The sequence below is a fragment of the Methylobacter sp. genome (assembly GCF_036845245.1).
In the GTDB taxonomy this organism is placed as follows: Bacteria; Pseudomonadota; Gammaproteobacteria; order Methylococcales; family Methylomonadaceae; genus Methylobacter_A.
The window spans coordinates 1-56,344 of record NZ_DAIUEH010000015.1 but is presented as its reverse complement, the minus strand read 5'-3'; the positions used below and the strand labels follow the sequence as shown (position 1 = coordinate 56,344).

Genomic DNA, 56,344 nt, shown 5'->3' with positions numbered 1-56,344 from the left:
GTGAAAGAATTCAGGCTTTTGAAGGTATCGTAATTGCAAAACGTAATCGCGGATTAAACTCAGCTTTCACAGTAAGAAAAATTTCTCACGGTACTGGAGTTGAGCGTGTATTTCAGACTCACAGCCCTATCATTAGCGAGATCAACGTTAAGCGTCGCGGTGATGTGCGTCGTGCCAAATTGTATTACTTGCGTGACCTGACGGGTAAAGCAGCTCGTATTAAAGAAAAACTTTAATCAAGCTGGTTTACACCAAATAAAAAAAGGCAGCTTAAGCTGCCTTTTTTTATGGCTAATGGGTTTGGTTGCATATTTAGGCTTAAAATTGTAGATTTCTTTCATCGGGTAAATATCTTTACCTAATAATTGAAATCATTCAGGACTTACTTAATGCCGTTTATAATTCAATGGGTAGAAAATCCTTCGGGGGATGAGGAAGTTGTAAGGCTTCAGACGCCGGCAGGACGGCTTGCTTTATATAGCCAACAAGGTGTGCTCAGCAAAACAGACTGGGAGTTGGGTGATTGCCTGAATCAGTCCTATGAGCATGAATTGAACCAGTATTGGCGCAATGCCGATAAACGCATCAACATTAAACTGTTAAAACAAGGCAGCTTATATAGAAGCCAAGTTTGGACTGCACTTTGCGAAATACCTTTTGGTGAAACGATGACTTATTCTGCATTGGCTAAGAAAATAGGTTCATCAGCGCGAGCAGTCGGCAACGCATGCCGGGATAACCCGTTTGCTTTAATCATTCCCTGCCACCGGGTGGTTTCCGCTTCCGGTATGGGAGGCTATTGCGGGCAAACCGACGGAGATTTCATGGCAATAAAATATAAACTGCTGGAATTTGAAGCAAGCCATAAAAAATGAATGCAACCGTTTTGATCGACCAATTTCTCGATGCCGTTTGGGTGGAGCAGGGTTTGAGTGAGAATACGCTTTCGGCTTACGGCAGTGATTTGAGGATTTTCGCCAAATGGCTTGATGGAAGGCCGATGCTGGAAGTTGATGGCGGGGAATTATCAAGCTTTCTTGCCAGTCGTTATAAAGAAGGTATAGGTAATAGATCTTCTGCGCGTATTTTGTCCAGTTTGCGGCGTTTCTATGGTTATTACATCCGAGAAAACAGTATAAAAGTCGATCCGACTGCATTGATAGAATCGCCTCACATCGGTCAGCCGTTGCCTGCCTCACTGTCCGAAAAAGATGTCGAGTTATTACTGGATGCACCTGAAGTTACCAATGTTTTGGGCTTCAGGGACAGGACTATGCTGGAAATGCTTTATGCTACCGGGCTTAGAGTCTCGGAACTGGTCAATTTAAAATTTGAACAGATCAGCTTCCGGCAAGGTGTGGTCAGAATCATCGGTAAAGGCAACAAAGAGCGGTTAGTGCCGGTCGGCGAGGAAGCCATGAGCTGGCTGGAGAGCTATATGGTCCAAGCCAGAAAAACTATTCTCGGTGAGCGGCAATGCGATTATCTGTTCGTCACCAACCGGGCGGACAGTATGACAAGGCAGGCTTTTTGGCATATTATCAAACGTCATGCAAAAAAAGCCGGAATCAGCAAAGAACTGTCGCCGCACACTTTAAGACATGCCTTTGCTACGCATTTGTTGAATCATGGCGCGGATTTACGTGTCGTGCAGTTATTGCTCGGGCATTCGGATTTATCGACCACGCAAATCTATACCCATATTGCCCGCGAAAGACTCAAAGAATTACACTCAAAATATCATCCAAGAGGATAGCTAAGATGGCTCAAAATATTCACCCGACCGCTTACATAGCACCGGATGTGTCACTCGGAGACAATATTACGGTAGGGCCTTTTGCCGTTATTGAGACAGGCGCTCAACTGGGTGCAAACTGCCAAGTGGGCGCTCATGCCGTGGTGCATAGCCATGTAAAAATGGGTGACGGCAATATTTTACATCCGCATGCAGTGCTAGGCGGATTGCCGCAAGATACCGGCTTTAAAGCCGAAACGGTTTCCTGGCTTGTTTGCGGCGACAATAATGTTTTTAGAGAGGGCTTTACCGCTCATCGGGCTTCTAAAGAAAATGGGGAGACCCGCATTGGTTCAGGTTGTTTCTTTATGAATAACAGCCATGTCGCGCATGATTGCACAGTCGGGAATAACACCATATTTGCCAATAATGTCGCGATCGGCGGACATGTCCAAGTCGGCAATAACGTTTTCATCGGCGGCGCAGTGGTTGCGCACCAGTTTTGCAGAATCGGTTCGTTTGCGATAGTGCAGGGTACAACCGGCCTTAATATGGATGTTATCCCTTTTATGCTGATCGGCGGACGTCCCGCCCGGCATTATAAGTTAAATACCGTAGGCTTAAGACGGGCAGGCATTACCGGAGATCGCTATAAAGTGCTGTCAGCGGCATTTCGCTTGTTAAAAAACAAACAAAGCCTTGATGACTTGGAAGAGACGGAAGAGTTAAAGCAATTGAAAGACTGGTTGGCTGTTAAGTCCAAGCGCGGTTTGCACGGCTTTATTAGTGTGTCTGAAAAGTAAGATAAACAGCGTTTTATCACTCACATAAGCATCAAATTAAGAAATATCATCACGGAGAACGCGAAGTTTTATTCTTCATGTTCTCGTGGTGCGTTAATCAAAGCCAGTATCTGGTATCATAAGTAATTGAATGACGGCATTTCGCCGCCATTCGCGTCAATATAAAGAGTCCTTAGTGAGTACTGCCAAATTTTCATCCCTAGCTTTAAAACCCGCCTTGCTTGAAAACATTGAATCCCTGGGTTACACCTATTTGACACCTATTCAAGCAGAGAGTCTGCCGCATATTCTTGAGGGCAGGGACGTAATTGCGCAGGCTAAAACCGGCAGTGGTAAAACCGCTGCTTTCGGCATTGGCCTGTTGTCCAAGCTGGATTTGAACAGTTTCAGGGTTCAGGTGATGGTTGTTTGTCCAACCCGAGAACTTGCCGATCAAGTTTGTAAGGAAATCCGGAGATTGGCCCGGTTTACTCAAAATATTAAAGTATTGACCTTATGCGGCGGCGTACCTTTCGGGCCGCAACTGGGATCGCTGGAACATGGTGTTCATGTGGTGGTTGGCACACCGGGACGGTTGCAAGAGCATCTGCGTAAACGCAGCTTACGATTGAGTAACCTCAAGGTGCTGGTGCTGGATGAGGCCGACCGGATGCTGGATATGGGTTTTGAAGAGGCCATTACTGACGTGATTTCATACGCACCGACGCATCGGCAAACGCTGCTGTTTTCAGCAACTTATGCCGATCCTATTCGGGAAATGAGCCAGAAGTTCCAGTTTAAACCGGTTTCCGTCAGTATCGAGACCAGCCATCACGACAGCGATATTGAACAGCGTTTTTATCAGGTAGAAAAGTCGAAAAGGACAAACGCACTGGGTTATCTTTTATCTTATTATCGTCCTGAATCCACTGTGGTGTTTTGTAATACCAAAAGGGAGTGCCAGGATGTGGCGAGTTCGCTTGAAAACAGCGGTTTTACTGTTCAGGCGCTGCATGGCGATTTGGAGCAAAAGGATCGGGATCAGGTATTAGTGCGTTTTTCCAATAAAAGCTGTTCGGTTCTGGTGGCGACCGATGTGGCGGCACGAGGTTTGGATATTAAGGATATGCAGGCGGTAATTAATTATGAATTGCCCTGGGACCCTGAAATCTACGTACACCGGATTGGGCGTACCGGCCGCGCCGGTAAAAAAGGCCTGGCGTTAAGTTTATGCACCGAGCAGGAATTAAATCGGGTCAAAGCGATTGAGGAATATCAAAATATTCCAGCCAAATGGGACGAAGTGGCGCCGTTTCAGATGAACCATGAGCAGCGGTTTGAGCCGCCGATGGTGACTTTGTGGATAGATGGCGGACGCAAAAATAAAGTACGTCCGGGAGATATACTGGGCGCTTTAACCGGTGACGGTGGAATTGCCGGCAGTGAAGTGGGCAAGATCGATATTTTTGACGCCCATGCTTACGTGGCTATCAAGCGTGACAGTGTTGATAAAGCTTTGGCTTGCTTGAGAAACGGCAAAATAAAAGGCCGCAATTTCAATGTCCGTAAATCCCAGTGGGGCTGAGATTGCCGGGTTATGCTAACTTTAAAAGCTAACCTAAATAGGATTTCTCAAGTGGACTATTCACCACGAAGACACGAAGAGCACGAAGCTTTATTTCTCATGTCTTTATGGTGATATGTTGTTTTTAGGGTTAGCGCAACGCCAAACCCGTTTGCAAATTTAAGCGCTTTTTGTCCTGGGTCTACTGCTTCTGGTCTGATTACCGCCGGCAGGTTTGCGCGCCTGGTTTGAGTTTCTGCTTGGACGTGGGCCGCGTGGCGGCTCTGCCGGCATCGGTGGAGCAACAGCGGAAGCCTCAAAGCCGGCAATTTGTTCTCGTTTTATCTCCTTGCCGATCAGCTTTTCAACCAAGCGCAAGGCATTGTATTCATCATGGGATACTAATGATATGGCTTGGCCTTCTTCCCCTGCGCGTCCGGTACGGCCAATTCTATGAACGTAATCTTCGGGCGCTCTGGGCAGTTCAAAATTGACGACATGGGGCAGCAGGTTGATATCAATGCCGCGTGCCGCCACATCGGTCGCCACTAGCACCCTGATTTCACCGGCTTTAAAGCCGGACAATGCACTGGTTCTGGCGCCTTGGCTTTTATTGCCGTGGATGGCGGCTGCCTTAATGTCAATCTTATTGAGTTTTTCGGTAAGCCGGTTCGCGCCGTGCTTAGTGGTTGTGAACACCAGAACCTGCTGCCAGTCATTTTCTTTTATCAAGTGAGAGAGTAGCTCGGTTTTGTTGGCTTTATTAACCAGATAAGCGATTTGCTCAACCAGTTCTGCGGCGGTATTTCGTGGAGCGACTTCAATTTTTATTGGATTCACCAAAAGCCCGGTGGTGAGCTTGCGGATATCCTCTGAAAAAGTCGCCGAAAAAAGCAGGTTTTGACGCTTTTTCGGCAGCAAGGCGATAATCTTGCGGATATCCCGGATAAATCCCATATCCAGCATGCGGTCTGCCTCGTCAAGTATCAGTGTTTCGACCTGATCGAGTTTTACCGCATTCTGATTGACCAAATCTAAAAGTCGGCCTGGCGTGGCGACCAATATATCTACGCCGCCTCTTAATTTCATCATCTGCGGATTGATTTTTACCCCGCCAAAAACGACTTCGGATTTTAAGCGCGGATGCAGGTGCGCTCCGTACTTGTTAACCGATTCGCCTATTTGCGCCGCAAGTTCCCTGGTTGGGGTTAGGATTAATACCCTGACCGGCCGGTTATTACCGTAAGCCTTTTGCGATAAGCGGTGCAGGATAGGCAGGGTAAATCCTGCTGTTTTTCCCGTTCCTGTTTGTGCGGCAGCCAGAACATCATGGCCGCCTAAAACGGCAGGAATAGCTTGCGACTGGATAGGGGACGGCGTGATATAGCCGGCATCAGCAATGGCGCGCAGCAATGGGTCAGATAAACCGAGGGTGGTAAATGGCATATTAGTTGAGTCTCAATAAAATGTTGCTGTTGGCAAGTGCCTTACAGCTTATGAAAAGGGGATGAAGGTTAAATAAACAAACGCGGCAAAGAACGAGGGCTAATTGATTGCACTGATGCTGGCGTTGATAGGTATGGCGTTAGGTGCGGTCTCTTGTTGCGGGTAGGCATGAGCAAGAGTGTTATAAGTTTCTGATATAAATGGTGCCCCGAGGCGGATTTGAACCACCGGCCTGTCCCTTAGGAGGGGACCGCTCTATCCTGCTGAGCTATCGGGGCAAAAACAAAGAACATCTTACCATAGATAGGTATTTAATTCATTTGTTCTGTTCGGAGTGTATCAGTAAGTTGAAAGAAAGTTTGGCTGCAGGACGAATTGATCAGTTGGATATGTAAGGATGATAGTTCCATGCCCAAATTAGGGGTATCAAATACGAGCGTTGTTAATAATGAACAGTGATAGTGTGCCTGGACGGAATATTATGAATATTAACCGAACATGAAAAAGTAATTATACCGAGATCAGGGTATGGGTCTGTCGGTCGCTTTGAGCTCTGCCATCAGAACCATATGTATTCGCAGACTCTGGTTTGCCTTTTAAAATGTCCAGTGAACGTTTGGTGTGACGAGATAAGAGATCAATGCTTGCGCCGTTTTGTTCATTCAGGCTTTTGCACTTTGCACAGACAGTCATCAGCTGTGCCCAGTTGGCGATTGATTCGGCGGTTTGCAGGCCGGCTGTTTCAGCCCGTTTAAAATATTCCCTGACACTTTCCTGATTGTTAGGGAGATTTTCTGTTGCCAAGACTTGAGTGATTTGTGTGTTGAACTGTTCCAGCTGTGAAACCAGCTGCTTTTTATGGGCGGCGAGGTTGTTAATTAGTTCAGCTTGCTGCGTTTTCTTTAAGGCGTCAGCCTCTCGACTGAGTTCCTGATGAAGCTGTTGCGCCAATTTTAGTGCATTGGAAATTAACTGATCTGTAATAGGGTAAGTTTTTAATATCATAGTTATGTACTATTGTCTTGGGGCATTAACTTGTCCAATTGAATCAATTTCTTTGCAACTTTTTCAGCATTTATCGAATAACTTCCGTCAGCAAGGGCTTTTTTTACGGAGTTAACCCGATCAATATCCACTGACGATGCAGAAGATGAACCAAAGGCCTTTTTTATTTCCTGTGTGGTGATCGTAAGTGCAACACTGTCTGTTTTTTCCGTATTTGTGACGGCAACCCTTTTCTCAACATCGACGACTTCAGCTTTTGTGGGTGTTTTTATCGGTGTCGGACTATTTGTCCTGCCTGTTATTTCAATAGCCATGTCAAATTCCTTAAATATCTTTTCATTTAAAACATTTATCGGCAGTCTGGCGATAAACTTTAACGGTTTATTTAATCGATTTATACGCGATTTTAATAATTAACAGAGACTAATCCGGGTTCGACAACCGTTGCATTAATGATACGTCCGGAATTTTGATTCTTAACGCTGATAAGTTGCCCTTTAATGCCATCCATCATCGCTATTCCGCTCATTCTAATAGAAAAATCGGGCTTTGTTGTGCTGATAACAACTTTATCTCCTCTTTTAATAAGTTTGGGTTCAACAATGTTTCTTAAGCTAAGAATAGTTCCGGCATTTAGCTGACGTGTAACCTGTTTATTCTCGACTTGTTCCGGTTGAGTGGCAAAATCTTCCCTAAGATTAGACACCTCTCTTTTTTCGATAGCAAGATGTTGCCTTGTAATGATTTCGCCGCGTTGTATCGGCCGGGATACGACCACGACCATTTGATAAGTCTTGATGATGACAGAAGTAAAAATAGACCATTTCTTTTCCGTATTACAACGCACACCTATCGTCGTTCTGCCCGCCTTAATTAAATCACTTGTTGTGAATATGTCCAGCGGTTCGGCGCATTGAGGTAAATTCAAGCGGCTGTCCAATGGAGTTAGGGTCATTTCATATTCGCCGGGCAGATTGATATTTTGCTCGACATAAGCTTTAACAGCCTCGGCAATGGATTCATGCGATTGCGAACCTTGTTCCGCATGAGCCGCGGTAAAAAAAATAAAGGCCAGTGCCAAAATGAGTGGGATATCTTTTATCATCGTCAAGGTCTGCTTTATGGCTTATGTAAGGTACCGGAAATAATACCAGTCAATTTATTGACATATGGCTTTATTTGCCCGCTGATCGATTTGTTCGTCACTAATTGGCGGCTATTTTTTGCCGAATTATTCAAAGCATTTTAATCGTAAGCAACTGTTGATTAGAGATGGATAATGTTTAATGTTTATATCTAACTGATTTTAATTGATTATATGTTTTTGGCATATGCCGTGCATTTGTTTTACTACAAGTAATTAGTGAGGAAACTATCATGGCTATTAATTTTGACGCAGCACTCGGTATTGGTCCTAAGGTTTTGGCTTTTCGAGAAAAGCGCAGTGAAATACTGGCTGCCAATTTAGCAAATGCAGATACGCCCAATTTTAAAGCGCGCGATCTGGATTTTAAATCCGTCTTAAAACAAAGTGTGGGGTCAGGTGTGGCCATGGAGCGCACTCATGCAGGACATATTACACCACAACAACAAGCATTCGGAGCAAATGTAATGTATCGGAATCCCAGCCAGGTGTCATTAGACGGCAATACCGTCGAAGCCCATGTTGAGGAAGCTAAATACGCAGAAAATTCAGTGCAGTATCAGGCCAGCTTACAGTTCATTAGCGGTGACTTTTCCGATTTGATGACATCCATTAGAGGGCAATAGTTATGACTTCAAGTATATTTGATATTGCCGGTAGCGGCATGAATGCGCAGTCGTTAAGACTCAATCTGGTTGCAAGTAATATATCGAATGCGAACAGTGTCGGCAGTAGTGCGAAGGACGTTTACAAGTCCAGGCAGCCGGTATTTGCCGCTGAATTAAATAACGTGATAAATAAACAGAATGCTACCAGTAAGGTCAAAGTATTGGGCGTCGTCGAAAGTCAAGCCTCTGCCGTTATGGAATATTCCCCGAATCATCCTCTGGCTAATCAGGAGGGCTATATCTTTAAATCAAATGTTAATACGGTTGAAGAAATGGCCAATATGATGTCGGCATCACGCTCTTATCAAAATAATGTGGAAGTATTGAATACGGCAAAGCAGATGATGCTTCAGACTTTAAAAATGGGACAGTAAGGGGGTAAAAAATGGCAATTCAAGGCACAACAACCGATTACAGCAGTTTAACGGTCACGCCCAAGAAAGATTCGGCGGCGGCAACTAAAAAAACTTCATTAGGACAGGATGAGTTTTTAAAATTGATGACCACTCAGATGACTCATCAGGACCCCTCGCAGCCCATGCAGAATGGCGAGTTTATAACGCAAATGGCGCAGTTTGGGACAGTATCCGGGATTCAGGATTTACAAAAATCATTCGGTGATTTTGCCAGTTCAATCACCTCCAGTCAGGCATTGCAAGCAACCAGTTTAGTAGGACGATACGTATCCGCGCCAGGAACGCAGGGGTTGTTGGCGGCAGGGGGGAATATAACAGGCAATATCAATTTAGAAGGCAGTGCAACCAATGTTAAGGTCACAGTAACCAATGCGGCTACCGGTGAAATTGAACAGAGTGTGGATATGGGGCCTCATGCGGCGGGGAAAGTTCCTTTTGCCTGGGATGGCTCGAATTCAAACGGTGTTATGGCCAGTCCCGGCGTATATAAAATTGAAGCGACAGGAAATATTGACGGCAATAATACCGTACTGGTGACAGATATTAATTCTCAAGTTGAGAGCGTCAGCATGAGCAGTGGCACTACGCCAATGAAAGTTAACCTGACCGGATTGGACAGCATTGATTTCAGTAAAATTAAACAAATTCTAGGGTAGGGGGTGTAACATGGGTTTCGCAACAGCATTAAGCGGCTTAAAAGCCGCATCAGCAAGTTTACAGGTAACCGGCAATAATATTGCCAATTCACAGACCACCGGTTTTAAAGAGTCAAGGGCGGAATTTGCCGACGTGTATGCCAGCAGCATCGGCGGCGTTAGTAAAACCCAGCCGGGCGCAGGGGTAAGAGTTACCGAAGTGGCGCAACAATTTAACCAGGGCAATATCGAATCCACCCAAAACAGCCTCGATCTAGCCGTTAGCGGCAATGGTTTTTTTGTATTGGCCGATAGCGTAAACCTTCCGGACCCCAATAATCCGTCTGCACCGGTCAATCCTTCGGTGCCTAGTGCATATACTCGCAACGGCGCTTTCAAGTTGGATAGTACGGGTAATGTCGTTAATAGTGAGGGAAAGTATTTATTGGCTTTTGCGCCTAACGGTGCTACCGCGGAGGCGGGTTTTAGTGTCGGTGTTTTCAGGCCGTTGACCATTGATACCGCTCAAGGCTTGCCTAACGCTACCGCAAATGTCGATATGAAATTGAATATCAACGGGGCTGCCAGTGTGCCGTCAGCTTCATTGTTTGATCCTTTAAATCCCTTATCGTATAACAATACGACCTCAATCACTACCTATGATACTCAGGGTAATGCCCATATCGTATCGACTTATTATGTGAAAACACCGGTGGCCAATGCATGGAATGCTTATGTATTTCTTGATAATTTCGGCATTACAACGGGCGGGGCTCCTATACCGCCGGCAGCAGCGCCTGCGTCGACAGTGTCATCAACTATCAATACTCCTGGGACACCGATACCGATGACTTTCAATGCATCAGGATTGCTTGCTGAAGTGGGGGTTCGTGCTGCTGGCGTTATTTCGGCAGGGACTGTGACAGCGGCGAACAAAACGGTGGCGGATACTACGGCGGCAAAGGCGTCGGCTACAGCACTACCGACGATTTATACAGATGCAGCAACATCAGCGACTGCTACAACTGCATCAACAGCAGCTGTTACAACAGCCGTAACATCTGCTGCGACTGCATCGTCAGCGTCGACAGCTGCAGCGTCTAATCCGCTTAATGCAGCAGCGGTGGCAACTCTCGCCGGCAATGCCTTTGCCGCGGCCGGTACCGCCGATGGGCTTGTTGCTGCTATTACGGCCGCATCTGCTGCGATTCCCTCGGCTGCGCCTTTTGCCGCAATTTATGCAACTGCTTCTGCAAATGCCCTAACATCTGCTTCAAATTATAAAACAGCTGCTGACGCTTATGCTCTAAGCCTTGATACTGTGACTGACGGGCCTAATGCTGCTGCTGCTGGTGTTACTGCTGCAGCCGATGCTATCCTTGCGCAGACCGCACTTAATAATTACAAAGCTGCCGTTGCGGCAGCCGTTAATACGGCTAAGCAAGCTGCTGTTTCTCAAGCTTTGGTGGGATCATCATCGGCCACTGCTTTGGCTGCCGCCGCATCTGCCGTTAACACGGTTCCTTCTGCTGCCACGCTTGCGGCTACAGCTAAAACTACGGCTGCTACCGCTGCTGCATCAGCAGTTGCTTATGCGACAGCTGCTGCTGCCGTTGTTGATGTTGCTACGGCGAATACGGCTGCTGGTTTAGCAGCAATTGCTGCCGCTGATGCGGCGACTGCCCAGACTGCAGCCAATGCTTATGATACGGCTGTATCCGCTGTTACTTCTGGCGCTCCGCAAGAAACCAAGGTGGATTTTGGATCTATTAATTTAGGCCTTATTAATCCTAACGCAAGCGTTGCTCCGATGGCATTTGATCTGGATTTTTTCGGTAGCACCCAATTCGCTACGCCTTTTAGCGTCAACGGCTTAAAACAAGACGGTTTGCCTGCCGGTAATTTGACCGGTATTGATGTCGACGGCACCGGGGTGGTGTTTGCAAGGTACAGCAATGGCGGGTCGAAGCCTCTAGGACAAGTCGCATTGGCGCGCTTTCAAAGTAATCAATCATTAGCCAAAGTCGGGGATACGACATGGGCTCAGACTTCAAGTTCCGGTCAACCTATATACGGCGCTGCGGGCGATAATAATTTTGGAGCTATTCAATCATCTGCCCTGGAAGGTTCCAATGTGGATTTATCCGACCAGTTGGTTAAGTTGATTATTGCGCAGCAGGCTTATCAGGCCAATTCTCAAACCATCACCACTGAAAAAACCTTGATACAAACTATTTTGAATGCGTAATTTAATTTTTTGAAGTTATTGGAGCGATGTTTGCTTTTATTTTTAAAAGTCTGTTTATAAGGTAAAAGAGGAGCTGTTATGGACCGTAGTTTATATATTTCAATGAGTGGTGCCAAACAATCGTTGCAGGCGCAAAACTCAAACGCCAATAATTTGGCGAATATGCAGACAACCGGTTTCAAATCCGATGTGGAGTGGTTCCGTAGCAGGGCTGTGACCGGGGCGGGCTACCCTACGCGGGTTTATGCGATGATAGAGAAACCGGGCACCGATTATTCCCCGGGCGCGATGCAGACGACAGGCCGTGATCTGGACGTAGCTATCAATGGACAGGGCTGGATTGCCGCTCAGGGCGGCGATTACGACAGTAAAGAAGCTTATACGCGTGCCGGCGATTTACGCATTACTCCGGAAGGTTTATTGAAAACCGGTGCGGGTTTGCAAGTGCTGGGACAAAACGGGCCGATTACTATTCCACCGGCAGAAAAGGTGACCATAGGCACTGACGGTACTGTCAGCATTATTCCCATGGGTTCCGGTAACGCAACTACGTTGGTGCAGATTGACCGGATTAAGCTGGTTAAACCTAATATCGAGGATTTGGAAAAACAAGGTGACGGTTTGTTCCATACTAAAGATGGCCAGCCGCTGGTAGCCAGCGCTGATGTCAGCTTGAATACGGGGACTCTGGAAGGCAGTAACGTTAATGCTTTTGTAGCGATGACGGAAATGTTGGAGCTGGCAAAAAACTTCGAGCTGCAAACCAAGGTGATGAAGAGTGTGGATGATAACTCTGCAATGACTGCCAAGTTGATGCAAATGGGATAAATGCATGAATGTGGATTTGTTTTAAAAAAAGCCGGGCTGAGCCCGGCTTTTTTTGGATCTGAAAAAGGTGCGATAACCTTTTAAAAAAATATGGCACGCATCATGCTTTGTATTTAAGTGAGGCAATAAATTGGCACACAGGAGATTATCATGACAGAACGCTCATTATGGGTCGCTAAAACCGGTCTGGATGCCCAGCAGACAAGAATGGCTGTTATATCCAATAACCTGGCGAACGTAAATACCACCGGTTTTAAGAAAGACCGGGCTATGTTTGACGATCTGATGTATCAGAACATTCGCCAAGTCGGTGGAGATACCACGCAAAATATTCAAGCGCCAACAGGGACGCAGCTGGGAACCGGTGTCAAAACGGTTTCAACGGAAAAAGTTCATTCCCAGGGTAATATTTCACAAACAGATAATTCGCTGGATGTGGCAATTAATGGCCGGGGCTTCCTGCAAATTTTAATGCCTAACGGGGATACCAATTATACCCGTGACGGTTCTTTAAAATTAGACGCAACAGGACAGCTGGTTACATCAGGCGGATTACCGCTGAATCCGGCGATCACTGTGCCTGCAACCGCAGAGAGCGTTACTATCGGCACAGACGGTACCGTATCAGCTGTGGTAGCCGGAGCGACTCAGCAGCTGGGGCAAATTCAGACCGCTAACTTTATCAATCCTACCGGATTGCAAGCGGTTGGCGACAACCTTTACCGGGAATCTGCGGCCAGCGGTGCGCCGATTGTCGGAACGCCGGGACAAGGTGAATACGGGACTTTGAATCAAGGCTCATTGGAGACCTCCAACGTCAATGTCGTTGAGGAGTTAGTCAATATGATTGAAGCGCAACGGGCTTATGAGATGAATTCCAAGGCGATTTCAACGGCCGATCAGATGCTGTCTTTTATAACGCAGCAATTATAAGTTAGGAGTGGTGGCATGATGACTCAAAAATTTGGTTTCAAGGTGATTGGTCGCATTGATTTCCGCGGGAGCCGGTTGGGGTTTTGTATCCTTGCAATCATGCTGTCTCTGTTAGAGGCTTGTACACCCATACCGCAAAGAGACCCTGCCTTTTCCCCGGTTGCACCGGCTGACTTAAGGCCGCCGGTTCAAAGTAGCGGATCAATCTATCAGGCCGGTTACGATATGCGTTTGTTTGAAGATCACACGGCCAAACGGGTCGGGGATGTTCTGACCATTACACTCAAGGAAGATACTCAGGCGAAAAAGGCTGATGATCTTAATACCAAAAAAGATACCTCAATGTCCGCTTCGGCTCCGTCAATGTTTGGCATTGCGGCATCTGCATTCACCGGGCAGAGTCCTACAACCACGCTGCAGTCAACAAAAGAATTTAAAGGGACGGGCGCTGCCGATCAAAGCAATAGTTTAAGCGGCAATATTTCCGTTACCGTGGTCGAGTTGTTGCCGAACGGCAATTTAAGTGTACGCGGCGAGAAAAGAGTCACTTTAAATCAGGGCGACGAATTCATCAGGCTATCCGGTATTGTCAGGCCGGTCGATATCAATTCATCCAATATTATTTCTTCGGATAAAGTGGCTGATGTAACCATTATGTATGTAGGCGAAGGCGCTATGGCCGATGCCAGTAAAATGGGTTGGCTGTCAAGGATTCTCCAAAGCCCATGGTTCCCATTCTAAAATAAGGATAAGGATATGAACGCAACATATAAGCACGTTATTTTGTTACTCGGCAAGGGCTTCACCTCCTGCGTCTTTGCAGTCGTCCTACTAGGCACTGTCTACAGCAGCCCGGTTTATGCCGAACGCATCAAGGACATTGCCTCTATCGAAGGAGTACGTGGCAATCAGCTGGTAGGTTACGGTCTGGTTGTCGGTTTGACCCAATCCGGCGATAAAACCGCATTTACCGGACAAAGTTTACGCAGTATGTTGGCGCGCCTTGGATTGACGTTACCTCCCGGCGTTGATCCTAAAGCGAAAAATATCGCAGCCGTTTCCATTCAAGCTGAGCTGCCTGCGTTTGCCAAGCCAGGTCAAATGATTGACGTCACTATCTCTTCTTTAGGCGACGCAAAAAGTTTACGCGGCGGAACGTTGTTAATGAGTCCGCTGAAAGGGGCCGATGGGCAGGTTTACGCTATCGCACAGGGCAGTCTGGTTGTCAGCGGGCTGAGTGCTTCAGGCCAGGATGGTTCAAGCGTTACCGTCAACAATCCCAATGTGGGCCGTATTCCCAACGGAGCAACTGTTGAGCGCACTGTCACGAGTTCTTTTGCTGACGGCGATGCGTTGATTTTTAATCTGCATACATCGGATTTCACTACGGCCAACCGCATGGCGGATTCCATTAACAACGTATTGGGCGCTAATACGGCAAAAGCGCTGGATGCAACTTCTGTTAGGGTCAATGCACCGGTAGATCCCGATCAAAAGGTGACATTCGCTTCAGTTGTCGAAAACATGATGGTGACTCCCGATGATGCGCCGGCGCGAGTCATTGTCAACTCCCGCACCGGCACTGTCGTTGTTAACGGTAAGGTCAGGGTACAGCCTGCGGCGGTATCTCATGGCAGTTTGACGGTCACTATTACTGAAGCTCCCCAGGTCAGTCAGCCGAATGCACGATCCAACGGTCAAACGGTGGTTACACCAAAATCCAACGTAAAGATTGAAGAAGAAAAAAATCACATGTTTGTGTTTAACCCAGGCGTTTCCCTGGACGAGATTGTTAAGGCAGTTAACGATGTAGGCGCGGCGCCCAGTGATTTGGTGGCTATTCTTGAAGCGCTGAAATCAGCCGGTTCCTTGCACGCAGAGTTAATTGTTATCTAAAGATGCCGGTTTTTAAGCGCATTATTTAGGCGGAGGTTGTTATGTTAAGTGGACCACAAAATGCCGATGTTTATACCGATTTTAATGGATTGGCTAAATTAAAAGCCCAAGCCAGAAGTCAGTCGCCGGAAGCGTTGAAGGAAGTCGCCAAGCAATTCGAATCAATTTTTCTGAATAATGTGCTTAAAAGTATGCGTGAAGCCAAGTTGGCGGACGGCATTATGGATAACGATCAAAGTAAGTTTTATAACGAAATGTATGATCAGCAGTTAGCCGTGCATTTGTCGGGTTCGCCGGGCGTTGGTCTGGCTGACTTAATCGTCAAGCAATTGAGTCCCGAAAAGCCTAAAAACGATAAACAGGATGTTGAAGATTACCTGAATAAATTGGGGGGCATATCAAGCGGTTCTACACAAGCTCATGTTGTTAACCGGCAAGTAAGCGGCAAAACCGGCGGTAGTGCTGTCGGCTTTGATGACGGTCAAGTTAAGGTTACGCCTTATATGCAGGAGAGAAGCCCACTTGATGAGATGGCTGAATTTCCGTTCAATAACGAGTCTATGCAAGCTATAGATGCATTAAAGGCCGATCACGCGATGCCGATACAGTCGGCAGAAGAGTTTGTCAGACGCCTGCATCCTTATGCCGAACAGGCCGCTAAGGAATTGGGCGTAGAACCCAAGGTTATTCTGGCGCAAGCCGCTCTGGAAAGTGGTTGGGGACGTTCGGTAATAAAAAACAGCAATGGCAGCAATAGTTTTAACTTGTTCAATATCAAGGCCGACAAAGCCTGGCAAGGCAAACAGGCGCAAGTGGCTACATTGGAATTTGACCAAGGCCTTCCTAAAAAGGTTAATGCCGGGTTTAGATCCTATGACTCATTCAAGGAAAGCTTCAACGATTACGTCGATTTTATAAAAAATAACCCACGATATGGCGATGCATTAAAGAAAGCGGGCAATGCGGAACAATATATGCATGAATTACAACGGGCGGGTTATGCAACCGATCCGAAGTACGCCGATAAGGTAATGAGCATTTATCAAGGCAATACGATGGCCGACTTTGAGCCTGATGTCATTATGGCGATGAATCAATGAACAAATTAAGTCCGGCATCTAACTCTCAGAACAGGACGCGATCATGAGTGGGTTATTAGCAACATCACTGTCAGGCCTGATGGCTGCACAGCGCTCATTGGAAACGGTGCAACACAACATTTCCAATGTAAATACAGACGGCTATAGCCGTCAACGAGTGGAGCAAGGCGCTGCTGCCGCACAATTTACCGGTGATGGCTATGTCGGCCAGGGCGTAAATGTCACTAATATCACGCGCAGTTACGACCAGTTTATCAATAAACAATTGATCTCAAGTCTATCGGCTTTTGGCGATGTGGATCATTACCATCAGCTTGCTACCAGCGTCGATAATATAATGGCCGACCCCAGTACGGGTATAGCGCCTGTCATGCAACGGTTTTTTAACTCCGTCAATGAAGTGGCGAATGATCCTTCATCGATTCCTGCCAGGCAGGTAATGCTGTCTGAAGCAAATAATCTGGCGGAAAGCTTCAATACGATGAGTGGCAGGTTTGAAGCCATACGCACGCAGAACAATACTGACATAGCATCCAAGGTTGACGATATTAATTCGTTAGCCAGGTCAATAGCGGACCTTAACTCACAAATCGCGGCTAGCGTAGGTCAGACACAAGGCTTGAAACAGCCTAATGACTTGATGGACAAGCAGGATGCTTTACTTTCAAAGTTAGCCGAAATAGTCAATGTCTCCGTGGTTCCTCAGAAAGATGGTACTTCCAGTGTTTTCATCGGCAATGGTCAAGCGCTGGTTCTTCAAGGTGGAGCTGCGGCATTTACCGTTACGCAGAATCAATTTGACCCCAACCGCCTGGAAATCGGGATTAAGACAGGCAATGGTAATGTGGATGTAACCGGACAGATCACAGGCGGTTCCCTGGGCGGGGCGTTAAGGTTCCGGGATGAAGTTCTGGATCCGGCACAACAAAAATTGGGCCGGGTTGCGGCAGGTCTGGCAATGCAGGTTAATGCGATTCATAAAAACGGTTTTGATTTGAGTGGCACGGCAGGAGTGGACTTATTTAAATTTGCCGGTGATGCGGTTCCCGTTGTTCCAGGTTCTCTTAATAAAGGCAATGCAGAGGTTACGGCCAGCTTTCAGAGCGCCAACCCATTAGCCGCTGGAAGCCTGGATTTCAGTGATTACAACTTGAAATATGTAAACGCCGGCAGCGGGGTTGATTATACCCTGACCAGGATTCGGGATAATCAGGTGATTAACCTTACGGCCACCACTGTAGGGGGTGTTTCTACCTTGTCGTTTGCAGCCACTCAACCTGCAAATTTTGATCCGACTGCTTTCGCGATGACGACCAGCATCTCCCCCGGAACTTTTACAGCTGCGGTCTCAAGCGGCATGGCTGCGGTACCGCGCCAGGAAACTATCGGCGCATTTACAGCAGCTGTTTCCAGTGCTGCGGGGGAGATATTCAATATGAATATCGATGGTATCGCCTTCCAGTCCAAAGTCAGTGCGTTTGGGGGCGACACGGTGACCGGTGCCGATCTGGATGCAGCACTGCCTGCTTTCCTGACCGCCAACCCTGGCTACAAACAAGTCTCTGGCTCCTTTGCCACCAATGACCTGGTGCTAAAAAAGCTCAACGGCACGGCTATCGTCCCCAATATTACCAGCAATTTTGTTACAACTCCCGGCGCCTTAGCCGCCAATACCGTTAATATTGCGGGCTCGGCTGCAGTCGCCGCAACCGGCGGCCCCTTTACGCTCGCAGTCGATGGTCTGCAAATTTACAGTGAGGCGCCGGCGATCGGCGGCACGGTCACGAAGGGCGAGCTTGATGCCGCGTTGAATACATTCCTGACCACTGGGCTCGGAGCAGGCAAATACACTAAAACCGGATCATTTGCGACTAACGACTTGGTGCTCAGCAAGTCCGGCATGGTTTCTAATCTTACTATCACCAGCAACTTTAGCGGAGTCGGCAGTAACCCGGGCGCGTTCTCCGGGTCGACCGTCGGCGCGGCAGCTATCCCAACGGGCTTTGATATAAAAGTCGATGTCAGTGGTGGCAGAACCCTATCAGTAGGGGATCAATTTGTAACCAGACCGACTTACAGTGCGGCCCAAAGAATGGAAGTTAATATTGATGACCCGAAAAAAATTGCGGCAGCCACTAATGTTGAAGTTGATCCGGCAACCGGCTTACCGGTGTTTCCCGGCTCCATTATCAAAGGGCCGATGCCAAGTGATAATAGAAATGCATTGCTGCTGGCAGGTCTTGAGACTAAATCCAGCATGTTAGGTGGGAATGCCTCATTTGACGATGCTTACGGTGAAATTGTTTCCGGTGTCGGAACCTTGACACGGGCGGCGGCACTGGGTTCCTCTGCGCAGCTAACGTTATTAAATCAGGCAAAGGGCTCCAGAGAGAGTCTGGCAGGTGTAAATTTGGATGAAGAGGCCGCTAACTTAATAAAGTTTCAACAAGCTTATCAGGCATCCGCGCAGTCAATTTCAGTGGCCAAGTCCTTATTTGAGACTTTGATAGGCGCAGTTAGATAGGAGACATAGTGATGAGAATTTCAACAGCTTGGGCGCAGCAGGTTAATGTTGACGCGATGAACAATCGGCAAGCCGAATTGGCTAAGGCGCAACAGCAATTAAGCACCGGACTGAGAGTGTCATCACCTGCTGACGATCCGGCCGCAGCGGTAAAAGTATTGGATTTACAGGGAACGATTGCAAAAACAACCCAGTTTCAAAGTAACATTTCCACTACTCGCGGACGCTTGAATATTGAGGAGTCAGCTCTTACAACGGCGGATAACATATTGTCTCGCGCTAAAGAGCTGACTATGCAAGGCATGAACGATAGCATGAATAGTAGTGACAGGTTGAGTCTCAAGTTTGAAGTGGATCAGTTGATTCAAGAAATGGCTGGCGTTGCAAATACCAAAAATGCCAATGGTGAATTTATTTTTTCAGGCGATCTTGCGACAGTGCCCGCTTTTGCGGTGAGCCCCACAACAGGCCAATATGTTTACCAAGGCGGTTCACAGCAACGAGCCTTGCAAATTAGTTCTACAAGGCAAGTGGCTGACGGCGATTTGGGTTTTAATGTATTTGAAAATATACAATCGAGCAGTCCGGCTGCTGATGAGAATGGCAAGCGTAGTATTTTTAATACCTTACAGGCACTGTCCGACGGCTTGGGCGCCACTTTTAAAGCCACCCCCGCGGTAATAACCGGCGACAATTTTTTACGATATGGAATGGATTACAGTAACCCTCTGCCTCCAACTACATTTAACCTGGTTGCCAATGCAGAGAAGACGTTGCCGCCTCTTTTTCCTACGGTGCCGCCAACACCCGTTGCTCTTTCTCCCGCATCAATAGATTTGACCGGGAAGAAGTTTACCGGGGTGGAGGACGTCGTTTCCGAAATTAACAAGCAGCTTGCCGCAGCCCCTTTACTGCCTGCTGATTTGACCCCCAATACGAGTTTTCCGGCAGGTTCCAATTTCGGTAATGCTATTCAAGCGCGTAGCAATGGCAATAAAATCGAGTTTGTTTCAGTCGCCACCGGCGCTGTTTCCAATCTATCAATTAATAACACTTCAGGAAATTTTTTAACTGACGCCGGTTTTAGTGACGGACAGAGCAAGACAGGGACTGATGTATCCACTACGCTACCCGTGCAAATTGATCAGATTTTTCAAAAGCAGCTTGGCGATGTGTTAACCGATCTTGATACAGCGCTTAATAGTGTTTTGCAGGCAAGAACCAGTGTCGGTGTGCGGCAGAATGTATTGGATAATCAGGAATCACAAAATGACAAGTTCGTATTAGATACCAAGCAAACGCTTTCCGAAACTCAAGATCTTGATTATAGCGAGGCAATCAGCAGGTTCCAATTGCAATCCACGGCTTTGCAGGCGGCTCAGCAGACTTTTGCGAAGGTTAAAGGGCTCTCATTGTTTAATTACCTTTAATGCCGGGTTTGCTCAAGGATGCAACAAGCGTTGGGGTTTATAGTAGGGATTGATCATGTATCAATCCTTTTTTTATGGAAGTGGGGAAAGACAAGTAAAGGTGAATCCGGTTTAAAGACCCACCTTTTAAAATATTAGCCGATTATGGATAAATAACTTTAGGTGTAAAGTTGGCGGCCGGGTATTTAGGGTCAAATTCGGCGACTTTTTCCGCTGGCTTTTGATCGGGACATTGACATTTGGGTGAAGATTTGACCGAGTCTTTGTCGATATAAATGACTTTAGGCTGAAAGTTCGCCGCAGGGTATTGGGCATCGTTGTCGGCGGATACGGTTAATGACGTTAACGTGATAGCAGTGGTCGCCAATCCTAAGATAATTGTTTTTCTCATATGATATTAACCTTCGGTAGTTGCACAGTAAGAGCCTTATTGGGCAAAGCGGCAGAGCCCGCTTGAATCCCTTACATCAAGGCTTAATCAACAAAGAGTATCGGGTATTTTGGCTAAATCCGCAACTGTTTTTCAGCCGGAATACGGTCACAAAAGCTGTCTAATTTCAGGATGATTTTGTAGTAACTGTTGCCGGAATGCTTCAATAGCAAGCTCGTTTTGGCGTTCGTTTCGGGCGATAGGTACGATGATTTCACTAACGACCTGCATCGGCGATGCCGATAAAAATATCAGTCGGTCGGCCAGTGCAATGGCTTCGCGCAAATCATGAGTGACAAATAAAACCGTATGCGGCCGCTGCTGCCACAGTTTAATTAACAGCTCCCTGACTTGCCTTGCGGTCGGCGCATCCAGCGACACAAACGGCTCATCCATCAGCAACACTTCCGGATCGACGGCAAACGCCCTGATGATTGAGACTCGGCGGCTCATGCCCAATGACAGCCGTTCAGGATAAACGTGTTGAGCCTGTGTCAACTGCATGACATCAAGCAATGCGTCAATGACATCGGGAGACTGATGCTCGCTTAGCACTAGCTCAATATTCTCCCTGACCGTCCGCCAGGGCAACAGGCGGGGATTCTGAAAAATGTAGCCGATCTTTGGATGCGTGTGTTGCTTTCCAACTAGAATTTCGCCGTCATAGTCATTATCCAAACCGGCGATAATATTCAACAGCGTGGTTTTACCGCAGCCGGACGGGCCGACCAGGCAAACAAATTCATTGGAATTCAGCGATAGCTTAAGGTTGGAGATACTTGGCTTTGCTGCAGTGGGATAGGTTTTGTTTTTGATATTGATTTGGATGTCGGTCATCTGCGCCACCGTAGCGCTTTTTTATCCAGCGGTTTTAAAATCAGCAGCTCTATCAGCTGAATGACGGCAACAAAAGCAATCGTATAAGCCAGAATGCTTGCGACATCGAATAGCTGAAAGAACAGATGCAGTTGATAGCCCATGCCGTTGCTGCGGCCCAATAGCTCAACCACCAAAATGATTTTCCAGATTAAGGCCAAGCCTGAGCGCGTTGCACCCATCACAAACGGATGCAACTGCGGCCAAATCACGTGAACCAGCGTTTTACGCTTGCCGAAACGGTAACAGCGCGCCATGTCCAGCAGATCCTGATCCAATGTACGGGTGCCTTCGCGAATGGTGACGATGACATTGGGCAGCTTATTAATGACCACGGCGAGTATCGCGGCCGATTCAACCAGGCCGAACCAGACGTAGCATAGGATAATCGTGACCAGCGCCGGGACATTCAGGAAAATCAACAGCCAGTTGTCGAAGAATGCATCGAGTTTTTTATTGCGTCCCAGCGCGATGCCAATCGCGCAACCCAGCAACATCGCAATGCTAAAACTGACGACCAGCCGGAGCAGGGTGACGCCCAGGTGGAAAGGCAGTTCGCCTGACAGGCAGGCCAGCCGGAAAACCCTGGCGACAACTTCCGGCGTCGGCAGTGTGTTGCTATTCAGATAAACAGCCAGGCCTTGCCAGATGCCTAAAAAAACCAGTAACGACAAGAGCGATAAAAAACTTTTAAGATTAATCAAGATTATTCAGCTGTCCAGAATGTACCGGGTTGCAGGGTATCCGAATTACCGGTTAACTGCTTGTTGCTCAGAGTGCGGAGTATTGTATAAATGCGCTCGGCCGCCTGTTGTTCCGGTTTGCCCCAATGCTCGATACCGCCTTCGCAATAACGCTGGCGCAGTTTGGTTTTGGTGGGTAAATCATCGACTTTGGTTAAAGGGATGATTTTTTGCCAAGCGGCATCCGATGTGCAGAGCTGATTTTTAGCTTGTTTGCTGGCCTTGAAGAAATTGATAAGCGCCTGTTTGTGACTGTTTGCCCAACTTTCCTTAAATACATAGCCGATGCTCGGAACATTCTCTTGAATGCCTAAACCTTTCAGGATGCCTCTGCCGTCAATAATCTGCCGATAACCTTGGGCTTCAAGCCGGGCCGCAAAATGCCAATAGGTCAGTGCGGCATCGATGCGGTTTTGCTTGATTTGCTCGTTGATCAACGGCGGGGCACCGAAGACTTTTTCTACCGAAGCATTCAGGTCCAGCTTTTCCTGGCCGGCTAAGGCTTGAAGCAACAGCCAATTTTTATCCAGTTCGCCCCCGGCGATGCCGACGCGTTTGCCTTTGATGTCTTTTATTGAATGGATGGGGCTGTTTTCTGCGACAACCAATGCGCCTGAGGTATTGGAATAAGGGTAAAAAGTAAAGTCCGAGCCGGTAGCGCGCAGACTGGAAACCCAAATCCAGTCAGACACAATCATATCGACAGAACCCGACTGTAACGCAATCTTGCCGGCTTCCGCATTGGCGAGGTGCTCGATTTTCAAATCGAAATCAGGGTGTGGGTTTTCCTCCAAAGCCGACAATTCCCAATCGACCGTGCCTGATGCTTGAACGCCAAGGCGAATAATGGTTTTTTCCGTAGCATAACTGTTGCATGAGGCAAACAGGCACAGGCCGATAACAAGAAAGGCATTAAATTTCATGAAGACTATCTCGATGACTGGATTGAAAGCTGCCTATTCTATCTGTATGCAGGATTTGGTGCGAGGATGTTTAACTCAGTCCAGAGTAGCCTTGGGGCATTTCACATTAGAGTCTACACCAGTTGGCGTGCGGATAACTTTGGGCAGTTATGGTGGGCTTCTTCCAAACGCTTTCATTCTTCGGAACTCAATTGGGTTATAAATTTCATTTACGAGCACATCCTATCGGGCATATACAGAGAAAACAGAAATTCTGGAAATACTGACTTTCATAGATTGGCGAACTCAACGTATAAATGCGACCAAGCTAATTTGTATTACTTTTGGTTTTAGGCTTACAGAAAAATAAGCTTTTGCTGGCATACGTTAGTAAATTTTTTGGACATAATGAACCCATCTGTTTAATCGGTTGAATTAATCAGACTTTATCTTAGGGGATGTTCGGTCACCAGCTTAAAGATAAAGGGGGCGAAAAAGAAAGTCTGATTTATTTAAAAGCTGTCCCACCGTCCAGATAGCTATTGTAGAGTGAGGAGCTACCTACCGGCAGATATCAAGAGACCTATGGCTGGGCTTCTTATATTGATGTCCCTGTTTGTTCTGATATTTATGCTTTTCATTGCGTTGACTGCCGACTGGTTGGCTATGATCTTCTTGATATTCCGATATGTCACTCAAATCAAGCTGACTGCCATAGTGGACATACATACTCATCGCCGGTCAGTTGCAGTACGTTGTTAAGCCGGTCCCCAGGCATTTAGTGGGACGATAAGCAAACGATGAGAATTAACTTCGGTAAGTATTTTAATATTAATATTTAAGAGAGAATCATAATGGACCAAATTGACTTATCAGTAGTTGCGGCCGGCATCGGTGGTTTTGTGCTCAACGGCCAGAGTACAAATGACCTTAGTGGCATTAGTGTAGCCAGTGCCGGGGATGTTAACGGCGACGGCCTGGATGACCTGATCGTCGGGGCGTATTTGAGCGATCCTGCCACCGGTATTGATGCCGGACGCAGCTACGTGGTGTTCGGTAAGACCACGCCGGGGCAATCGATCTGTCCGCGGTGGCGGCCGGTACGGGAGGCTTCGTGATCAACGGCCAGGGCGCGAGTGACTATAGCGGCGCCAGTGTGACGGGCGCCGGTGATGTTAACGGCGACGGCTTGGCCGACCTGATTGTCGGGGCGTATGGCAGCGATCCAGCCACCGGCATCGATGCCGGGCGCAGCTACGTGGTATTCGGCAAGACGACGCCGGGGCTGTCAACTTGTCTACCATCGCGGCTGGCAGCGGCGGTTTTGTGATCAATGGTCAGGGCGCGAGTGATAGCAGCGGAGAGAGTGTAGCCGGTGCCGGGGATGTCAACGGCGATGGCTTGGCCGACCTGATTGTCGGGGCGTATTTGAGTGATCCCGCCACCGGTATCGGTGCCGGGCGCAGCTACGTAGTGTTTGGTAAGACGACAACCGGCGCGATCAACCTGTCCGCCATCGCGGCCGGCAGCGGCGGTTTCGTGATCAACGGCCAAGGTACGAGTGACGACAGCGGCATAAGTGTAGCCGGTGCCGGTGATGTCAACGGCGACGGCTTGGCCGACCTGATCATCGGGGCGAATTTGAGCTATCCTGCCGCCGGCCTTGATGCCGGGCGTAGCTATGTGGTGTTCGGCAAGAGCACGACCGGGAGTATTAATCTTTCTACGGTAGCGGCTGGCACTGGCGGCTTCGTCATCAACGGTCAAGGCGTGAGTGATTACAGCGGCATGAGTGTAGCCGGTGCCGGTGATGTCAACGGCACCGGCTTGGCCGACCTGATCGTCGGGGCATACAGTAGTGACCCTGCCGGTGGCATTGGTGCGGGGCGCAGCTATGTGGTGTTCGGCAAAAGCATGACCGGGAGTATTAATCTTTCTGCGGTAGCGGCTGGTACTGGCGGCTTCGTGATCAACGGTCAGTGCGCGAGTGACCTTAGCGGCGTTAGTGTTGCGGCTGCCGGGGATGTCAACGGTGACGGCTTGGCCGACCTGATCGTCGGGGCATACCGAAGCGACCCTGCCGCCGGCATTGATGCCGGGCGCAGCTATGTGGTGTTCGGCCAGACGGCGCCGGGGCGATCGACCTATCCGCGGTAGCGGCCGGCAGCGGCGGCTTTGTCATCAACGGCCAGGGCGCGAGTGACAATAGCGGTATGAGTGTAGCCAGTGCCGGGGATGTCAACGGCGACGGCTTGGCCGACCTGATCGTCGGGGCGGTGTTCAGCGATCCGGCCGCCGGCATTAATGCCGGGCGCAGCTATGTGATTTTCGGCTCGGTCAGCGGTGCGTTTGGTCAGACGGCCGTAGACCAGCTCGGCACCACCGGCAATGATACCTTGACCGGTACTGCTATCGCCGAAACCCTGGTCGGGGATGCTGGCAACGACACCTTGATCGGCGGCGGTGGCGCCGATGTCCTGTACGGCGGCGCCGGGGACGACCTCATCGTCCTCAACGCCGACAACATTGCCGCGTTGAGCGCTAACTGCGGTGCAGGCGGCAACACCAGCCAGTTGGCCCGGGTGAATGGCGGCGGCGGGCTGGATACGCTGAGCCTGGACGGGGCCGGCATCACCCTCAATCTTGGCGCTATCGCGAATCAGGGCGGCGGCAGCCCGAGCAGCGCCTCGCGCATCGAATCGATTGAGCGCATCGACCTGATCGGCAGCGGCAACAACACCTTGACGCTGGGCGTGAAAGACGTGCTGGATATGGCCGGCTTCAACAACTTCAACAATGCCAATGACTGGGCCGACGGTACTTATAACCTGGCCGCCGGCGGCGCGAACGGTATCAATCCCGAGCAGCGCCACCAGTTGGTGATCGACGGCAATGCCGGGGATGTGGTCAACGCCAGCGGCTGGGGCGCTTCGGTCGGCACCGTAACGAATAACGGCCACACGTATAATGTCTATAACCAAGGTAGTTATGCCCAGGTATTGGTTGATGCAAACTTAACCTGGAATGTAATATGAATCGGTTAAATTATGCGTGGCTGTTTCGGCTGGAACAGGGGCTTCATGAGCAGTGGAGCGCATTCTTTTTTGCCGTTTAACAGCAGCGTTGACTTCGAAGGCTTTGGAATTAAGGCAAAATGATCAAAGGACATTTGAAAAAAAAGGATGTTGCGATGCTATGGCAATCGTTGCGCCAATCTGCCGCACAGCCTGAGGTGTGGCTTGAATTGGCGCACAGTTATACCGAGCTTGACTTGCCGTGGCAGGCGGAGTACACGGCTCGGCAGGCCTTACGCCTCGATACGTCTCTGGAACAACGCTTGCCGGTTTCAGCTGTTGGGCATCGGCAAGATACGTCTGGCGGCGATGCCTTGCTTGGACGGGCGGCGCTGCCGGACGCATCGTTATTGGCGGAGCGGTTTTCCGCCAGAGTGGAGGCGTGTCCGGGCGATTGGCTAACTTGGCTGTATTTGGCACGCTTGCGGGAGATGTTGAGGGTTCAGGGAGAGCTGCCGGAGTCCGAGCCATCCGGGAAGGGCTTGCTATCTCCTGAATATGAGTTGCAACAGGCCAGAACGCTTGAGCCTTTTTCCGGAGAATCTTTGCACTGGATGGGAGTTTGGCGCTTGAATGCGGGCGATGCCCACGGCGCTGTTGCCGCTCTGGCCGGGTTATTGGATATTCGACCGGTGCGTTACGGTTCGATGATGTATCTGGGAGATGCTTTATTACGCATAGGCAATATTGCCGCTGCAGAGAAGGCTTTTGCGCGCGCGTCCTTGTCCCATAATCCGGATTTTCTGCTCTCGTTGTCGGCCAGGGTGTATGCGTACAACTATTGGCAGGAAGCGATAGATGTCCTGCAAAAAGCCATCGAGATCAAGCCCGATAATGTGCCGGCTCTGCTAGCGTTGGCTAGGATTCAATCCGAAGTGTACGCACTTGCCGACTGTAGCGAGAGCCTTCTCCGAATTAAGGCGTTAGAGCCTGATAACCGGGAGGTGCGTTTGATCGAGGCCGGTCTGCAGGGACGCATGGGGGATGCTAAAAGTCATTTGGCTACATTGCAGGCGGCTTATGAAGCCGGCGGCGATCCGTTATCGCGGCTAGCTTTCAGTATTGCGATGACTTCGCTGTATCATGATTCGTTGCCAGCTTACGACGTGATTGATTTGCATCGTCGTTTATGTGCGCCTATTGAAGCGGCTATGGTACAGAAGACCGATTTCACCAATTCGCTATCATTGAGTCGCCGCTTGCGCATCGGCTACGTGACGGGGGACTTACATCGGCAGCATCCGGTGAATATTTTTATGTTACCGGTGTTAAAACACTTTGATCATGCCCACTTTGAAATTTGTGTATATCACACCGGCTCGATGCATGACGAATATACTCGTCAGGCTAAAGACTGTGCCGACCGGTGGCTGGAAGCGGCCGGGCTGGATGATGCCGCTTTGCAGCAGGCAATTATTGCTGATGAGGTTGATATTCTGATCGATCTGGCCGGACATACCTCTAGCCATCGTTTGGGGGTATTTGCATTACGGGCTGCTCCGGTACAGGCTACTTTTCTGGGCTACCCTCACTCCACCGGACTATCGACGATTGACTGGCTAATCGGCGATGCCGTCGTCAGTCCGCTCGAAAATGCCGACTTGTTTAGCGAGGGACTGGCACTGTTGCCGGACAGCGTGTTTTGCTGGGCGGCGATTGAGCAATATCCACTGCCTCAGTCGCGCCCGACAGAGGCAGCTGTGGTATTCGGATCGTTCAATAATGCGATGAAGCTCTCGCCCAAGACCATTGCGCTGTGGGCTAAGGTTTTGCAGGCAGTGCCTGATGCGAAGCTTTTGCTCAAAGCTCCTTCGTTGCGCGATCAATCTGTGCAGGCACGATTCCAAAATCTGTTTGCCGCGCAGGGCATAGAGCGTGAGCGTCTGATTTTTCGCGGGCCAAGCGAACTGAAAGAAATGATGTTGGAATATGGCGATGTCGATATAGCGCTCGATCCTATGCCCTACAATGGTGGCACCACGACCTTGCAGGCGCTGTGGATGGGCGTGCCGGTGGTAACTTTGGTTGGCGGCAATTATGTAGGACGTATGGGGGTGAGTTTTATGAATACGCTGGGCCATCCGGATTGGGTGGCTACCGATGAGGCTGAATATGTGGAGGCAGCTGTTCGTCTAGCTCAAGATTACGCCGCATTGCGTAATAGTCGTGCAGTGTTACGGGAGCAGATGGAGGCTTCACCGCTGTGCGATATCAAGGCCTATGTGGCGCATATGGAAACGTTGTTTTGTCAAATCTGGACGGCATACTGCGAAAATGACAGGTCTGGCGTAATTCTGATTAAATAAGCTGGAACCATCGCCTGAAATTAGCCATGCACTGTTTTTTGGAAGGCTGAGTTAAATACTCATCGAGATTAATCTGGTTTCCCGCCAAGATTTTAGAAAATATTTCAGCGCGTTTCAAAATGGCATAGCCTTCCTCAAGCAGCCCTTAATACTTGATTCGGTTATATAGCAGTCGATTAGTTGGTGTTTATAAAGGCTGGGTTAATGATGAGAGATATTGTTCAGTAAGGAAATCGATGAAGAGCGTTTTCTTTGTTGCATAGCCATTTGACTTACTATGGCCTATCCTTATAGGAAAATCTCTACTTGGTCTATTTAAAGAAGTTGTGAACATGCCCGTTGCTAAAAATTATCGCTGTTTTTTTCTCTGGAGTGGTTTACTGGCTACGATAGTTTTGGTTTCCGGTTGCGCCAGCGTTCCGGAAACGAAGCGCACTGCGGATTATTCGCCCATGATCAGCTATGCGCTAAGTTTGCAGGGTGTTCCTTATCATTACGGTAAAAGCTCGCCGGAAGAAGGTTTTGATTGCAGTGGCTTTGTTAAGCATGTTTATGAACAGCAGGGTGTACGCTTACCGCGCACGGTTCAAGGTATGGCTCAGTCGCTAACGCAAGTTTCGAAAGATGATCTTCATTCCGGCGATCTGGTCTTCTTTAATACCGACGGCAAGCCTTTTTCACATGTTGGTATCTATATCAATAATGATAACTTTATCCATGCGCCCAGCCAGCGCACTGGGAAAGTTCTGGTGTCCAGCCTTAAAAATCGTTATTGGGGAGATCGGTTCAGTTGCGCCCGCCGACCATAACTATGATAGACGGGCGCCGGTATGACAGGGTTATTCAGATTAAGCGGCAAGCTTGGTAATGGCCGCTTTGGCTAGGCTGCTTAATTCAGAACCATCTTCCCGGCAATATTTAATAATTTCCTGACGCATACGCCGTTCCCAATTACGTGTCAGGTGGTTTTTCATGCCTTCGGCTGCGATTTGCTTATCGGAGTCGGCATCAAAGAAATTGCTAATATCATTAGCCATTTTAATTAATTGTTCGATGTGCATAGTATTTCAGTGTGTTAAACGTTGTGGATGAGCATAAACGACGTGTTTGTCGTGACGGGCAAAACCGATCAAAGTAAGCCCTGTTTGTTCGGCAAGCCGAATCGCTAAACCGGTGGGAGCGGAAATGGCAACCAACAAACCAATACCCATAAAAGCGGTTTTTTGTACCATTTCATAACTGGCGCGACTGGTAACGATGATGAAACCGGTGTTGACATCTTTTCCGGTGCGGCATAGTAAGCCCAACAGCTTGTCTAGCGCATTATGTCGACCCACATCTTCACGAACGTCAACAATGCCGCGTTCGGGCTCGATCCAGGCAGCGGCATGAATCGCGCCGGTTAATTGGTTTAAAGATTGTTTGCTGTGCAAATCCGCTAAAGCTGCGGTTAATTGCTCAGCTGTGACGCTAACGGTACTGTACACGGGCGGTGGTTGCCGAATCGCTTGTTTCAAGGTACTCGCGCCGCATAAACCGCAGCCGGTACGTCCGGTTAAATTGCGTCCTTTATCGGTTAGACAGGCAAAACGTTGTTCAGGAATCTTGATGTTAACTTCAATCCCGTTAGCGCGTTGATAAACCCGTGCCGATAGAAATTCCTGCGCACTCTGAATAATGCCTTCGGTCATGCTAAAACCCAAGGCAAAATCTTCCAAGTTAGTCGGTGTAGCGAGCATCACTACATGCGAAATGCCGTTGTAAACCAACACAATCGGCACTTCTTCCGCGACATAATCCTGCTCTTCGCTGTGTTGGCATCCCTGCCAACGGTTTACCCAATGTTGCCGGTAGTTTGCCCAGCCTAATTCTGCTACGAAGTCCAAACCTGAATCTGAACTTGTTTCAGCATTAGGCATGTTGTTTCCTTTGTTCCAGAAATTCCAATTGTTGCTCAGTGAAGTCGTTGTAACTTTGCTGCCATTCCGACGGTTTCAGCACTTTGGTGATTTGTACTGCGGTGACCTTATATTCAGGACAATTGGTCGCCCAGTCGGAGTTATCGGTGGTAATAACGTTCGCACCCGATTCCGGGAAATGGAAAGTGGTATAAACGATACCGGGTTGAACTTTATCAGTCACTAAAGCACGTAATACCGTTTCTCCTGCACGGCTTTTGATGCCTACCCAATCGCCTGTCACTACGCCGCGATCTTCGGCATCGTGCGGATGAATTTCCAGGCGGTCTTCCGAATGCCATGCGACATTTTCAGTCCGGCGTGTCTGTGCGCCGACATTGTATTGCGACAAAATCCGGCCAGTAGTCAGGATCAATGGGAACATTGGCGTAACTTTTTCCGCCGTGGCAACGTATTCAGTCAGCATAAACAAGCCTTTGCCGTCGTCACGCATGAACTGCTCGGTGTGCATAATCGGCGTGCCGTCAGGTGTTTCCTCATTGCAAGGCCATTGGATACTGCCCATTTCGTCGATCTTGTCGTAACTGACGCCGTGGAAACTGGGTGTTAATGCGGCAATTTCCTCCATGATTTCCGACGGATGGCTGTAAGTCATCGGATAACCCAAGGCATTGGACAGCAATTGAGTAACTTCCCAATCCGCGTAACCTGCCAATGGGCGCATCACTTGCCGAACTGGAGAAATACGCCGTTCCGCATTGGTGAATGTGCCGGTCTTTTCCAGGAAAGAAGCGCCCGGTAAGAATACATGGGCGAATTTTGCGGTTTCGTTCAGGAAAATGTCCTGCACAATCACACATTCCATCGCGCGCAATGCAGCATGCACGTGTTTGATATTAGGATCGGATTGCGCGATGTCCTCGCCTTCGCAATACAGGCCCATAAAGCTGCCGTCAAGTGCGGCCTCGAACATGTTGGGGATACGTAAACCCGGTTCTGTACTGAGTTTAGTCTGCCATGCGTTCTCAAACAGTTGGTGTGTTGCGGGATCAGATACATGGCGATAACCGGGGAGTTCATGCGGGAACGAACCCATATCGCAAGATCCCTGAACATTATTTTGTCCGCGTAGCGGGTTAACGCCGGCGCCTTCGTGGCCTAAATTACCGGTAGCCATGGCCAGATTGGCAATGCCGATAACCGTAGTAGAGCCTTGGCTGTGTTCGGTTACGCCCAAGCCGTAATAAATAGCGGCATTGTTAGCGGTCGCGTAAAGCCGTGCGGCGGCTCTCAATTCAGCAGCCGGAACACCGGTAATGGCTTCTGCCGCTTCAGGAGAATGATGTTCTTCGGCAATGAATTTACGCCATTTTTCAAATGAGGCTACATCGCAACGCGCGTTGACAAATTCTTCATCAACCAGGTTTTCAGTGACGACGACATAGCCTAAGGCATTGATTATCGAGACGTTAGTGCTGGGGCGTAATTTTAAATGATGGCTGGTTTTGATATGCGGCGATTTGAGCAGGTCGATTTCACGCGGATCGATCACGATCAGTTTGGCGCCTTGACGCAGGCGCTTTTTCATTTGTGAACCGAATACAGGGTGGCCGTCGGTAGGGTTGGCGCCCATCACTAAAATGACATCGGCTTTCATGACTGAATCAAAATCCTGGGTTCCTGATGATTCTCCGAAAGTCTGTTTCAACCCGTAGCCTGTGGGTGAATGACAAACCCGTGCACAAGTGTCGACGTTGTTATTGCCGAAACCGGCGCGGATCAGTTTTTGCACCAGATAAGCTTCTTCGTTGGTGCAACGCGATGAAGTCAGACCGCCTATCGAATCCTTGCCGTATTTTGCCTGGATGCGCTTTAATTCCGACGCGGCATGATTAATGGCTTCTTCCCAGCTCACTTCTTTCCAAGCGTCGTGAATGCTGGCGCGGATCATCGGTTTAGTAATGCGGTCTTTATGCGTTGCATAACCGAATGCAAAGCGGCCTTTTACGCAGGAATGGCCGTGGTTGGCCTTGCCGTCTTTAGCGGGAACCATGCGGATGACTTGTTCGCCTTTCATTTCGGCCCTGAATGAACAGCCGACGCCACAATAAGCGCAGGTTGTTACGATTGCATGTTCAGGCTGGCCGTTGTCGATCACCGATTTTTCCATCAGCGTTGCAGTCGGGCAGGCTTGTACGCAAGCGCCGCAGGATACGCACTCGGAATCCATGAAAGCCTGATTCTGGCTGGGCGATACTTTGGAATCGAAACCGCGACCGTCGATGGTCAATGCAAACGTACCTTGGGTTTCTTCGCAGGCCCGTACGCAACGTGAGCAAACGATACATTTGCTGGGATCGAAGCTGAAGTAAGGATTGCTTTCGTCTTTAACGGCGTTTAGATGCGTTTCAACCGGGTTGTAACGCACTTCGCGTAAACCAACGGCGCCAGCCATATCTTGCAATTCGCAATCGCCATTGGCCGAACAGGTCAGGCAGTCCAGCGGGTGATCGGAAATATATAATTCCATGATGCCGCGACGCACGTCGGCCAGCTTCTTATTTTGCGTGACAACTTTCAAGCCTTCCGCGACCGGCGTCGTGCAGGAAGCGGGCATGCCTCTGCCGCCTTCTATTTGCACCACGCAAAGCCGACAGGAACCGAACGGTTCGATGCTGTCGGTTGCGCATAGCTTGGGGATTTCAATACCGATGCTTGCCGCCGCTCGCATCACCGAGGTTCCTGCCGGCGCTGTTACCTTAAAACCATCAATTTCCAGCGTAACCATATTATTTTCGTTGGCACGGGCTGGTGTGCCAAAATCTTTTTCTTTATTAATCGACATTTTAAACTCCTCTAAATCATTATCAGGCGGCTGCAGCTTTGGCATTTATTCCGAAATCTTCGGGGAAATGATTTAAAGCGCTCAGTACAGGGTAGGGCGTCATACCGCCTAATGCACAGAGGGAGCCGTTGAGCAGGGTGTCGCAAAGATCACGTAACAATGGAACGTTTTTATCGAGGTTGCGACCGTTAATAATGTCGTCCATGACTTCTACGCCACGGGTGGAACCAATGCGGCACGGTGTACATTTGCCGCAAGATTCAATTTTACAAAATTCCATGCTATAGCGCGCCATTTCAGCCATATTGACTGTGTCGTCAAATACGACAATGCCGCCATGTCCCACTACCGCCCAGATGGCGGCAAAGGCTTCGTAATCCAAGGGAGTGTCAAATTGCGATTCGGGCAGATAAGCGCCGAGTGGGCCGCCAACCTGGACTGCTCGAATTGGTCTGCCGGAAGCGGAACCGCCGCCAAAGTCATAAAGTAATTCGCGTAAAGTTAAGCCAAAGCCCAGCTCGACCAAGCCGGGCCGCTTGATGTTACCGGCCAGTTGCACCGGCAAGGTACCGCGAGAACGGCCCATACCGAAATCGCGGTAATAATCGCCGCCTTTATCCAGAATAACCGGCACTGAAGCCAAAGAAATAACGTTGTTGACGACAGTGGGCTGGCCGAACAAACCACTGATGGCCGGTAACGGCGGTTTAAAACGTACCAAGCCGCGTTTTCCTTCCAGGCTTTCCATGAGTGATGTTTCTTCGCCGCAGACATAAGCGCCTGCGCCTTGTCTGACTTCCAGGTGGAAAGTAAGGCCGCTGCCCTGAATGTTATCGCCCAGATAGCCGGCTTCGTAAGCGGTGGCAATCGCGGCATTTAGCACTTCAAAAGCATGAGGGTATTCAATGCGCAGGTAGATATAGCCTTGTGTCGCATCGACAGCCAAGCCTGCAATGGTCATGCCCTCGATAAGCACAAACGGGTCACCTTCCATAACCATGCGGTCGGAAAATGTGCCGGAATCGCCTTCATCGGCATTGCAGATAATGTATTTTTGCAGCGATGGGGTGTTGAGTACTGTCTTCCATTTGATGCCGGTTGGAAAGGCGGCGCCGCCGCGACCACGTAAACCTGAGTCGGTGACTGCCTGGACGATTTGTTCCTGAGTCATAGCCAGCGCATTTTTTAAACCGCGGTAGCCGTCATTTTCAATATAATCAGTCAAACTCGCAGGATCGGTTTTGCCGATGCGGGCAAAGGTCAAACGTTGCTGTTTTTTAAAGTAATCGAGTTCTTCAGTCAGGCCTAAACTTAGCACATGTGCGCCGCCTTGTGTAAAGTCGGCATCGAACAAGCCGGGCACGTCGCCGGGCTGGACAGGGCCATAGGCTAGGCGTCCTTTAGCGGTTGTCACTTCAACCAGCGGCTCCAGCCAGTACATGCCTCTTGAGCCGTTACGGACCAGTTTAATGTCAATGCCGCGTTTTGCCGCTTCCTGAGCAATAGCTGTAGCAACGCGATCTGCACCCAGTGAAACAGCGCTGGAGTCGCACGGAACATAAATAGTGATACTCATGCTGATGCCTCTGTATTATTAATGGCCGCATCAAAACTATCCGCCGACACGCGACCGTAAATATCTTTGCCGATTTGCATGGCCGGTGAACAGGCGCAATTGCCTAAACAGTATACTGGTTCTAAAGAGAATTTGCCGTCCGCGGTCGTTTCATGAAAATCAATGTTCAGTTTGCTTTTAACATGCTCTTCCAGTTGTCTTCCGCCCATGGCTTGGCAGGATTCCGCACGACACAGATGAATAGTTTGTTTACCCGGCGGCGTGTCCCTGAAATAATGATAAAAACTGATGACGCCGTGAACTTCGGCGCGGGAAAGATTAAGCGCTGTGGCGATGTATGGGACGCAGTCAGCTGGGATATAACCAAGAGCATTTTGCACTTCATGCAAAATAGGCAAAAGTGCGCCGGGTTTATCTTTGAGTGCTACGATGATTTCGTGCACGGTTGATTGCATGTTGCCTGATTCTGTCATGATCATCTCAATATGGAGAATCCATCCGGATTAAAACAACGGCAGTTCCTGACTGTTGCATATTTAAGTGTGCCGGGTAGCATAGCACAAGATATTTTGGGTGTAAAAATGCTGTAAAACAGGCAAAAATGTAAGTGTTTTGAAAGTGTCGGTTATGTATCTATTTATAATCAATATTTTTAAGCAACAGTGCGTTGAAATGATTTATTCGCTTTTATGTAATACACTGTTTACAGATAGACTCATATTGATAATATTTTTTGATAGGTTGTTTGCCGAATATTATTAAAGGTGCCTATGTTATTTTATTTGTCGTTTCGGTACATCGCTACGCCACTTCTGCCTTGTCTACGGAGATGTGGGAAACGGGAACGACTGCATCGGTAGATTTTACTTCATACAAAATCTACCGATGAGTTATAAGCCCCCTGTTTTTGATATTTTTTCTATTTCACAAAACAGCTTTTTTCGCCATATTCTTCCGCTTCTTTAAGCCGTTTTCTTAAATCTTTAGATTGAGCTGGATCGCGCATTGCCGCTGCGGCGTCGCCGGTTTGACCTTTAGTTAAATAAGTGAAGGTTTTCGCGGCTTCGTATTCGGAGAAATTCAGTTTCTCGGCAATTTTGTCAATCTTGCAGCCACAGGCATACTGAGATATATAAGTCAGGCCGCCGTGTTGAGCAACGCAGTTTAAAACATATTCAACGCGGTCGCGGGTAGGATAGTCGCTGACAAACGGTGCGGGCTCGGCTTGTTCAACCGGCTTTTCCGGCGCCGTGGCGCAGCCTGAAATCACAACAACTAAAACAAGGCCGAAAATTGAGGGTGTATATTTAATTTTCATTGATGGTTTTTATTCCCATAAGTCAGAAATTGAAAAAGTATGCGCAACTTGCAATAAACAACAGGCTTGCGAAAATAGTCGTTCGGCGGAAAAAGATCGGTCATTACCCACGATAATTAAAGCTTACCATTATGAACAGTCAAACAAAAGTAGCAGGCGTGATTCTTGCTGGTGGCCGTGCCCGGCGCATGAATAATCAGGATAAAGGCCTGATGCGTTTTAAAGGCCGCCCGATGATCAGTTATGCAATAGATGCTTTATCTCCTGTTGTGGATTGTGTGTTCATAAATGCCAATCGGAATATTGATCAATACCGGCAATTCGGGTTGCCGGTTATTAGCGATCAAACCGATAATTTTGACGGTCCTTTAGCCGGTATATTAACCGCAATGATTCATGCGGATGCCGATATCTTGGTGGTTATTCCTTGCGACTCACCGTTGATTAGAACGGAACATCTACAGCAGCTGTTATTAACCCGCGCGAAAAATAATGCCGATGTTGCCGTCGCCTTTGATGGGGTAAGGTTGCATCCGGTTTTCTTGGTGATAAAGACTGTATTGCAAACCAGCTTGCAGGATTATTTGGCTGATGGTCAACGTAAAGTTGAATATTGGCTGGAGCAGCAAAATTTAGTTCGGGCGGATTTTAGTAATGAGCCGGAAATATTTTGCAACATTAATACGATGCTGGAGCTCGCCGAGATGGAAGGGACTAAGCGTTTCGGCTAGAACCCAATGTCGTTGCATTTCTATGATGACCTGTACTTTTAATCATATGTGTATTGCTGCCGAAACTTGTATTTTTCCGGTATAATTTGCAACATTTTTAACTCAAGGTATAGACGTTATGTCGGAAATCAATAAAGTTGTGTTGGCTTATTCAGGAGGTTTGGATACTTCCGTTATTCTCAAGTGGTTACAGGATGTTTATGATTGTGAAGTCGTTACCTTTACGGCTGATTTGGGACAGGGCGAAGAAGTGGAGCCTGCACGAGCCAAAGCGCAAGCGATGGGCATTAAGGATATTTACATTGAAGATTTACGCGAAGATTTTGCGCGCGATTATGTATTCCCGATGTTCCGCGCCAATGCGATTTACGAAGGCGAATATTTGCTGGGCACTTCGATTGCCCGTCCTTTAATTGCCAAGCGGCTGATAGACATCGCAAATGAAACCGGAGCGAATGCCATTTCCCACGGCGCAACAGGCAAAGGTAATGACCAGGTGCGTTTCGAGCTGGGCGCTTACGCGTTGCGTCCCGATATACAGATTATTGCACCTTGGCGTGAATGGGATTTAACCTCGCGTCAAACTTTGCTGGCTTATGCTGAAAAACATAACATTCCTGTGGAAATGAAGAAAGGTAAAGCATCGCCCTATTCAATGGATGCCAATTTACTGCATATTTCTTATGAAGGCCGGATTTTGGAAGATCCTTGGGCGGAACCTGAAGAGGAAATGTGGCGCTGGACGGTTTCTCCTGAATCTGCACCCGATCACCCGACTTATATTGAGCTGACTTACCGTCAGGGCGATATTGTCGCTATTGATGGTGTGCCTTGTACACCTGCAACAGTGATGGAGCAATTAAACAAGATTGCCGGCGCTAATGGTATTGGCCGATTGGATATTGTAGAAAATCGCTATGTCGGTATGAAATCACGCGGCTGTTATGAAACACCGGCCGGTACGGTGATGCTCAAAGCGCATCGTGCGATTGAGTCGTTAACACTGGATCGGGAAGTGGCTCATTTAAAAGACGAGCTGATGCCGCGCTATGCCTCTTTAATCTACAATGGTTACTGGTGGAGTCCCGAGCGAGAAATGATGCAAACCATGATCGATGCGTCTCAGGCGAATGTTAACGGTAAGGTCAGGCTTAAGCTTTATAAGGGCAATGTAGTCGTTGTTGGACGCGCTTCCGATACTGACAGCCTGTTTGATGAAAGCATTGCGACGTTTGAAGATGATGGCGGTGCCTATAATCAAAAGGATGCCGAGGGCTTTATCAAGTTAAACGCGCTGAGAATGAGAATAGCCGCTGCCAAGCGGTTAAGTTAATACTTTAAGCAGCATAGCGTTAGGCATTTTATGCTGCCTTATTTTGGTTATCTTGTCTTGTTTGGACGCAGGATATAGTTAAATAAAATGCAGGATTTGAGCATTAAACTTGTATAATCGCGAATTAGGTAGCACTCAACTACCGACATGGTTTGTTATGAAAAATAATAATTGTTCGGTCAGGATGGTTGGTTGCCATGGGTTCCTGGTTCGAGGGGAAGTAACTGATGAGCGACATAGATAAGATAAACTCAGTAGTGGAGACATTGCCCGGCAATGCGTCCACGGTTCTGCAGAAAATACCTTCGCATCATGTATTAATGAAGGTTAACAGGTTATTGCTGACTGTAGTCTGTGCGTTGATGATCGTCGTTTTGATAGGGGGCTTTTTATTATTCCCAACCGATAGCTTCTTAACCCGCTATAAAAACGCCACGGCTACCGAGGTCTATGCGTCTGAGATGAACCCCGTGTTCTCTGCAGAAGTTAACGCGCTGAAAGGACAGCTTGTCGGCTTGGTCAGCGGTTCAATTGAAAGTAAATTAAACGCGTTGGAAGAGAGTATTCGCGTAGGTTCCGTTTCCAGTTCTATAAATACTATAGAAGACTTGAAAAACGACGTGAAAGTTCTTCGCTCCTATTCCGAGCCAGCCAAAAAGGGCAAGGCGGTCGTTTCTAATGAGCAGCTAATGCAGGAAATGTCCCAATTAAAACGTCTGATCTATTTGACTATTGTTTCATGCGGGCTGATGCTGGCAGCAGTTGCGGGTATCTGGATTAAAAATCGCAACCGGTTACCTTATAAAGAAACCAAAACAAGTTATTTGGGTAAAGATTAGTTTTCAGTTTTTTGAATATAAAAAAAGCCGCCCAGTCGTAGACTTGAGGCGGCTTTTTTGTGTTGGTCAATCAGGGATTAATTACCGCCCAGATATTTGTATAAAGCATCAACAGCTTGGTCTTCGCCGTATCCAGCTTTAACAACGGCTGGATTTTTCATTATTTCAGCGATAGCTTTCGGCATGCCGCCTTTACCTTCTTTAAGAACAGTCTCAAATTTCGCTCTGTCCAATTGACCCGCTTTAATTAAAACAGATAACTGTGGGTTTGAAGCGATATCGTGGCAAGTGCCGCAACCGCGACCGAAAGCACGCTCATAAATTTTCTTACCAACATCACTAGCTTCGTCGGCAAATACTTGTCCACTTAAAGCGAGTAAAGCAATACCAGCTAATGTTCCTAATGTTTTTTTCATGTTGATCTCTCCTCTGGGTAGTAAAAAAAGAACTGTTGTTTATTTTTGAAAGAAATAACAGTTCGATTAAAAGTTAAACCGTGAAAGCATAGGGAATTTGGCGGAAAAATTCAATTATTTATTTATTTATTTTCCCCGCGTTATATTATGGTTAAAGGCTATGAATGGTAACTGAATCGTTGAGTCGGCCTTAAAATTTGAAAGCGCGACAATAATTAATCAAACTGGCGTGTCTGAAACCAGCTCAGCTTGTCATGTAATGTTACTACCGTGCCGATAATAGTCAGGGTGGGCGGCTTGATGTCCTGGCCGGCAATCTTGCCCGGCAATGTTTCCAAAGTGCCGGTAATCACTCGCTGATTGGAGGTAGTGCCTTGCTGAATAATGGCGATAGGTAAATCTTTGGGACTGCCGTGCGCAATTAACGACTGGCAGATTTGTTCCAGGCCGGCCAGACCCATGTAGATGACGATGGTTTGATTAGGCGCAGCCAGTTGCGTCCAGTTTAAATTGACGGAATTATCCTTTAGGTGCCCGGTAACAAAAGTACAGGATTGCGCATGATCCCGATGGGTCAACGGGATACCCGAGTAGGTTGCACAGCCGGAAGCGGCGGTAATGCCGGGCACTACTTGAAAATTAATGCCTTGCTCCATCAAGGTTTCAATTTCTTCGCCGCCGCGGCCGAAGATGAAAGGATCTCCTCCTTTTAATCGCACCACCCGCTTTCCGGCTTTAGCCAAATCGGCCAGCAGGATATTGATGGATTCTTGAGGCAGGGCATGGTATTGACGTTGTTTACCGACGTAAATCTTTTCAGCATCCCGGCGTGCTAAATCGAGAATTTCCGGCGAAACCAGGCGGTCATAAACGACCACATCTGCCTGCTGCATCAATCGTAGTGCTCGGAAAGTCAACAAATCAGGTGCGCCGGGACCTGCGCCAACCAGATAAACTTCGCCGAGGTTAGTACTTTCATTTTGCTTGAGCAGAGTTTGTTCTAATTGCTGTTCAGCTTCCTGTTCTTTGCCGGAAAAGATCAGTTCAGCGACAGAGCCTTGCAAAATATTCTCCCAGAAAATTCTGCGTTGAGCAGGCTTTTTAATATGCTGTTTGACCTTATCCCTGAACTTATCGGCCAGACCGGCAAGGCGGCCATAGGCGGGAGGAATGACGGTTTCTATTTTTGCCCTAAGCAAGCGGGCTAATACCGGTGTCGCACCGCCGGAAGACACGGCGGCAATAATCGGAGAACGGTCAATAATGGCAGGAAAAATAAAGCTGCAAAGCTCGGGATTATCAACCACATTAACCGGAATGTTTTGTTCTGTCGCAGTTTTGGCCACCAAACGATTGGTTTCCGTATTATCAGTTGCCGACACCACTAGCCTGAATTTGCCAAGATCTGCAGGGGAGAATGACTTTTGCAGTAATGTTAAGTTATGAGTTGCTTGCAGGCTTGAAACTGTGGGACATATCTCCCTGGCGATTACGGTAATTTTTGCACCGGCGCGTGCCAATAATTCAATTTTTCGGGCGGCGATTTCGCCCGCACCAACAACCAGACAAGCTTGATCTTTAAGCTTTAAAAATACAGGGAAATAATCCATTTAGTTACGATATTCTTGGATTTAAAAGAGGATGGTATTATAAGCGCACCAAACTTAGTTGAGAAAACTTAATATAAAGCTATGATCGAATTTAACCTGGAAGTAGATGCTAGCGGTTTGAATTGTCCATTGCCCTTGTTGCGCCTGAAAAAAGCCTTAATGAGCATGTCCAGCGGCGATATCGTCAAAGTGATCGCAACCGATCCGGCCGCACATTTGGATTTTGGCGTTTATGCTGACCAGACCGGGCATCAGATTATTCAATTAATCCGAGAATCCGATAGACAGGTTTTTTATTTCAAAAAGAAATAAGTGTTTGTTGGAAACGCCGATTTTTCGCCATCGCTCAAACAGGTTTATTCCGGCTTACTGCGACTGTCCTCCATATCTGAAGCTTTTGTTCATAAGAAAGAGAAGCATGCGCCGGACTGGTTGATGGCAGGCGCATATAGCTGACTGGAACGGAACTGACAGTAGGCTGCACGTGTTGCCGGTACGCCGATTCCGCTTTTGCTCCGTTGAAGAATACTGCACGGATTTTGTCATGTGTGCGAAAGAAGTCCTGAAAGTTATTTACCGTGATGGAACCGGTATCAATTTTTGCATCCAAACTACCGACTCGCGTGCAGGATTGCAGCACATCCCATAGTGCGATACGGGCGGTCTTCAGTTCTTGTAGACGGGCTTCATACGAAGATTCAGGATCAAACTCAAGCAATTCCGCCATAATCTTCCAGAACGCGTTACGGCGATTCGCATAATACTGACCTGCCGCCAAAGACTCCTGTCCCGGCATACTGCCTAAAATCAATATCTCCGCATTAAAATCCGCAATCGGTTCGAAACAGAATAAAAGTGGTTTTGTCATTTCGGTCTGCAAGACTTAAAACATAAAATCGCAAAGTATACGAAGAAAAATCATGATAAAAATTTAAGCTGTCCTGATTAATTAAATAATTAACAGAATAACCGAAATCATTTAATTAATCAGGACACTTTTAAAGTTAGATTTATAATGCCACCAGCAGTAAGCGCAAGTAATCAAAATAAATTTCCCAAATACAGCATTGAGTTTAAACAGTATGGTTAAACGAAGTATTTTTAGAAAACTTCTCGTTACGATGGTCGGTTTAATTATCGCCTTATTGACGATGTTGACCTTTGTTCAGATTGAATTTCAAAAAGATGTGTTTGAAAAGGAATTGGAAAAACGCATTGTGCTTATGAAAGAAAAGTTAATCGATAGGGGGCAAATTCTATCTGATAATTTATCAGGCCAAGTTGAGAATGGCATCGCTTCCGTTAACCTTTCTTTGGTTGCCGATCAGTTAAGAAATGCAGTGCGGGAAAATAAGGAGCTTAATTACATTATATTAATGCAAGCATCAGGAAGAGCCTATATACATACGCTAAAACCTCAGCTAGAGATGGGAATTTTATCCGAAAAAGAGGATTTATTCGCGGCGGCTCAACAGGCTGCAACAGTTAATGAATATATCAGCAACGCTAAACCCTTTATGGAATTTATCATGCCGATTCAAGTCAGCGCAAAATCCTGGGGCGTTCTCCGGCTGGGTTTTTCCCTGGATATTCTTAATCAGGAGATTGTCAATTCCCGAGAGGAAAGCACTCGTCAAATCCACGAAATGATAGCGCGGCTATTAATGACAGCGACTATTTTCATGGTGATTGGCGCCGGTATCGTATTGTTTGTATCTGAGCGCCTGTCCAGGCCGCTGATGCATTTGACACGGTTGGCAAATGAGCTGGCTGAAGGTAATTTTGCGGTCAGCGAGAAGGTTAAAAAAATTCGTCCTGATGGCGAAATTGGGGCTCTAACGACAGCTTTTTCTCAGATGGCCCGGAACCTGAAGATTTCTTACGATAAGCTTGAAGACTATAGCCGAACGTTAGAGCAGAAAGTTATAAACCGCACATCCGAATTGGCGGAGGCAAGAGATCAGGCTATTGCGGCTGATAAAAGCAAATCGGAATTTCTTTCGATGATGAGTCATGAAATTCGAACGCCGATGAATGCAATCATCGGTATGACCCGGTTAGCTTTACAGACCGACCTGACTGCAAAACAGCAGGATTATTTGACTAAAGTTCAGGTTTCTTCACGCGCTTTGCTCGGAATCATTAATGATATTTTAGATTTTTCCAAAATCGAAGCCGGAAAACTGGAGTTGGAAGCTATCCCATTTAATTTGGATGACGTGCTAAACGATCTTTCCAGTTTAATGAGCGACAAAGTGGAAGAAAAAGACCTACAGCTACATTTTATTACTGCCGACGATGTGCCTGTGGAGTTGATAGGCGATCCGCTAAGACTGGGGCAGGTATTACTTAATCTAGTCAATAACGCTGTCAAATTTACCAGTTACGGCGATATCGATATTAAAATTGCGTTAGCGGAAAAGTGTGTACATACAGAAAAGACAGATCAGGTTTTGCTTGAGTTTTCTGTTAAAGATACCGGTATAGGTTTGACGGCAGAACAAATAGGCGGGCTATTCCAGTCTTTTAATCAAGCCGATAAATCGACCACCCGTAAATACGGCGGGACAGGTTTGGGCCTGGCTATTTGTAAGCGAATGGTGGACATGATGGGGGGTGTCATTCATGTCAATAGTGAAATAGGAAAGGGCAGTACTTTTACGTTTACCGCCATCTTTCGGCAGCCGTATGAGGTAGATCAAAAACGCACGGTATCAAGCGACGCATTTCGCGGCGTAAAAGCATTAGTGGTGGATAATAACGAGACAACTCGAAATGTCTTATGCTTGTATTTGGAAACACTTTTTTTTCAAGTGACTTCCGTCAGTACGGGGGAGCAAGCTATTCAAATACTGGAAAACGCCTCCGTTGACGATCCTTACAGGCTTGTGCTCATGGATTGGCATTTGCCTAAAATGGACGGTATTTCGGTTGCGCGATATATTAAAAATGATCTTAAAGTTCCCTGTATTCCTCACATTATCATGATAACCGCACATAGCAGGGAGGACATTACGCAGCGATCAAATGATCTTAATCTGGATGGTTTTCTTATCAAGCCGGTGCATTTATCGGTATTGGTCAGTACAGTTGTTGAAGCGTTTAATCAAAATAATTTTGATCGATATCAACCCGCGCAAGTCCGCCGCGCAAGAATGAGAAACGAAAAGCTGCATCAAATAAAAGGCGCCAAGTTGCTGCTGGTAGAAGACAATCATATTAATCAGCAGATTGCTAAAGAAACGCTGGAACAGGAAGGTTTTGAAATTGCTATTGCTGCGGATGGCCGGGATGCTGTGCAAAAAATACGAGCAAGCTATTTTGATGCAGTATTAATGGATTTGGAAATGCCAATCATGGATGGTTATGAGGCCACCCGAATCATACGTTCTGAAGCGCAATTCGATGCTTTGCCGATCATTGCAATGACGGCTCACGCGATGAACGATGTTAGAGAAAAGTGCTTGCAGATAGGAATGAACGGGTATGTGACCAAGCCTATAGATGTTGATGAATTGCTGGAAAATCTGATTAAATTTATCAAACCGGCATTACGGAAAACATCGGCTTCTTGCTTGGCGAGGACAGCTCAGCAAACAGAAGTATTGCTGCCGGAACTATTGCCCGGCATTGATATACAACGGGCTTTAAAAAATGTTGTAGGAAATGTGCAACTGCTGCATGACTTGCTACTGAAATTTGAGCAGAGTTTTAGTGATGCGCATATCCGCCTGGATGCCTTTTTACAAGCCGGCGATGTTGATTCGGCTTTGAGGTATCTCCATACAATGAAAGGCGTGGCAGCCAATCTCGCGATGTCGGAATTGAAAACGTGTATAGAAACGTTGGAACAGGCTCTTAATAAACAAGAGGCGTATACGCCTGAACTATTAACTGACTTTGCGAACGCACAAAACAGAGTGCTTGAGTCAGTGAGGCAGCTATATAGCGCTAACTGTTAAAATGGATAACGACAGCGAATGTAATAGGTTTTTGCTGAATGGTTTTCTTCTTTCTCCCACTTCATCTTTTTCAAGCTGATAATGGATAGAAGCCTCATATTAAAAGTGAGCTTAATCTAAATAGTTTGAGAAAGTATGTAATTAATTTCTATAAAGTTTGTAATTAATTTTTATACTGGTAGATTGGAACAAAATAACAATAAAGTTGGGCAATAAACTCAGCAAGGAATGGTTTTACAATGCAACTTAAGTTTTCATTTGATTTATCCAAACCGGTTACGGGTGAAGCAAGCATTGAAATTGATAAACCAATTCACGACGTTTTTTCTTATATTGGCGAGCATTTTTTTGATAACTATCCCAAATGGTCTGTAGAAGTTGTTGAATTTGAACCCTTGGATGGTAAAGACGTATTTATTGGCTCTAAAGCAAAACAAATCCGTAAAGACAACGGCACAAAAGTTGAATCTGTTTTTGAAATCACAGATTATCAACCCTGTATCAAACTTATATTTAAAGGTTTGACTGAACCCTATAAACACAGTTATTTATTAGAGAGCTGTGAACAAACACAATCCACCCGCTTGACTTTTCGCTTTGATTTATTAGAAGTCGAAGTATTTATGCGCCCGTTTGCAAAGCTGATACGTTCCGCTATTGAAGATGGGGCTGAAAATACGGTTGAGAACATCAAAAGTTTAATTGCTGCTGAAAGCAATTAATATCAGTAGATTTATAATAATTATAAAAAATTGGAGTTTAATTATGCCTTTTATTGTTGAAAAAGATAGCGGCCTCATTCCGCAAGTACTTTCCGCTATTTTAGATGAATGTGTTAACGGTGTAACTTTAGCTGATCCCGATTTAGATGATTCGCCAATTATATATGCCAATAAAGCCTTCGAACGTTTAACGGGTTATAGTCAAGAAGATATCATCGGGCATAATTGCCGTTTTCTTCAGGGTAGTGATAGAGATCAGCCCGCTCGCAATCAGATCTCCGAAGCGATGAGAAATCATGACGCAATTGAAGTGACGTTACGCAATTATAAAAAAGACGGCACCTTATTTCATAATCGTTTAAAAATAACCCCTTTATTAGATAGAAAAAAACGGGTTATTTATTATCTTGGTGTGCAGTACGACATAACCGACCAAGTAACTGCCAGTAATGAAATTAAAGAACTGAACGCGTTATTGGCAGCCATGTCGAACAAATAAACAAACTTTTATAATTACGGTATAAAACATGAAGGTATGTTTATGAATGCAGCTGAAAATACTCATAGTAGTGATGGCCTGCTTTTTAATGAAGAGTTATTCGGCCTAGCTATACTGGCCTTTATTTTATTGCTGATCTTCGAAAAAGTTAAACCGCATCGTAATTTTTCCAATAAAGTTAATAAAGAATCATTCGTTACCAATACGACAGCATTTTTAGTTAATAACTTGATTTTGACGGTATTAAGAGCCTCGTCATTATTCCTTGTTGCGCAGCAATTTTCATCCTATGGGCTATTAGCAGGCCTGGATAACGGCTTAGTTAAATGGCTGCTGGCTTTTGCTTTTTTCGATTTGGCAATTTACATTTGGCATGTGGCAAGTCACAAATTCGAATTTCTATGGCGATTTCATAAAGTACATCACAGCGATAAAAGTTTTAATGTTTCTACGGGTTTTCGCTTTCATGTTTTCGATTTATTACTGGAAATTATTTATAAGTCTGTATTCGTTGTAGTTATTGGTGTAGATGCCTATTTGGTACTTTCCATCGAGATTATCGAGTTATTTTTCATTTTTTTTCATCATGCCAACCTTCGCGTTACCAACGAAGAAGCTATTTCACAATTCATTATTACCCCATCACTGCATCGAACCCATCATTCCACCTTACGTGCAGAGCACGACAGTAACTACGGCATTGTGTTGTCAATCTGGGATCGCATTTTCGGAACTCGGAAAGAGTTGGTTCCTGAACATATCGGCCTGGATTTAATTGAAGCGGAAAATTTCATACAGCTGTTTTCGCTGGCGTTTATTACCGAGCTTAAAATTCGCCGATTATTGGGTTGGATTCCTAAAGGTAGAAAGTAAACATTGATCAACCATTAGGTAATCTTGGCGATGATAATTAAAACAAAAAAAGATATTCCTGCCAGTGAAATTACCGATCCTTTGATTTTTAAGGAACGCCGGAAAATCATTAAAGCCATGTTGGCGGCGATGGTTGCAGGTATGGGTATTTCACCGACATTGGCTAATAGCCGTAATCCGGTTTGGGCGAGTTTGCCGAAAGGTGACTTTTCGGCTGATCTTTTAACGCCTACGCCCGCCGAGTTGATTAAAAATTACACCAACTATTACGAGTTTGCATTCAATAAACAAGACTCAACGAAGTTGGCGCAAAATCTTCGGACCGACCCGTGGTCTGTTGAGATAAGCGGCGAAGTGGAAAAACCGGGGATTTACTATTTGGAAGATATTTTACGTCAGCAGACGCTCCAGGAGCATATCTACCGTTTTCGTTGTGTCGAAGCGTGGTCAATGGTTGTGCCTTGGGTTGGTTTTTCGTTAGGCGATCTATTAAAAACGGTTAAACCTTTATCTACGGCCCGTTTTGTAAAATTTACCTCCGTTCTTCAGCCGGAAATAATGCCCAGGCAGCATAACAATGCGATGCTGGAATGGCCGTATGTTGAAGGATTACGCATTGATGAGGCCATGCATCCTTTGACAATAATGGCTGTCGGAATGTACGGCGATACTTTGCCCAAGCAAAATGGTGCGCCGCTACGTTTGGTCGTGCCTTGGAAATACGGCTTTAAAAGCATTAAAGCGATTGTAAAAATCGAGTTGTTAAAAAGGCCTCCGGTAACTTCGTGGAGCCAGTTCGCTCCCAATGAATACGGCTTTTACTCTAACGTGAACCCGTCTGTCGCTCATCCGCGTTGGAGTCAAAGCAGCGAGCGCCAATTAGGCAGCGGTTTTTTTACCTCACGCCGACAAACTGAATTATTTAACGGCTATGGTGAGCAAGTGGCATCACTTTATCAAGATATGGATTTACGGCATTTTTTCTGATGACTTTTCAAATCAATGCCTTGAAGTCGAAAACTATAGCCGCTTGTTTAATCCCGTTGTTATGGTTGTTTATTGACATTGCTTTTGACAATTTAGGCTCAAATCCTGTTCAAGCGCTGCATATTCGTTTGGGCGATTGGTCATTACGTTTTTTGTGTTTGACCTTGGCTATTACGCCCATCCAAACTATTACAAAATGGCGAGGCATGGCGGATTATCGGCAATTGTTCGGGTTGTACGCTTTTTTTTATGCCACCTTGCATTTACTGGCCTACTTGCTGATAGATCATGCTCTGGCGTGGCGTATGATTGGTATCGATATGATTGAAAGCTCTTATATTTGGTTTGGTATGTTGGCTTACATTATTGTGCTTTTGTTAGCGCTGACGTCGCCTAAATGGGCCAAAAAGCGCATGGGTAAAAACTGGAAAAAACTTCATCGGTTTATTCATATTGCAGCCGTTGCAGCAGTTATTCATTATTTCTGGCAGCTCAAAGGTAACCTGGCTGAACCTTTGTTTTATTCCATAATGGTATTTTTATTGCTGGGCTTTCGTGCTTTAGTCTGGGTTAAAAATCGTCAATTAAATAGACTGATGATCCCGGCAGGCAAAAGAATGTTGGCCTTGATGGAAGAAGATGTGATGCCGGAAACGATCCGCAAACGACGCTGAATGCTCAAATGAATGGATGAGTCAAACTATGAGTGTTTCTGGGCTAGTCTATGTTTATGGCGCAGAAGGTTCAGTATTAACCCCAACAGGTAGCTATTCTTTCTTTTGGATCAGCCAGTAAGTAATCCCCAGCGCTATCACAACCAATGCCGATGCGCTCACATATTCCGCCGATAAATGTTTGTAATCGAAAACGATAATTTTTCGGCAAATAGCCATTAGCGCAGTAGCCACAACAAGATTTACCGGGATCACATCACTTCGGATATAGACAGTAATGTTCAGGAAAATTTCAATGGCGATTAACACAGCCAAAAAAGCGCCAAACGTTTCCAGCATGTCATTGATAGTCAACAGCATAAAAGGCGGGTGGGTGATTTTTCCGAAAATCACATAAACGACATCGATAATACCGAACAAAATAACGATCACCATCAGCAAAGCCAGGAACTTGAGCGCCAAGCGTATGGTACGGTGCAGAAGTTGTATAAACGGATCTTCATGCTCCATAGGCAGTTCTTCATGTTGGATGGGCAGTTGTTCGGAACTTTCTAAAGTGACCCGTTTTACCAGCTTATCGCGCAGATGGGCCAATAAAGGAGCAATAATATGCTTATGAGAGATAAACCCGGTGGGCGTTAAATCTTTTACAACAAAATTATTCAAGCCTTCTATTTCGTTTAGCTCTTTATCCTCCAGCTTTTCAAAGCCCATATTCCAGTAAGGAAACAACCGCTCCGTTATCGGCAGTTTTTCAATCACGGTTACGTCTTTATGACGTATATCTTTTTTTATGACTTCAAAGGTAGCATCAACGACGTTCTCATCGCCTTCCAACACCTGAAAAAAAGTGCCATGCGAATAAAATAGTATCCCGGTTATATTGTTCATTCCGTTGTTTACGCGACAGGTTTTTAATAGTATTAGCAGCTTTTCCGAACTAAAGTCTGTGACTGCGGTACTGGCGTAAGTCAGTCTGATCATTGCGGTCTCCCGTAAGTGATTATTGATTTAGCAGGTATTTTATGCGGGTAAATACAGTATAAGCTTGCCTGACTTTGAAAGTATTATTTAAATGGGGTATAAAGCAGGTAGCTTTCAACATATCGGGTGACAGCTTCTATCTATATTCCAAAGCTGGGCATTTTTGCACATTAGCATAGGTGCCGCATAAGCAGTTTTAATGATTTGCCTTGTTCTTGCTTGTGCTAATCGCTTTATTTAATCGGCGAGCAATGCTAAAGTAAATGTTTATTAAAACACTTGGTATTTATTTTGTTGCCGGCTGTTTATATACAATATCTTTAATATTTTTCAATAACTTGATTTAGGAGAATCTCATGGCTTTTGAACTTCCTGCTTTACCTTATGCTAAAAATGCACTGGCGCCCCATATTTCCGAAGAAACATTGGAGTTTCATTATGGTAAGCATCATCAAACTTATGTCACAAACCTGAATAACTTGGTTCCAGGAACTGAATTTGAAGGTTTATCATTGGAAGAAGTTATTAAGAAATCTTCCGGCGGTATTTTTAACAACGCTGCGCAAGTCTGGAATCATACGTTTTACTGGAACAGTATTGCGCCGAATGCAGGTGGCGAACCTACTGGCGCTTTAGCTGATGCTATCGATTCAACTTTCGGTTCATTTGCCAAATTTAAAGAAGAATTTACCAAATGCGCAGTGACTACGTTTGGTTCGGGTTGGGCCTGGTTGGTACAAAATGCCGACGGCAGTTTGGCGCTGGTCAGCACCAGCAATGCAGCGACGCCATTAACAACCGGTCAAACGCCTTTGTTGACTTGTGATGTTTGGGAACATGCTTATTACATTGATTACCGCAATGCACGTCCAGCTTACCTGGAAGCCTTCTGGTCTTTGGTTAACTGGGATTTTGCTGCAAAAAACTTTTCAGCTTAATTTCTTAATCGATGTTGCGTAAGTTATAACAACTGCGAAGAATGTTTTTTGTGTTCTTTATGTCTTCGTGGTGAGATTTTTACCTATTGCGTAACATCAGTTTTTAAGTAGTATAAGAAACCTTCTGCGTCTACCGATGCAGGAGGTTTTTTTATGGGAGAAATAAAAAATGGCTACAGTTTTAATTACCGGCGCCAATCGCGGCTTGGGTCTGGAGTTTTGCCGCCAGTACTCCAAACAGGGTTGGCATGTTATTGCGTGTTCGCGCAATCCTGACGACGCGTTTGATTTAAACAATCTCGCCAGTCATCATAATATTCAGCTGGAAACGCTGGATGTTTCTGAGTTTGGACAAATCGATGCGCTGTCCCAAAAATTGGCGGGTCTGCCGATTGATGTTTTAATTAACAATGCCGGGATTTATACCGATAACGGCAATAACGGTTTCGGCAAGCTTGATTATCAGGCATGGACTAAATCGCTGCTGGTTAACACCCAGGCGCCGTTAAAAATGGCCGAAGCGTTTTTACCGCAAATCAAGTGCAGCGATAAAAAGTTGATCGTTAATATCAGCAGCCTGATGGGCAGCATGGCTGATAATGACAGCGGCGGCAGTATTTTTTACCGCTCAAGCAAGGCGGCGCTGAATGCTGCAATGAAGAGCCTTGCGATAGAGCTTAAAAATCAGTCTGTCGGCGTGCTTATTTTTCATCCCGGTTGGGTCAAAACCGATATGGGCGGGCCTAATGCATTGATTAACGCGGAGCAAAGCGTGACCGGGATGCGTACTTTGATAGAGGGCTTTTCATTGGACCAATCCGGCAGTTTTGTCAAATATGACGGAACGCCAATGCCATGGTGAACACTATGATTAAAAAAATATTGATTTTATCGGCGCTGTTGCAGGGAGCGGCCAATGCCGGAGTTGTAATTCCCGAGCCGATTAAAGCGCCTACCGGCAACCATCCTGTTTTGACCGTGCATGCAAAGGGCGACCAGATTTACCAATGCTCTCTGAATAAAGGCGAGTATTCATGGGAAACGCAGGCACCCGATGCCAAGTTATTCGACGATCGAGGCAAAATAGTCGGGAATCATACGGCTGGACCTTTATGGGAATATAAAGAGGGCAGCCAAGTGGTCGGCCGGGTAGTCAAGAAAATCGATATGGCGCCGGGTTCGGCGATTTCCTGGTTGCTGGTCGAGGTAGTTTCCCATAAAGGCAACGGCCTGTTTTCGAACGTGAACTTTATTAACCGGATTAATACCCGCGGCGGCCTTCCGCCTTCGTCGGGATGCGACTCCAATCATCTGGGCAGCGAAAAGCGGGTCGCCTATACGGCGGATTATATTTTTTACGGTAAATAGCTCAGCTTTAATTCTCTGAGCCTCATCAAACCATAGACCGATTCCAGATGCGGCGCGGCTATGTTTAGCCTTTGGGCGGCGCGCAAGGTATTGCCGAGGATGGCTTCGGTTTCCATCGGATGGCCGTTTTCATAATCTAGCAGCATGCTGGTTTTATAAGGCGGCATCGCATAGGTGTTTTCGATATTAATGTTAACAATATCGTCGGGCAGTGGATGCCCGGAGGCCGCTGCGATGCTGCAAACTTCCTGCATAATGCTGCGTACCAACGATTCTTGGGTTTGCAGGATGTCCAGTGTCAGCAAACCTCCCGACAACACCGATAGCGGATTAAACGGTGCGTTCCAGACGCATTTTTGCCAGCGTCCGGTCACAATATTGTCGATTGCTCCGCACTCAATGCCGGATTGATTAAACAGTTCGCAAAGTTCCAGGGTTTTACGGCTGATGCCGCTCGGCAAATTACCTAAAGCCAGACGGCCATACGCCAGATGCAGTATTTCGCCGGGACCTACCCGATTGCAGCAAATAAATGCCAAACCGCTAACGAGTTCATTATTGGGGAAAGCATTCAGCATTTCCTGCTCGATTTCTACGCCGTTCTGGATAAAGACAATAGATGTGTTCCGGCCGACAACCGGACGAATCAGCGCGACCCTGTCCAACGTCGGAATGATCTTGGTGCAAAGCAAAATATAGTCCGGCGTTCCTTTAAAATCGGAAACATGCCTTAAAACCTGTGCAGGGGTAAAACTCCAGCGGCCGAGCGCTTGGCTGTTGATGATGAAATCGTGTTCCTTTACCTGGTCGTAATCGGAGCGGCAGATAACCGATACCTCGGCTCCGGCTTGCGCCAGCAGCGATCCATAAAACGCGCCGATGGCGCCGGCTCCAATAACAAGGACTTTAATCATGGTTTTGGTCGTTTAGAATTTGCTTTAAAAAAGGGAGAGTCAATTTACGTTTGGCGGCCAAGGAGGCCTTATCCAGTTTTTCCAGTAAAGCCCATAAAGAGGTCAAATCCCTGTCGTAATGCGTCAGTAGAAAACGCCCGGCTTGCGGGGCGATTTCGAAACCCATTTGATCGGCTTTAAAGATAAGTGCCGCAATGCGGTCGCTATCGGTCAAGGACTGTATTTTTAAAGACAGTCCCCAATTAAGGCGGGTTTTTAAATCAGGTAATTGAATGGCAACATCATTGGGCGCTGAAGATGCCGATACGATCAGTTTATGGCCGCGATCACGGTGTCGATTAAAAAAATTAAAAAAAGCCAGCTCCCAAGCGGAGTGACCGGCTATGCGGTCGATGTTGTCGAAACAAACGACATCGTACTCATCAAGCCCGTTCAGCATGGATGGATCGGGTAACTCAGCCTGTGTTAAATCAAAGTAAAACGAACTGAGGTTTTGATTCTGCGCCCGATGACAGCAGGCTTGCAACAGATGCGTCTTACCTTGTCCCGATTTACCCCAGAGGAAAATTTGCTGTTCACCCAAGCCAGCAATGCACTGTTGCAAGTGAGTGACGATTTCCTGATTGCCGCCGGGGAAAAAATCGTTAAAGGTTTGATTGGCCCTGAATTCAAAATCTAACGGAAGCTGCTGTGCCATTGTCAGTTCTGTTTTCCCGCTAGCCGCACATAAAATGTCGTGCCGAAAAAGAGCATCAGGCTCAACATGATTTCAAACGATGCATACAGCCGTTCGTCGGCGTTGACGTAAGCTTCGGTAGTGCCGTGGAGAAAATAAATCAGGCTGACGTAGGCCGCCCACGCGCAACTCCTGGGATTGCGATCAAGCAAGCCGCGCATCGGCAGTAATAACGGAGTAACGGCGACCAGCAGAACCAGCGCCACCGGAAAGCGGGTGGACGGCGTCAGTACGGTATTCCAAAGCATCAACAACGCGAACAAACCGAAAAAACCAATCAGCGCGATGATGTAACAATAAATCGGTTTTATGTTCATGCGGATTTTTTCAGTTGAACTGCGGTTTTGGCCAGTCGCGCACCGAGCGCTTTGCACAAGATTTTTTCGTGATCGCTCAAGCCCGAATGATTCATCGATACATGACTCGGGCCGTAAGGCGTGCCGCCTGACGTAGTTTCACGCAACGCATGCTCGGTATAAGGCAAGCCCAGTATCAACATGCCCTGATGCAACAGCGGCAACATCATCGACAATAAAGTGCTTTCCTGGCCGCCGTGCATGCTGCCGGTCGAGGTAAATACGCCTGCGGGCTTGCCGGATAATGCGCCTGAAAACCAGATTTCCGTGGTGCTGTCGATGAAGTATTTCAGCGGCGCTGCCATATTACCGAAATGGGTCGGACTGCCCAGCGCCAAACCGTCGCAGGATTTCAAATCGTCGAGCGTCGCGTAAATCGCGCCGTGGGCGGGGATGCTGTCCGCGGTTTTTTCACAAACCGTTGACACATCGGGGACGGTTCTGAGCACCGCTTCAGCGCCGTCAACCGATGCTACACCGCGAGCGATATGATTAGCCATGTCCGCGGTGGTGCCGTTACGGGAGAAATACAAAATCAGGATTTTAGTCATAAGTTTTAGACAGACATAGATGCGGCTTTTCCCCCTCTCCCTCTGGGAGAGGGTCGGGGTGAGGGTTGTCTAAAAGGCCCTTATGCATGATTAAAAATAGCCAGTACCGCTTCCGGCGGACGGCCAATTGCCGCCTTGCCGTTGGCGATAACAATAGGACGCTCGATTAAAATAGGATTGTTTACCATCGCTTGAATCAGCGCCTGCCTATCCAGCGACGTATCGCTAAGACCATTTGCTTTATATTCGGCTTCTTTCTTGCGCATTAACTCGCGTGGCTCCATGCCCAACTTTTGCAGAATATCGTCCAGTTCCTGAGCGCTCGGAGGCGTTTTAAGGTACTCGACAACCTCCGGCTCGATGCCTTGTTCTTTCAATAGCTGCAAGGTTTGCCGCGACTTGCCGCAACGCGGATTGTGATAGATTTTTACACTCATAGTTCACGCGCTCATCAAAATAAAAAAGCTATAATAGCATTTTTAATAAAACTCAGGCTTTGGAAAAGGCGATAACAATGATGGACAGAATAACGGATCGAATGAAGCAATATTGGTTATTAGCGCGATTCGACAAGCCTATCGGCATCCTGATTTTATTATGGCCCGCATTATGGGCGCTTTGGGTGGCTGGCGACGGCAAACCCGACTCATTGGTTTTGACTGTTTTTTGTCTAGGAGTTGTATTGATGCGGGCCGCCGGATGCGTGATTAACGATTATGCCGACCGCGACTTCGACCCGCATGTGGAACGCACCAAGCAGCGGCCTATTGCGGCCGGCAAGGTCAAGCCCAAGGAAGCGCTGATCGTTTTTGTCGTGCTGTGCTTGAGCGCTTTCGGCTTGGTGTTATTAATGAATATTTACACCATCATGCTGTCGTTCATCGGCGCATTCCTGGCCGCCAGTTATCCGTTCATGAAACGCTATACCCATCTACCCCAAGCTTACCTGGGCATCGCTTTCGGCTGGGCCGTGCCGATGGCGTTTTCCGCGCAGACCGACAGTATTCCTCCGGTGGCCTGGGTGATGTATTTAGCCGTCGTATTGTGGGCGCTGGTCTACGACACGATGTATGCGATGGTCGACAAGGATGACGATTTGAAAATAGGCGTTAAATCGACAGCGATACTGTTCGGCGCTTACGACCGCCACATCATGGCCGGGTTACAGTTAGTCATACTCGGCCTGCTGGTTGCAGTAGGGCAAATGGCGCATACAAGTTGGCCTTACTATGGCGGTATTTTAGTTGCAGCAGGCTTATCGGTTTATCAGCAAAAATTGATTTTTCACCGGGAAAAAGCGCTTTGTTTTAAAGCGTTTTTGAACAGCAACTGGTTCGGCTTGGCTGTATTCGCTGGCTTGGTAGCGGATTATTGGCTTCGGTGAATCAAGCGCTGGATGGAATCGATTTACTAATGGAAGTTCGTCTGGCCCTTTGTTCCGGTAGGTTATAGAACCTAGTGTTTAATTACGTAAATTAGTTACCGTATTTCTTATTTGGCTACCTTTT

At 47.1% G+C, this 56,344-nt stretch carries 59 protein-coding genes, 1 tRNA gene and 1 pseudogene (1 of these 61 cut by a window edge); 37 read left to right on the top strand and 24 right to left on the bottom strand.

The genetic code is table 11. The annotated features are described in order from the left end of the window. The 5 genes from rplS to dbpA form a co-directional block, all read left to right on the top strand. Positions 1-236, top strand: the 3' portion of a protein-coding gene (gene rplS, locus V7051_RS08660) for a 50S ribosomal protein L19 (protein ID WP_305269899.1). The gene continues 106 nt to the left of window position 1, outside the view; only the last 236 of its 342 coding nucleotides appear in the window; its start codon lies off the left edge, out of view; it ends in the stop codon at positions 234-236. Between the two features lie 153 nt (positions 237-389). Beyond that, positions 390-875, top strand: coding sequence for a methylated-DNA--[protein]-cysteine S-methyltransferase (locus V7051_RS08655; RefSeq protein ID WP_333874549.1), 486 nt, complete (start codon positions 390-392; stop codon positions 873-875). After that, positions 872-1,756: a site-specific tyrosine recombinase XerD gene (gene xerD, locus V7051_RS08650; protein ID WP_333874548.1), complete on the top strand. Its 885-nt coding sequence runs from the start codon at positions 872-874 to the stop codon at positions 1,754-1,756. The genes V7051_RS08655 and xerD overlap by 4 nt, the downstream gene beginning before the upstream one ends. Positions 1,757-1,761: 5 nt before the next feature. Next, on the top strand, positions 1,762-2,538 hold the full coding sequence (gene lpxA, locus V7051_RS08645) for an acyl-ACP--UDP-N-acetylglucosamine O-acyltransferase (protein ID WP_333874547.1): 777 nt from the start codon (positions 1,762-1,764) through the stop codon (positions 2,536-2,538). A gap of 175 nt (positions 2,539-2,713) precedes the next feature. Next, positions 2,714-4,102, top strand: coding sequence for an ATP-dependent RNA helicase DbpA (gene dbpA, locus V7051_RS08640; RefSeq protein ID WP_333874546.1), 1,389 nt, complete (start codon positions 2,714-2,716; stop codon positions 4,100-4,102). A gap of 159 nt (positions 4,103-4,261) precedes the next feature. Here the strand turns inward: dbpA and V7051_RS08635 are convergent, their stop codons facing one another. The 5 genes from V7051_RS08635 to flgA form a co-directional block, all read right to left on the bottom strand. Next, entirely contained in the window at positions 4,262-5,527 is a 1,266-nt protein-coding gene (locus V7051_RS08635) for a DEAD/DEAH box helicase (protein WP_333874545.1), read from the bottom strand. 201 nt (positions 5,528-5,728) lie between these two features. Beyond that, positions 5,729-5,805: transfer RNA gene (locus V7051_RS08630), tRNA-Arg, on the bottom strand. A 232-nt stretch (positions 5,806-6,037) separates the two neighbouring features. After that, a complete protein-coding gene (locus V7051_RS08625) occupies positions 6,038-6,532 on the bottom strand; it encodes a flagella synthesis protein FlgN (protein WP_333874544.1) in 495 nt (164 codons plus the stop codon). Positions 6,533-6,534: 2 nt separating this feature from the next. After that, positions 6,535-6,846: a flagellar biosynthesis anti-sigma factor FlgM gene (flgM, locus tag V7051_RS08620; RefSeq protein ID WP_333874543.1), complete on the bottom strand. Its 312-nt coding sequence runs from the start codon at positions 6,844-6,846 to the stop codon at positions 6,535-6,537. 92 nt (positions 6,847-6,938) lie between these two features. Then, complete coding sequence (gene flgA / locus V7051_RS08615) at positions 6,939-7,637, bottom strand: flagellar basal body P-ring formation chaperone FlgA (protein ID WP_333874542.1); 699 nt, start codon at positions 7,635-7,637, stop codon at positions 6,939-6,941. Between the two features lie 272 nt (positions 7,638-7,909). Here flgA and flgB point away from each other — a divergent pair, with 272 nt between their 5' ends. The 11 genes from flgB to flgL all read left to right on the top strand — a co-directional run bounded on the left by flgB (position 7,910) and on the right by flgL (position 20,354). Continuing rightward, on the top strand, positions 7,910-8,302 hold the full coding sequence (flgB, locus tag V7051_RS08610; protein WP_333874541.1) for a flagellar basal body rod protein FlgB: 393 nt from the start codon (positions 7,910-7,912) through the stop codon (positions 8,300-8,302). A 2-nt stretch (positions 8,303-8,304) separates the two neighbouring features. Continuing rightward, positions 8,305-8,718 carry a flagellar basal body rod protein FlgC gene (gene flgC / locus V7051_RS08605; RefSeq protein ID WP_333874540.1) on the top strand — a complete coding sequence of 138 codons (414 nt, stop codon included), beginning with the start codon at positions 8,305-8,307 and terminating at the stop codon, positions 8,716-8,718. A gap of 11 nt (positions 8,719-8,729) precedes the next feature. After that, a complete protein-coding gene (locus tag V7051_RS08600; RefSeq protein ID WP_333874539.1) occupies positions 8,730-9,416 on the top strand; it encodes a flagellar hook assembly protein FlgD in 687 nt (228 codons plus the stop codon). Between the two features lie 10 nt (positions 9,417-9,426). Continuing rightward, positions 9,427-11,643, top strand: a complete 2,217-nt coding sequence (locus tag V7051_RS08595) for a flagellar hook-basal body complex protein (RefSeq protein ID WP_333874538.1) — start codon at positions 9,427-9,429, stop codon at positions 11,641-11,643. A 78-nt stretch (positions 11,644-11,721) separates the two neighbouring features. Further along, positions 11,722-12,471 carry a flagellar basal-body rod protein FlgF gene (gene flgF / locus V7051_RS08590; RefSeq protein WP_333874537.1) on the top strand — a complete coding sequence of 250 codons (750 nt, stop codon included), beginning with the start codon at positions 11,722-11,724 and terminating at the stop codon, positions 12,469-12,471. 150 nt (positions 12,472-12,621) lie between these two features. Continuing rightward, positions 12,622-13,404: a flagellar basal-body rod protein FlgG gene (flgG, locus tag V7051_RS08585; RefSeq protein ID WP_333874536.1), complete on the top strand. Its 783-nt coding sequence runs from the start codon at positions 12,622-12,624 to the stop codon at positions 13,402-13,404. 18 nt (positions 13,405-13,422) lie between these two features. Further along, complete coding sequence (locus V7051_RS08580) at positions 13,423-14,145, top strand: flagellar basal body L-ring protein FlgH (RefSeq protein WP_442919639.1); 723 nt, start codon at positions 13,423-13,425, stop codon at positions 14,143-14,145. Positions 14,146-14,160: 15 nt separating this feature from the next. After that, positions 14,161-15,300, top strand: coding sequence for a flagellar basal body P-ring protein FlgI (locus tag V7051_RS08575; protein WP_333874535.1), 1,140 nt, complete (start codon positions 14,161-14,163; stop codon positions 15,298-15,300). 41 nt (positions 15,301-15,341) lie between these two features. Beyond that, on the top strand, positions 15,342-16,400 hold the full coding sequence (gene flgJ / locus V7051_RS08570) for a flagellar assembly peptidoglycan hydrolase FlgJ (protein WP_333874534.1): 1,059 nt from the start codon (positions 15,342-15,344) through the stop codon (positions 16,398-16,400). A gap of 43 nt (positions 16,401-16,443) precedes the next feature. Then, positions 16,444-18,924 (top strand): flagellar hook-associated protein FlgK, encoded by a 2,481-nt coding sequence (gene flgK / locus V7051_RS08565; protein WP_333874533.1) that lies wholly within the window; start codon positions 16,444-16,446, stop codon positions 18,922-18,924. 11 nt (positions 18,925-18,935) lie between these two features. Next, on the top strand, positions 18,936-20,354 hold the full coding sequence (gene flgL / locus V7051_RS08560) for a flagellar hook-associated protein FlgL (protein WP_333874532.1): 1,419 nt from the start codon (positions 18,936-18,938) through the stop codon (positions 20,352-20,354). 142 nt (positions 20,355-20,496) lie between these two features. Here flgL and V7051_RS08555 read toward each other — a convergent pair whose 3' ends face one another. From V7051_RS08555 to V7051_RS08540, 4 genes are all read right to left on the bottom strand, one after another. Next, positions 20,497-20,745 carry a hypothetical protein gene (locus V7051_RS08555; protein WP_333874531.1) on the bottom strand — a complete coding sequence of 83 codons (249 nt, stop codon included), beginning with the start codon at positions 20,743-20,745 and terminating at the stop codon, positions 20,497-20,499. A 147-nt stretch (positions 20,746-20,892) separates the two neighbouring features. Continuing rightward, complete coding sequence (locus tag V7051_RS08550; RefSeq protein WP_333874530.1) at positions 20,893-21,621, bottom strand: ABC transporter ATP-binding protein; 729 nt, start codon at positions 21,619-21,621, stop codon at positions 20,893-20,895. Beyond that, the gene (locus V7051_RS08545) at positions 21,618-22,364 is read right to left on the bottom strand and encodes an ABC transporter permease (protein WP_333874529.1); all 747 of its coding nucleotides are present in this window, start codon (positions 22,362-22,364) and stop codon (positions 21,618-21,620) included. Before V7051_RS08545 ends, V7051_RS08550 begins: the two co-directional genes overlap by 4 nt. 2 nt (positions 22,365-22,366) lie before the next feature. Beyond that, positions 22,367-23,326 (bottom strand): ABC transporter substrate-binding protein, encoded by a 960-nt coding sequence (locus tag V7051_RS08540; RefSeq protein ID WP_333874528.1) that lies wholly within the window; start codon positions 23,324-23,326, stop codon positions 22,367-22,369. 833 nt (positions 23,327-24,159) lie between these two features. Between V7051_RS08540 and V7051_RS08535 the strand changes: the two genes are divergently transcribed. The 7 genes and pseudogenes from V7051_RS08535 (at position 24,160) to V7051_RS08510 (ending at position 29,494) form a co-directional block, all read left to right on the top strand. Further along, positions 24,160-24,423 (top strand): integrin alpha, encoded by a 264-nt coding sequence (locus V7051_RS08535; protein WP_333874527.1) that lies wholly within the window; start codon positions 24,160-24,162, stop codon positions 24,421-24,423. Beyond that, a complete protein-coding gene (locus V7051_RS24635) occupies positions 24,396-24,635 on the top strand; it encodes an integrin alpha (protein WP_442919638.1) in 240 nt (79 codons plus the stop codon). Before V7051_RS08535 ends, V7051_RS24635 begins: the two co-directional genes overlap by 28 nt. Next, positions 24,632-24,943: pseudogene (locus tag V7051_RS24630) on the top strand (integrin alpha); the annotation flags it as partial. The gene V7051_RS24635 and the pseudogene V7051_RS24630, both read left to right, overlap by 4 nt. A 132-nt stretch (positions 24,944-25,075) precedes the next feature. Continuing rightward, complete coding sequence (locus V7051_RS08525) at positions 25,076-25,462, top strand: integrin alpha (protein ID WP_333874525.1); 387 nt, start codon at positions 25,076-25,078, stop codon at positions 25,460-25,462. 56 nt (positions 25,463-25,518) lie between these two features. After that, positions 25,519-26,340 (top strand): calcium-binding protein, encoded by an 822-nt coding sequence (locus V7051_RS08520; protein ID WP_333874524.1) that lies wholly within the window; start codon positions 25,519-25,521, stop codon positions 26,338-26,340. A 119-nt stretch (positions 26,341-26,459) separates the two neighbouring features. Continuing rightward, entirely contained in the window at positions 26,460-28,685 is a 2,226-nt protein-coding gene (locus V7051_RS08515; protein ID WP_333874523.1) for an O-linked N-acetylglucosamine transferase, SPINDLY family protein, read from the top strand. Between the two features lie 332 nt (positions 28,686-29,017). Next, on the top strand, positions 29,018-29,494 hold the full coding sequence (locus V7051_RS08510) for a C40 family peptidase (protein WP_333874522.1): 477 nt from the start codon (positions 29,018-29,020) through the stop codon (positions 29,492-29,494). 39 nt (positions 29,495-29,533) lie between these two features. On the opposite strand, the gene V7051_RS08505 is transcribed toward V7051_RS08510, so the two are convergent. The 6 genes from V7051_RS08505 to V7051_RS08480 all read right to left on the bottom strand — a co-directional run bounded on the left by V7051_RS08505 (position 29,534) and on the right by V7051_RS08480 (position 36,343). Further along, positions 29,534-29,746 (bottom strand): formate dehydrogenase subunit delta, encoded by a 213-nt coding sequence (locus V7051_RS08505; protein WP_333874521.1) that lies wholly within the window; start codon positions 29,744-29,746, stop codon positions 29,534-29,536. A 6-nt stretch (positions 29,747-29,752) separates the two neighbouring features. Next, positions 29,753-30,604: a formate dehydrogenase accessory sulfurtransferase FdhD gene (gene fdhD / locus V7051_RS08500; protein WP_333874520.1), complete on the bottom strand. Its 852-nt coding sequence runs from the start codon at positions 30,602-30,604 to the stop codon at positions 29,753-29,755. Continuing rightward, on the bottom strand, positions 30,597-33,449 hold the full coding sequence (gene fdhF / locus V7051_RS08495; RefSeq protein WP_333874519.1) for a formate dehydrogenase subunit alpha: 2,853 nt from the start codon (positions 33,447-33,449) through the stop codon (positions 30,597-30,599). The genes fdhD and fdhF overlap by 8 nt, the downstream gene beginning before the upstream one ends. Positions 33,450-33,471: 22 nt before the next feature. After that, the gene (locus V7051_RS08490) at positions 33,472-35,025 is read right to left on the bottom strand and encodes a formate dehydrogenase beta subunit (RefSeq protein WP_333874518.1); all 1,554 of its coding nucleotides are present in this window, start codon (positions 35,023-35,025) and stop codon (positions 33,472-33,474) included. Beyond that, entirely contained in the window at positions 35,022-35,498 is a 477-nt protein-coding gene (locus V7051_RS08485) for a formate dehydrogenase subunit gamma (protein ID WP_333874517.1), read from the bottom strand. Before V7051_RS08485 ends, V7051_RS08490 begins: the two co-directional genes overlap by 4 nt. A 446-nt stretch (positions 35,499-35,944) precedes the next feature. Further along, complete coding sequence (locus V7051_RS08480) at positions 35,945-36,343, bottom strand: hypothetical protein (protein WP_333874516.1); 399 nt, start codon at positions 36,341-36,343, stop codon at positions 35,945-35,947. A gap of 131 nt (positions 36,344-36,474) precedes the next feature. Between V7051_RS08480 and mobA the strand changes: the two genes are divergently transcribed. The 3 genes from mobA to V7051_RS08465 all read left to right on the top strand — a co-directional run bounded on the left by mobA (position 36,475) and on the right by V7051_RS08465 (position 39,246). Further along, a complete protein-coding gene (gene mobA, locus V7051_RS08475) occupies positions 36,475-37,074 on the top strand; it encodes a molybdenum cofactor guanylyltransferase MobA (protein ID WP_333874515.1) in 600 nt (199 codons plus the stop codon). Between the two features lie 118 nt (positions 37,075-37,192). Then, positions 37,193-38,407 (top strand): argininosuccinate synthase, encoded by a 1,215-nt coding sequence (locus V7051_RS08470; protein ID WP_333874514.1) that lies wholly within the window; start codon positions 37,193-37,195, stop codon positions 38,405-38,407. Positions 38,408-38,634: 227 nt separating this feature from the next. Next, on the top strand, positions 38,635-39,246 hold the full coding sequence (locus tag V7051_RS08465) for a hypothetical protein (protein WP_333874513.1): 612 nt from the start codon (positions 38,635-38,637) through the stop codon (positions 39,244-39,246). Between the two features lie 77 nt (positions 39,247-39,323). On the opposite strand, the gene V7051_RS08460 is transcribed toward V7051_RS08465, so the two are convergent. Together V7051_RS08460 and cysG are read right to left on the bottom strand one after the other, a co-directional pair. After that, on the bottom strand, positions 39,324-39,662 hold the full coding sequence (locus tag V7051_RS08460) for a cytochrome c (protein WP_333874512.1): 339 nt from the start codon (positions 39,660-39,662) through the stop codon (positions 39,324-39,326). A 215-nt stretch (positions 39,663-39,877) separates the two neighbouring features. Beyond that, positions 39,878-41,272: a siroheme synthase CysG gene (cysG, locus tag V7051_RS08455; RefSeq protein ID WP_333874511.1), complete on the bottom strand. Its 1,395-nt coding sequence runs from the start codon at positions 41,270-41,272 to the stop codon at positions 39,878-39,880. 81 nt (positions 41,273-41,353) lie between these two features. Between cysG and V7051_RS08450 the strand changes: the two genes are divergently transcribed. Beyond that, a complete protein-coding gene (locus V7051_RS08450; protein WP_333874510.1) occupies positions 41,354-41,584 on the top strand; it encodes a sulfurtransferase TusA family protein in 231 nt (76 codons plus the stop codon). 34 nt (positions 41,585-41,618) lie between these two features. On the opposite strand, the gene V7051_RS08445 is transcribed toward V7051_RS08450, so the two are convergent. Continuing rightward, positions 41,619-42,140, bottom strand: a complete 522-nt coding sequence (locus V7051_RS08445; RefSeq protein WP_333874509.1) for a DNA-deoxyinosine glycosylase — start codon at positions 42,138-42,140, stop codon at positions 41,619-41,621. Between the two features lie 214 nt (positions 42,141-42,354). Between V7051_RS08445 and V7051_RS08440 the strand changes: the two genes are divergently transcribed. The 6 genes from V7051_RS08440 (at position 42,355) to V7051_RS08415 (ending at position 48,989) form a co-directional block, all read left to right on the top strand. Then, positions 42,355-45,234, top strand: a complete 2,880-nt coding sequence (locus tag V7051_RS08440; protein WP_333874508.1) for a response regulator — start codon at positions 42,355-42,357, stop codon at positions 45,232-45,234. Between the two features lie 239 nt (positions 45,235-45,473). Then, positions 45,474-45,956 (top strand): SRPBCC family protein, encoded by a 483-nt coding sequence (locus V7051_RS08435; RefSeq protein WP_333874507.1) that lies wholly within the window; start codon positions 45,474-45,476, stop codon positions 45,954-45,956. A 43-nt stretch (positions 45,957-45,999) separates the two neighbouring features. Beyond that, positions 46,000-46,455, top strand: coding sequence for a PAS domain-containing protein (locus V7051_RS08430; protein WP_333874506.1), 456 nt, complete (start codon positions 46,000-46,002; stop codon positions 46,453-46,455). Between the two features lie 42 nt (positions 46,456-46,497). Then, on the top strand, positions 46,498-47,328 hold the full coding sequence (locus V7051_RS08425; RefSeq protein ID WP_333874505.1) for a sterol desaturase family protein: 831 nt from the start codon (positions 46,498-46,500) through the stop codon (positions 47,326-47,328). Positions 47,329-47,358: 30 nt separating this feature from the next. Next, positions 47,359-48,315, top strand: coding sequence for a protein-methionine-sulfoxide reductase catalytic subunit MsrP (gene msrP, locus V7051_RS08420; protein WP_333874504.1), 957 nt, complete (start codon positions 47,359-47,361; stop codon positions 48,313-48,315). Further along, a complete protein-coding gene (locus V7051_RS08415; protein ID WP_333874503.1) occupies positions 48,315-48,989 on the top strand; it encodes a sulfite oxidase heme-binding subunit YedZ in 675 nt (224 codons plus the stop codon). The genes msrP and V7051_RS08415 overlap by 1 nt, the downstream gene beginning before the upstream one ends. A gap of 93 nt (positions 48,990-49,082) precedes the next feature. Here V7051_RS08415 and V7051_RS08410 read toward each other — a convergent pair whose 3' ends face one another. Further along, positions 49,083-49,973, bottom strand: a complete 891-nt coding sequence (locus V7051_RS08410) for a phosphate-starvation-inducible PsiE family protein (RefSeq protein WP_333874502.1) — start codon at positions 49,971-49,973, stop codon at positions 49,083-49,085. 356 nt (positions 49,974-50,329) lie between these two features. Between V7051_RS08410 and sodB the strand changes: the two genes are divergently transcribed. From sodB to V7051_RS08395, 3 genes are all read left to right on the top strand, one after another. Then, the gene (gene sodB, locus V7051_RS08405) at positions 50,330-50,911 is read left to right on the top strand and encodes a superoxide dismutase [Fe] (protein ID WP_333874501.1); all 582 of its coding nucleotides are present in this window, start codon (positions 50,330-50,332) and stop codon (positions 50,909-50,911) included. A 169-nt stretch (positions 50,912-51,080) separates the two neighbouring features. Continuing rightward, positions 51,081-51,773: an SDR family oxidoreductase gene (locus V7051_RS08400; RefSeq protein WP_333874500.1), complete on the top strand. Its 693-nt coding sequence runs from the start codon at positions 51,081-51,083 to the stop codon at positions 51,771-51,773. A 5-nt stretch (positions 51,774-51,778) separates the two neighbouring features. Continuing rightward, on the top strand, positions 51,779-52,279 hold the full coding sequence (locus V7051_RS08395) for a DUF3455 domain-containing protein (RefSeq protein WP_333874499.1): 501 nt from the start codon (positions 51,779-51,781) through the stop codon (positions 52,277-52,279). Here the strand turns inward: V7051_RS08395 and V7051_RS08390 are convergent. The 5 genes from V7051_RS08390 to arsC form a co-directional block, all read right to left on the bottom strand. After that, positions 52,267-53,193: a ketopantoate reductase family protein gene (locus V7051_RS08390; RefSeq protein ID WP_333874498.1), complete on the bottom strand. Its 927-nt coding sequence runs from the start codon at positions 53,191-53,193 to the stop codon at positions 52,267-52,269. The genes V7051_RS08395 and V7051_RS08390 overlap by 13 nt on opposite strands. Beyond that, positions 53,186-53,890 (bottom strand): DnaA regulatory inactivator Hda, encoded by a 705-nt coding sequence (hda, locus tag V7051_RS08385; protein WP_333874497.1) that lies wholly within the window; start codon positions 53,888-53,890, stop codon positions 53,186-53,188. The genes V7051_RS08390 and hda overlap by 8 nt, the downstream gene beginning before the upstream one ends. A gap of 2 nt (positions 53,891-53,892) precedes the next feature. Beyond that, a complete protein-coding gene (locus tag V7051_RS08380; RefSeq protein WP_333874496.1) occupies positions 53,893-54,246 on the bottom strand; it encodes a DUF2069 domain-containing protein in 354 nt (117 codons plus the stop codon). Then, positions 54,243-54,836: an NAD(P)H:quinone oxidoreductase gene (gene wrbA / locus V7051_RS08375; RefSeq protein ID WP_333874495.1), complete on the bottom strand. Its 594-nt coding sequence runs from the start codon at positions 54,834-54,836 to the stop codon at positions 54,243-54,245. Before wrbA ends, V7051_RS08380 begins: the two co-directional genes overlap by 4 nt. A gap of 80 nt (positions 54,837-54,916) precedes the next feature. Beyond that, entirely contained in the window at positions 54,917-55,273 is a 357-nt protein-coding gene (gene arsC / locus V7051_RS08370) for an arsenate reductase (glutaredoxin) (RefSeq protein WP_333874494.1), read from the bottom strand. Positions 55,274-55,350: 77 nt separating this feature from the next. On the opposite strand from arsC, the gene ubiA reads away from it, so the two are divergent. Beyond that, complete coding sequence (gene ubiA, locus V7051_RS08365; RefSeq protein WP_333874493.1) at positions 55,351-56,220, top strand: 4-hydroxybenzoate octaprenyltransferase; 870 nt, start codon at positions 55,351-55,353, stop codon at positions 56,218-56,220. The last annotated feature ends 124 nt before the right edge of the window (positions 56,221-56,344 follow it).

What these genes read in the sequence shown, in the direction of transcription:
- V7051_RS08655 (WP_333874549.1), top strand. Translation starts at nt 390, where the DNA reads ATGCCGTTTATAATTCAATGGGTAGAAAATCCTTCGGGGGATGAGGAA.
- xerD (WP_333874548.1), top strand. Translation starts at nt 872, where the DNA reads ATGAATGCAACCGTTTTGATCGACCAATTTCTCGATGCCGTTTGGGTG.
- lpxA (WP_333874547.1), top strand. Translation starts at nt 1,762, where the DNA reads ATGGCTCAAAATATTCACCCGACCGCTTACATAGCACCGGATGTGTCA.
- V7051_RS08635 (WP_333874545.1), bottom strand. Translation starts at nt 5,527, where the DNA reads ATGCCATTTACCACCCTCGGTTTATCTGACCCATTGCTGCGCGCCATT.
- V7051_RS08625 (WP_333874544.1), bottom strand. Translation starts at nt 6,532, where the DNA reads ATGATATTAAAAACTTACCCTATTACAGATCAGTTAATTTCCAATGCA.
- flgM (WP_333874543.1), bottom strand. Translation starts at nt 6,846, where the DNA reads ATGGCTATTGAAATAACAGGCAGGACAAATAGTCCGACACCGATAAAA.
- flgA (WP_333874542.1), bottom strand. Translation starts at nt 7,637, where the DNA reads ATGATAAAAGATATCCCACTCATTTTGGCACTGGCCTTTATTTTTTTT.
- flgB (WP_333874541.1), top strand. Translation starts at nt 7,910, where the DNA reads ATGGCTATTAATTTTGACGCAGCACTCGGTATTGGTCCTAAGGTTTTG.
- flgC (WP_333874540.1), top strand. Translation starts at nt 8,305, where the DNA reads ATGACTTCAAGTATATTTGATATTGCCGGTAGCGGCATGAATGCGCAG.
- V7051_RS08600 (WP_333874539.1), top strand. Translation starts at nt 8,730, where the DNA reads ATGGCAATTCAAGGCACAACAACCGATTACAGCAGTTTAACGGTCACG.
- V7051_RS08595 (WP_333874538.1), top strand. Translation starts at nt 9,427, where the DNA reads ATGGGTTTCGCAACAGCATTAAGCGGCTTAAAAGCCGCATCAGCAAGT.
- flgF (WP_333874537.1), top strand. Translation starts at nt 11,722, where the DNA reads ATGGACCGTAGTTTATATATTTCAATGAGTGGTGCCAAACAATCGTTG.
- flgG (WP_333874536.1), top strand. Translation starts at nt 12,622, where the DNA reads ATGACAGAACGCTCATTATGGGTCGCTAAAACCGGTCTGGATGCCCAG.
- V7051_RS08580 (WP_442919639.1), top strand. Translation starts at nt 13,423, where the DNA reads ATGACTCAAAAATTTGGTTTCAAGGTGATTGGTCGCATTGATTTCCGC.
- V7051_RS08575 (WP_333874535.1), top strand. Translation starts at nt 14,161, where the DNA reads ATGAACGCAACATATAAGCACGTTATTTTGTTACTCGGCAAGGGCTTC.
- flgJ (WP_333874534.1), top strand. Translation starts at nt 15,342, where the DNA reads ATGTTAAGTGGACCACAAAATGCCGATGTTTATACCGATTTTAATGGA.
- flgK (WP_333874533.1), top strand. Translation starts at nt 16,444, where the DNA reads ATGAGTGGGTTATTAGCAACATCACTGTCAGGCCTGATGGCTGCACAG.
- flgL (WP_333874532.1), top strand. Translation starts at nt 18,936, where the DNA reads ATGAGAATTTCAACAGCTTGGGCGCAGCAGGTTAATGTTGACGCGATG.
- V7051_RS08555 (WP_333874531.1), bottom strand. Translation starts at nt 20,745, where the DNA reads ATGAGAAAAACAATTATCTTAGGATTGGCGACCACTGCTATCACGTTA.
- V7051_RS08550 (WP_333874530.1), bottom strand. Translation starts at nt 21,621, where the DNA reads ATGACCGACATCCAAATCAATATCAAAAACAAAACCTATCCCACTGCA.
- V7051_RS08540 (WP_333874528.1), bottom strand. Translation starts at nt 23,326, where the DNA reads ATGAAATTTAATGCCTTTCTTGTTATCGGCCTGTGCCTGTTTGCCTCA.
- V7051_RS08535 (WP_333874527.1), top strand. Translation starts at nt 24,160, where the DNA reads ATGGACCAAATTGACTTATCAGTAGTTGCGGCCGGCATCGGTGGTTTT.
- V7051_RS08520 (WP_333874524.1), top strand. Translation starts at nt 25,519, where the DNA reads ATGAGTGTAGCCAGTGCCGGGGATGTCAACGGCGACGGCTTGGCCGAC.
- V7051_RS08515 (WP_333874523.1), top strand. Translation starts at nt 26,460, where the DNA reads ATGATCAAAGGACATTTGAAAAAAAAGGATGTTGCGATGCTATGGCAA.
- V7051_RS08510 (WP_333874522.1), top strand. Translation starts at nt 29,018, where the DNA reads ATGCCCGTTGCTAAAAATTATCGCTGTTTTTTTCTCTGGAGTGGTTTA.
- V7051_RS08505 (WP_333874521.1), bottom strand. Translation starts at nt 29,746, where the DNA reads ATGCACATCGAACAATTAATTAAAATGGCTAATGATATTAGCAATTTC.
- fdhD (WP_333874520.1), bottom strand. Translation starts at nt 30,604, where the DNA reads ATGCCTAATGCTGAAACAAGTTCAGATTCAGGTTTGGACTTCGTAGCA.
- fdhF (WP_333874519.1), bottom strand. Translation starts at nt 33,449, where the DNA reads ATGTCGATTAATAAAGAAAAAGATTTTGGCACACCAGCCCGTGCCAAC.
- V7051_RS08490 (WP_333874518.1), bottom strand. Translation starts at nt 35,025, where the DNA reads ATGAGTATCACTATTTATGTTCCGTGCGACTCCAGCGCTGTTTCACTG.
- V7051_RS08485 (WP_333874517.1), bottom strand. Translation starts at nt 35,498, where the DNA reads ATGACAGAATCAGGCAACATGCAATCAACCGTGCACGAAATCATCGTA.
- V7051_RS08480 (WP_333874516.1), bottom strand. Translation starts at nt 36,343, where the DNA reads ATGAAAATTAAATATACACCCTCAATTTTCGGCCTTGTTTTAGTTGTT.
- mobA (WP_333874515.1), top strand. Translation starts at nt 36,475, where the DNA reads ATGAACAGTCAAACAAAAGTAGCAGGCGTGATTCTTGCTGGTGGCCGT.
- V7051_RS08470 (WP_333874514.1), top strand. Translation starts at nt 37,193, where the DNA reads ATGTCGGAAATCAATAAAGTTGTGTTGGCTTATTCAGGAGGTTTGGAT.
- V7051_RS08465 (WP_333874513.1), top strand. Translation starts at nt 38,635, where the DNA reads ATGAGCGACATAGATAAGATAAACTCAGTAGTGGAGACATTGCCCGGC.
- V7051_RS08460 (WP_333874512.1), bottom strand. Translation starts at nt 39,662, where the DNA reads ATGAAAAAAACATTAGGAACATTAGCTGGTATTGCTTTACTCGCTTTA.
- cysG (WP_333874511.1), bottom strand. Translation starts at nt 41,272, where the DNA reads ATGGATTATTTCCCTGTATTTTTAAAGCTTAAAGATCAAGCTTGTCTG.
- V7051_RS08450 (WP_333874510.1), top strand. Translation starts at nt 41,354, where the DNA reads ATGATCGAATTTAACCTGGAAGTAGATGCTAGCGGTTTGAATTGTCCA.
- V7051_RS08445 (WP_333874509.1), bottom strand. Translation starts at nt 42,140, where the DNA reads ATGACAAAACCACTTTTATTCTGTTTCGAACCGATTGCGGATTTTAAT.
- V7051_RS08440 (WP_333874508.1), top strand. Translation starts at nt 42,355, where the DNA reads ATGGTTAAACGAAGTATTTTTAGAAAACTTCTCGTTACGATGGTCGGT.
- V7051_RS08435 (WP_333874507.1), top strand. Translation starts at nt 45,474, where the DNA reads ATGCAACTTAAGTTTTCATTTGATTTATCCAAACCGGTTACGGGTGAA.
- V7051_RS08430 (WP_333874506.1), top strand. Translation starts at nt 46,000, where the DNA reads ATGCCTTTTATTGTTGAAAAAGATAGCGGCCTCATTCCGCAAGTACTT.
- V7051_RS08425 (WP_333874505.1), top strand. Translation starts at nt 46,498, where the DNA reads ATGAATGCAGCTGAAAATACTCATAGTAGTGATGGCCTGCTTTTTAAT.
- msrP (WP_333874504.1), top strand. Translation starts at nt 47,359, where the DNA reads ATGATAATTAAAACAAAAAAAGATATTCCTGCCAGTGAAATTACCGAT.
- V7051_RS08415 (WP_333874503.1), top strand. Translation starts at nt 48,315, where the DNA reads ATGACTTTTCAAATCAATGCCTTGAAGTCGAAAACTATAGCCGCTTGT.
- V7051_RS08410 (WP_333874502.1), bottom strand. Translation starts at nt 49,973, where the DNA reads ATGATCAGACTGACTTACGCCAGTACCGCAGTCACAGACTTTAGTTCG.
- sodB (WP_333874501.1), top strand. Translation starts at nt 50,330, where the DNA reads ATGGCTTTTGAACTTCCTGCTTTACCTTATGCTAAAAATGCACTGGCG.
- V7051_RS08400 (WP_333874500.1), top strand. Translation starts at nt 51,081, where the DNA reads ATGGCTACAGTTTTAATTACCGGCGCCAATCGCGGCTTGGGTCTGGAG.
- V7051_RS08395 (WP_333874499.1), top strand. Translation starts at nt 51,779, where the DNA reads ATGATTAAAAAAATATTGATTTTATCGGCGCTGTTGCAGGGAGCGGCC.
- V7051_RS08390 (WP_333874498.1), bottom strand. Translation starts at nt 53,193, where the DNA reads ATGATTAAAGTCCTTGTTATTGGAGCCGGCGCCATCGGCGCGTTTTAT.
- hda (WP_333874497.1), bottom strand. Translation starts at nt 53,890, where the DNA reads ATGGCACAGCAGCTTCCGTTAGATTTTGAATTCAGGGCCAATCAAACC.
- V7051_RS08380 (WP_333874496.1), bottom strand. Translation starts at nt 54,246, where the DNA reads ATGAACATAAAACCGATTTATTGTTACATCATCGCGCTGATTGGTTTT.
- wrbA (WP_333874495.1), bottom strand. Translation starts at nt 54,836, where the DNA reads ATGACTAAAATCCTGATTTTGTATTTCTCCCGTAACGGCACCACCGCG.
- arsC (WP_333874494.1), bottom strand. Translation starts at nt 55,273, where the DNA reads ATGAGTGTAAAAATCTATCACAATCCGCGTTGCGGCAAGTCGCGGCAA.
- ubiA (WP_333874493.1), top strand. Translation starts at nt 55,351, where the DNA reads ATGATGGACAGAATAACGGATCGAATGAAGCAATATTGGTTATTAGCG.